The 57,671-nt window shown below is 68.3% G+C and carries 49 protein-coding genes and 1 pseudogene (1 of these 50 only partly in view); 35 read left to right on the top strand and 15 right to left on the bottom strand.

The features are described 5' to 3' along the window. A protein-coding gene (locus ABIC21_RS01650) for an ABC transporter substrate-binding protein (RefSeq protein ID WP_354348680.1) crosses the window boundary here: on the bottom strand, positions 1-297 show its 5' portion. 507 nt of this gene lie to the left of the window's left edge; the window shows 297 of its 804 coding nt (coding positions 1-297); it begins with the start codon at positions 295-297; its stop codon lies beyond the left edge, outside the window. Positions 298-460: 163 nt separating this feature from the next. Continuing rightward, positions 461-1,864 (bottom strand): isochorismate synthase, encoded by a 1,404-nt coding sequence (locus tag ABIC21_RS01645; RefSeq protein WP_354348679.1) that lies wholly within the window; start codon positions 1,862-1,864, stop codon positions 461-463. A gap of 86 nt (positions 1,865-1,950) precedes the next feature. Here ABIC21_RS01645 and ABIC21_RS01640 point away from each other — a divergent pair, with 86 nt between their 5' ends. From ABIC21_RS01640 to ABIC21_RS01625, 4 genes and pseudogenes are all read left to right on the top strand, one after another. Next, entirely contained in the window at positions 1,951-2,739 is a 789-nt protein-coding gene (locus tag ABIC21_RS01640) for a demethylmenaquinone methyltransferase (RefSeq protein ID WP_354348678.1), read from the top strand. Positions 2,740-2,751: 12 nt separating this feature from the next. Further along, positions 2,752-4,029: pseudogene (locus ABIC21_RS01635) on the top strand (geranylgeranyl reductase family protein); the annotation flags it as partial. Positions 4,030-4,238: 209 nt separating this feature from the next. Further along, positions 4,239-5,339, top strand: a complete 1,101-nt coding sequence (locus tag ABIC21_RS01630) for a polyprenyl synthetase family protein (RefSeq protein ID WP_354348677.1) — start codon at positions 4,239-4,241, stop codon at positions 5,337-5,339. 708 nt (positions 5,340-6,047) lie between these two features. Next, the gene (locus ABIC21_RS01625) at positions 6,048-6,884 is read left to right on the top strand and encodes a type IV toxin-antitoxin system AbiEi family antitoxin domain-containing protein (protein ID WP_354348676.1); all 837 of its coding nucleotides are present in this window, start codon (positions 6,048-6,050) and stop codon (positions 6,882-6,884) included. Between the two features lie 235 nt (positions 6,885-7,119). On the opposite strand, the gene ABIC21_RS01620 is transcribed toward ABIC21_RS01625, so the two are convergent. Both ABIC21_RS01620 and ABIC21_RS01615 read right to left on the bottom strand, forming a co-directional pair. Further along, entirely contained in the window at positions 7,120-7,548 is a 429-nt protein-coding gene (locus ABIC21_RS01620; protein ID WP_024366280.1) for a hypothetical protein, read from the bottom strand. A gap of 14 nt (positions 7,549-7,562) precedes the next feature. After that, positions 7,563-8,234, bottom strand: a complete 672-nt coding sequence (locus ABIC21_RS01615) for a trimeric intracellular cation channel family protein (RefSeq protein WP_354348675.1) — start codon at positions 8,232-8,234, stop codon at positions 7,563-7,565. Between the two features lie 62 nt (positions 8,235-8,296). Here ABIC21_RS01615 and ABIC21_RS01610 point away from each other — a divergent pair, with 62 nt between their 5' ends. The 14 genes from ABIC21_RS01610 to ABIC21_RS01545 all read left to right on the top strand — a co-directional run bounded on the left by ABIC21_RS01610 (position 8,297) and on the right by ABIC21_RS01545 (position 24,173). Beyond that, complete coding sequence (locus tag ABIC21_RS01610; protein WP_354348674.1) at positions 8,297-9,031, top strand: sirohydrochlorin chelatase; 735 nt, start codon at positions 8,297-8,299, stop codon at positions 9,029-9,031. A 131-nt stretch (positions 9,032-9,162) separates the two neighbouring features. Next, positions 9,163-10,911 (top strand): nitrite/sulfite reductase, encoded by a 1,749-nt coding sequence (locus ABIC21_RS01605; RefSeq protein ID WP_354348673.1) that lies wholly within the window; start codon positions 9,163-9,165, stop codon positions 10,909-10,911. Next, positions 10,908-11,618 (top strand): phosphoadenylyl-sulfate reductase, encoded by a 711-nt coding sequence (locus tag ABIC21_RS01600; RefSeq protein WP_354348672.1) that lies wholly within the window; start codon positions 10,908-10,910, stop codon positions 11,616-11,618. Before ABIC21_RS01605 ends, ABIC21_RS01600 begins: the two co-directional genes overlap by 4 nt. After that, positions 11,615-12,637, top strand: coding sequence for a sulfate adenylyltransferase subunit CysD (cysD, locus tag ABIC21_RS01595; RefSeq protein ID WP_354348671.1), 1,023 nt, complete (start codon positions 11,615-11,617; stop codon positions 12,635-12,637). The genes ABIC21_RS01600 and cysD overlap by 4 nt, the downstream gene beginning before the upstream one ends. Beyond that, entirely contained in the window at positions 12,637-14,070 is a 1,434-nt protein-coding gene (locus ABIC21_RS01590; protein WP_354348670.1) for a sulfate adenylyltransferase subunit 1, read from the top strand. Before cysD ends, ABIC21_RS01590 begins: the two co-directional genes overlap by 1 nt. 374 nt (positions 14,071-14,444) lie before the next feature. Further along, positions 14,445-15,611: an RtcB family protein gene (locus ABIC21_RS01585; RefSeq protein WP_354348669.1), complete on the top strand. Its 1,167-nt coding sequence runs from the start codon at positions 14,445-14,447 to the stop codon at positions 15,609-15,611. Between the two features lie 237 nt (positions 15,612-15,848). Next, a complete protein-coding gene (locus tag ABIC21_RS01580; RefSeq protein WP_354348668.1) occupies positions 15,849-17,018 on the top strand; it encodes an ABC transporter substrate-binding protein in 1,170 nt (389 codons plus the stop codon). 43 nt (positions 17,019-17,061) lie between these two features. Then, positions 17,062-17,787 (top strand): ABC transporter ATP-binding protein, encoded by a 726-nt coding sequence (locus tag ABIC21_RS01575; RefSeq protein WP_354348667.1) that lies wholly within the window; start codon positions 17,062-17,064, stop codon positions 17,785-17,787. Further along, positions 17,777-18,712, top strand: coding sequence for an ABC transporter permease (locus ABIC21_RS01570; RefSeq protein WP_354348666.1), 936 nt, complete (start codon positions 17,777-17,779; stop codon positions 18,710-18,712). Before ABIC21_RS01575 ends, ABIC21_RS01570 begins: the two co-directional genes overlap by 11 nt. A gap of 173 nt (positions 18,713-18,885) precedes the next feature. Then, positions 18,886-19,182, top strand: coding sequence for a putative quinol monooxygenase (locus ABIC21_RS01565; protein ID WP_354348665.1), 297 nt, complete (start codon positions 18,886-18,888; stop codon positions 19,180-19,182). 4 nt (positions 19,183-19,186) lie between these two features. Beyond that, positions 19,187-20,122 (top strand): DNA alkylation repair protein, encoded by a 936-nt coding sequence (locus tag ABIC21_RS01560; protein ID WP_354348664.1) that lies wholly within the window; start codon positions 19,187-19,189, stop codon positions 20,120-20,122. A gap of 116 nt (positions 20,123-20,238) precedes the next feature. Continuing rightward, a complete protein-coding gene (cobA, locus tag ABIC21_RS01555) occupies positions 20,239-21,567 on the top strand; it encodes a uroporphyrinogen-III C-methyltransferase (RefSeq protein WP_354348663.1) in 1,329 nt (442 codons plus the stop codon). Positions 21,568-21,656: 89 nt separating this feature from the next. Continuing rightward, entirely contained in the window at positions 21,657-23,111 is a 1,455-nt protein-coding gene (locus ABIC21_RS01550) for an FAD-dependent oxidoreductase (protein ID WP_354348662.1), read from the top strand. A 60-nt stretch (positions 23,112-23,171) separates the two neighbouring features. Then, entirely contained in the window at positions 23,172-24,173 is a 1,002-nt protein-coding gene (locus tag ABIC21_RS01545) for a DNA topoisomerase IB (protein ID WP_354348661.1), read from the top strand. A 102-nt stretch (positions 24,174-24,275) separates the two neighbouring features. Here the strand turns inward: ABIC21_RS01545 and ABIC21_RS01540 are convergent, their stop codons facing one another. Next, positions 24,276-25,175 (bottom strand): DUF1206 domain-containing protein, encoded by a 900-nt coding sequence (locus ABIC21_RS01540; RefSeq protein ID WP_354348660.1) that lies wholly within the window; start codon positions 25,173-25,175, stop codon positions 24,276-24,278. A 137-nt stretch (positions 25,176-25,312) separates the two neighbouring features. Between ABIC21_RS01540 and ABIC21_RS01535 the strand changes: the two genes are divergently transcribed. Beyond that, complete coding sequence (locus ABIC21_RS01535; protein ID WP_354348659.1) at positions 25,313-25,849, top strand: hypothetical protein; 537 nt, start codon at positions 25,313-25,315, stop codon at positions 25,847-25,849. A gap of 87 nt (positions 25,850-25,936) precedes the next feature. Here ABIC21_RS01535 and ABIC21_RS01530 read toward each other — a convergent pair whose 3' ends face one another. The 5 genes from ABIC21_RS01530 to ABIC21_RS01510 all read right to left on the bottom strand — a co-directional run bounded on the left by ABIC21_RS01530 (position 25,937) and on the right by ABIC21_RS01510 (position 33,282). Further along, the gene (locus ABIC21_RS01530) at positions 25,937-26,617 is read right to left on the bottom strand and encodes a FadR/GntR family transcriptional regulator (protein ID WP_354348658.1); all 681 of its coding nucleotides are present in this window, start codon (positions 26,615-26,617) and stop codon (positions 25,937-25,939) included. Beyond that, a complete protein-coding gene (locus tag ABIC21_RS01525; RefSeq protein WP_354348657.1) occupies positions 26,614-27,933 on the bottom strand; it encodes an MFS transporter in 1,320 nt (439 codons plus the stop codon). The genes ABIC21_RS01530 and ABIC21_RS01525 overlap by 4 nt, the downstream gene beginning before the upstream one ends. A gap of 104 nt (positions 27,934-28,037) precedes the next feature. Further along, positions 28,038-30,770: a cation-translocating P-type ATPase gene (locus ABIC21_RS01520; RefSeq protein WP_354348656.1), complete on the bottom strand. Its 2,733-nt coding sequence runs from the start codon at positions 30,768-30,770 to the stop codon at positions 28,038-28,040. A gap of 25 nt (positions 30,771-30,795) precedes the next feature. Then, positions 30,796-31,617 carry a polyphosphate kinase 2 gene (gene ppk2 / locus ABIC21_RS01515; RefSeq protein WP_354348655.1) on the bottom strand — a complete coding sequence of 274 codons (822 nt, stop codon included), beginning with the start codon at positions 31,615-31,617 and terminating at the stop codon, positions 30,796-30,798. A gap of 222 nt (positions 31,618-31,839) precedes the next feature. Then, positions 31,840-33,282: a PucR family transcriptional regulator gene (locus tag ABIC21_RS01510; protein ID WP_354348654.1), complete on the bottom strand. Its 1,443-nt coding sequence runs from the start codon at positions 33,280-33,282 to the stop codon at positions 31,840-31,842. A 145-nt stretch (positions 33,283-33,427) separates the two neighbouring features. Here ABIC21_RS01510 and ABIC21_RS01505 point away from each other — a divergent pair, with 145 nt between their 5' ends. After that, complete coding sequence (locus ABIC21_RS01505) at positions 33,428-34,858, top strand: gamma-aminobutyraldehyde dehydrogenase (protein ID WP_354348653.1); 1,431 nt, start codon at positions 33,428-33,430, stop codon at positions 34,856-34,858. Positions 34,859-34,935: 77 nt separating this feature from the next. Further along, positions 34,936-36,291 (top strand): 4-aminobutyrate--2-oxoglutarate transaminase, encoded by a 1,356-nt coding sequence (gene gabT, locus ABIC21_RS01500; RefSeq protein ID WP_354348652.1) that lies wholly within the window; start codon positions 34,936-34,938, stop codon positions 36,289-36,291. 98 nt (positions 36,292-36,389) lie between these two features. Here gabT and ABIC21_RS01495 read toward each other — a convergent pair whose 3' ends face one another. Then, positions 36,390-37,193 carry an AMIN-like domain-containing (lipo)protein gene (locus ABIC21_RS01495; RefSeq protein WP_354348651.1) on the bottom strand — a complete coding sequence of 268 codons (804 nt, stop codon included), beginning with the start codon at positions 37,191-37,193 and terminating at the stop codon, positions 36,390-36,392. A gap of 202 nt (positions 37,194-37,395) precedes the next feature. Here ABIC21_RS01495 and ABIC21_RS01490 point away from each other — a divergent pair, with 202 nt between their 5' ends. Further along, on the top strand, positions 37,396-38,268 hold the full coding sequence (locus ABIC21_RS01490) for a universal stress protein (protein WP_354348650.1): 873 nt from the start codon (positions 37,396-37,398) through the stop codon (positions 38,266-38,268). Between the two features lie 79 nt (positions 38,269-38,347). On the opposite strand, the gene rarD is transcribed toward ABIC21_RS01490, so the two are convergent. Next, complete coding sequence (gene rarD, locus ABIC21_RS01485) at positions 38,348-39,373, bottom strand: EamA family transporter RarD (RefSeq protein ID WP_354348649.1); 1,026 nt, start codon at positions 39,371-39,373, stop codon at positions 38,348-38,350. A gap of 183 nt (positions 39,374-39,556) precedes the next feature. Here rarD and ABIC21_RS01480 point away from each other — a divergent pair, with 183 nt between their 5' ends. The 7 genes from ABIC21_RS01480 to ABIC21_RS01450 all read left to right on the top strand — a co-directional run bounded on the left by ABIC21_RS01480 (position 39,557) and on the right by ABIC21_RS01450 (position 48,673). Next, positions 39,557-41,017, top strand: a complete 1,461-nt coding sequence (locus ABIC21_RS01480) for an FAD-dependent oxidoreductase (protein WP_354348648.1) — start codon at positions 39,557-39,559, stop codon at positions 41,015-41,017. A gap of 518 nt (positions 41,018-41,535) precedes the next feature. Beyond that, on the top strand, positions 41,536-42,936 hold the full coding sequence (locus ABIC21_RS01475) for a GAF domain-containing protein (protein ID WP_354348647.1): 1,401 nt from the start codon (positions 41,536-41,538) through the stop codon (positions 42,934-42,936). A 143-nt stretch (positions 42,937-43,079) separates the two neighbouring features. Then, on the top strand, positions 43,080-44,603 hold the full coding sequence (exaC, locus tag ABIC21_RS01470) for an acetaldehyde dehydrogenase ExaC (protein WP_354348646.1): 1,524 nt from the start codon (positions 43,080-43,082) through the stop codon (positions 44,601-44,603). A 165-nt stretch (positions 44,604-44,768) separates the two neighbouring features. After that, positions 44,769-45,779: an alcohol dehydrogenase AdhP gene (gene adhP / locus ABIC21_RS01465; protein ID WP_354348749.1), complete on the top strand. Its 1,011-nt coding sequence runs from the start codon at positions 44,769-44,771 to the stop codon at positions 45,777-45,779. A gap of 16 nt (positions 45,780-45,795) precedes the next feature. Next, positions 45,796-46,203 (top strand): DUF779 domain-containing protein, encoded by a 408-nt coding sequence (locus ABIC21_RS01460; RefSeq protein ID WP_354348645.1) that lies wholly within the window; start codon positions 45,796-45,798, stop codon positions 46,201-46,203. A 166-nt stretch (positions 46,204-46,369) separates the two neighbouring features. Continuing rightward, positions 46,370-47,941, top strand: coding sequence for an amino acid permease (locus ABIC21_RS01455; protein WP_354348644.1), 1,572 nt, complete (start codon positions 46,370-46,372; stop codon positions 47,939-47,941). A 126-nt stretch (positions 47,942-48,067) separates the two neighbouring features. After that, positions 48,068-48,673 (top strand): TetR/AcrR family transcriptional regulator, encoded by a 606-nt coding sequence (locus ABIC21_RS01450; RefSeq protein WP_354348643.1) that lies wholly within the window; start codon positions 48,068-48,070, stop codon positions 48,671-48,673. 51 nt (positions 48,674-48,724) lie between these two features. On the opposite strand, the gene ABIC21_RS01445 is transcribed toward ABIC21_RS01450, so the two are convergent. After that, entirely contained in the window at positions 48,725-49,360 is a 636-nt protein-coding gene (locus tag ABIC21_RS01445; RefSeq protein WP_354348642.1) for a DUF2461 domain-containing protein, read from the bottom strand. 276 nt (positions 49,361-49,636) lie between these two features. Between ABIC21_RS01445 and ABIC21_RS01440 the strand changes: the two genes are divergently transcribed. Genes ABIC21_RS01440 through ABIC21_RS01425 form a run of 4 tightly spaced genes read left to right on the top strand, consistent with a single transcriptional unit; the run spans position 49,637 to position 53,094 of the window. Beyond that, positions 49,637-50,620 (top strand): ABC transporter substrate-binding protein, encoded by a 984-nt coding sequence (locus ABIC21_RS01440; protein WP_354348641.1) that lies wholly within the window; start codon positions 49,637-49,639, stop codon positions 50,618-50,620. After that, positions 50,617-51,459: an ABC transporter permease gene (locus ABIC21_RS01435; protein WP_354348640.1), complete on the top strand. Its 843-nt coding sequence runs from the start codon at positions 50,617-50,619 to the stop codon at positions 51,457-51,459. Before ABIC21_RS01440 ends, ABIC21_RS01435 begins: the two co-directional genes overlap by 4 nt. After that, positions 51,456-52,229 carry an ABC transporter permease gene (locus ABIC21_RS01430; protein WP_354348639.1) on the top strand — a complete coding sequence of 258 codons (774 nt, stop codon included), beginning with the start codon at positions 51,456-51,458 and terminating at the stop codon, positions 52,227-52,229. Before ABIC21_RS01435 ends, ABIC21_RS01430 begins: the two co-directional genes overlap by 4 nt. Next, the gene (locus ABIC21_RS01425) at positions 52,219-53,094 is read left to right on the top strand and encodes an ABC transporter ATP-binding protein (RefSeq protein ID WP_354348638.1); all 876 of its coding nucleotides are present in this window, start codon (positions 52,219-52,221) and stop codon (positions 53,092-53,094) included. Before ABIC21_RS01430 ends, ABIC21_RS01425 begins: the two co-directional genes overlap by 11 nt. 101 nt (positions 53,095-53,195) lie before the next feature. Here ABIC21_RS01425 and ABIC21_RS01420 read toward each other — a convergent pair whose 3' ends face one another. Both ABIC21_RS01420 and ABIC21_RS01415 read right to left on the bottom strand, forming a co-directional pair. Further along, a complete protein-coding gene (locus ABIC21_RS01420) occupies positions 53,196-54,695 on the bottom strand; it encodes a catalase (protein ID WP_354348637.1) in 1,500 nt (499 codons plus the stop codon). Between the two features lie 24 nt (positions 54,696-54,719). Further along, the gene (locus tag ABIC21_RS01415; protein WP_354348636.1) at positions 54,720-55,187 is read right to left on the bottom strand and encodes a Fur family transcriptional regulator; all 468 of its coding nucleotides are present in this window, start codon (positions 55,185-55,187) and stop codon (positions 54,720-54,722) included. An 81-nt stretch (positions 55,188-55,268) separates the two neighbouring features. Between ABIC21_RS01415 and ABIC21_RS01410 the strand changes: the two genes are divergently transcribed. Further along, on the top strand, positions 55,269-56,540 hold the full coding sequence (locus ABIC21_RS01410; RefSeq protein WP_354348635.1) for an MFS transporter: 1,272 nt from the start codon (positions 55,269-55,271) through the stop codon (positions 56,538-56,540). Between the two features lie 51 nt (positions 56,541-56,591). Next, on the top strand, positions 56,592-57,464 hold the full coding sequence (htpX, locus tag ABIC21_RS01405) for a zinc metalloprotease HtpX (RefSeq protein ID WP_354348634.1): 873 nt from the start codon (positions 56,592-56,594) through the stop codon (positions 57,462-57,464). Positions 57,465-57,671: the final 207 nt, after the last annotated feature.

The raw sequence follows: 57,671 nt of genomic DNA, 5'->3' as shown, positions 1-57,671 counted from the left end.
GATAGCCTCGAAGGAGCTGTCCACAACGCTGAGTTCGGCCTTCATGTCCTTGGCCACCTCGGCGGCGATGTCCATGTCGAAGCCGACGATCTTGCCGTCCTTCTGGAATTCGAACGGCTCGTAGGGCACGTCCGAGCAGACGGTCAGCTTGCCAGCGTTGATGAGCTGGATGCCGCCTTCGGAGGTGGCTGCGGGGGTGGAGCTGCCGCCGCAGGCCGTGAGCGTGAGGGCGCCGACGGCGAGGATTGCGGCTGCCTTGGCGGCCACCTTGGCCGTGGCGAGGGACTTGAGCTGCATGGTTTTTTACCTCTTGTTGCAGGAGCAGACGTGACTTAGTCGGCTTATAGTGTAACGCCGAAAACGAGATGTGCATCACAGGAAACTTAGTTTCACTATTGGATAACTATTGTCGACACTAGTGCAAGCCCCCGCGGGCCCGAAGTGTCTCCTATCCCGGACTCTAGCTACTGATGCCCAGGGACTCCAGCATCGGCCGGAACTTCGCCCAGGTTTCGGCGAGCTCGGCTTCCGGCACGGAGCCCTCGACGACGCCGCAGCCGGCGTACAGCCGCACGGTTTCCGGGGACTCAATGACGGCGCCGCGCAGCGCGATGCCCCATTCCCCGTTGCCGGCCGCGTCGAGCCAGCCGACCGGACCGGCGTACGGCCCGCGGTCCAAGTGCTCCAGCTTGCGGATCAGCGCGCCCGCCACCGTGGTCGGTGTGCCGCAGACCGCCGCCGTGGGGTGCAGGGCATTGATCAGCGCGAGGCAGGTGGGCACATGGCCTTCGATTTCGGCCAGCTCCGCCTTCACATCCGAGGCGAGGTGCCAGACGTTGGGCAGCTCCAGGATGAACGGTTCGCTGTGCGCGTTCATCGCCTCCGAGAAAGGCGCCAGCTGCGTGGTCAGTGACTGGATGGCGATGTCGTGTTCGTGCCGCTGCTTTTCGGATCCGGCCAGCACGCGCTCGGCGAACTCCAGCGGCGAGCCGTCCATGCCGTCGGCGTCGCGGCGGTCCAGGGTGCCGGCCAGGACGCGGGCCTGCGCGGTGCGGCCCTCCACCTGAATCAGCATCTCCGGGGTGGCGCCCACCAGCCCGTCCACGCCGTAGGTCCAGCATTCGCGGTACCGGACCGCGAGCTGGCGGAGGATCTCGGCGGCGTTCACTCCGGCCGGAACGGTGGCCACGATGTCGCGGGCCAGCACCAGCTTCTCCAGCGCCCCGGTGCGGATCTCCGCCACGCCCGCGGCCACGGCGGCCATCCAGTCTTCTTCGCTCAGCGACCCGGTGTGCAGCGTCGCCCCGGCAGCCAGCGGCAGGGGACGCACGACGGCGCCGCCCGCCGGCGCGGGGACGGAACCGGCGGTGCCGTCCCCGGCGGGGCGGGTTGCCGACGTCGGGCTGGCAACCAGGGAGCGGTCCGTACCGCTCCCGCCGCCCAGCCAGCGGTCCAGCGCCGCGCGGGCGCCCGCTGCGGTGAGGTCGCCGTCGTCGAACGTCATCTGGGTGAGCCAGGCCTTGCCGTCACGCAGCCCGACGACGATTTCGGGCACGATCAGCCGCGACTCGTGCGCTGAGGCCTTGGAGAAGGCGAAGGAGCCGAAGGCGACGGGACCGGTGCCGGGCCAGTCGACGGGGTCGTCGATGTCGGCCTCGATGACCAGGTGGCGCCACCAGATGTCCGCCTCGAGGAAACGCTCGGGGCCCGTGGCCGTGAACCGGGCCACCTCGCCGAAGCCGACCAGGCCGGCTTCGCGGCGGGTCCAGCAGAGGAGGTCGTCCCGGACCAGAAACGACGGCAGCCCCCCGGGGAATGATTCTGCATCGAGGGGGACTGTCAAGGTTCGGAACGCGCTCGTCATAGTGACACCACACTACTCCCGCGCCGCCGGGGGCCCCGCTCAGGGCGTGGTTAGGGTGTGTGCTGATCATTTGAGACAATGTCAGGGTGAACCGAGCATCCTTGGATAAGCGTCCGGACGAAGTAGCCACGATGTTTGACGACGTCGCCCCCAAATACGACGTCGTCAACGATGTCCTGTCCATGGGGCAGACGCGCCGTTGGCGCAAGGTCGTGGTGGAAGCCATGGATGTGAAGCCCGGCCAGCGGGTGCTCGATCTCGCCGCCGGCACGGGTACCTCCAGCGAACCGTATGCCGATGCCGGCATAGATGTGATCGCCTGCGACTTCTCGCTGGGCATGCTCAAGGTCGGCAAGCGCCGCCGCCCCGACATCGACTTCATCGCCGGCGACGCCACGCGCCTGCCCTTCGCGGACAACACCTTCGATGCCAGCACCATCTCCTTCGGGCTGCGCAACGTCAACGAGCCGAAGAAGGCCCTGGCCGAGATGCTCCGGGTCACCAAGCCCGGCGGCAAGCTGGTCATCGCCGAGTTCTCCCAGCCCGTGGTGCCGCTGTGGCGCACCATGTACACCGAATACCTCATGCGCGCCCTGCCCGCGATCGCCGTCAAGGTCTCCTCCAACCCGGACGCCTACGTCTACCTCGCCGAGTCCATCCGCGCCTGGCCGGACCAGGACCACCTCGCGGCCTGGTTGCAGGAAGCCGGCTGGGACAACGTCTCCTACCGCAACCTCAGCGGCGGCATCGTCGCCGTGCACCGCGCCGTCAAGCCCGGCGCCGAGTCCGGCCCGTCCGCGGCCGCCGCGGCGCTGGCCGCCCACACCGGACCGGTGGCGAAGCTGCGCCGCAACATCGCCCGGCCCGCGCGTTAGTCCATCGCAGCCGTGAAAGTACTGATCGTCGGAGCAGGTCCGGCCGGATCCACTGCCGCCTACTACCTGGCGCAGGCGGGCATCGACGTCACGGTGCTGGAGAAAACCAGTTTCCCCCGCGAAAAGGTCTGCGGCGACGGCCTCACGCCCCGCGCCGTCCGCGAGATCCAGAAGCTTGGCCTGCCGCACCCCGAAAGTGACGGCTGGCGCCGCAACAAGGGCCTGCGCCTGCTGGCCGGCGGCCGCAGCATCGAACTTCCCTGGCCCGAGGTCTCCGACTTCCCGCAGTACGGCCTGATCCGTACCCGCCTGGGCTTCGACGAGGAGCTGGCCCTTCACGCCCGGTCCGCGGGTGCCGTCGTGCTGGAACGCCACAGCGTCACCGAGGCACTGCGCTCCGACGACGGCCGGGTCACCGGGGTCCGCGCCGCCCTGCTTGACGAATCCGGCCGCAAGACGGGGGAGAGCCGGGACTTCAGCGCCGACGTCGTCCTCGCCGCGGACGGGAACTCCACCCGCACCGCCGTGTCGCTTGGCATCCGGAAGCGCGACGACCGCCCGCTCGGCGTCGCCGTCCGCACCTACTTCACCTCACCGCGGCACGACGACGACTGGATGGAAGGCTGGCTGGAGCTCCCCGGCCGCGACGGAAAGCTGCTGCCCGGCTACGGCTGGGTGTTCGGCGTCGGCGACGGCACCTCCAACGTGGGCCTCGGCATCCTGAACTCGTCCAAGGAATTCGGCAAGCTGGACTACAAGCAGGTCCTGCGCGAATGGACCGCCGGCATGCCCGCCGACTGGGGCTTCACGCCGGAGAACCAGGTGGGCGAGATCCGCGGTGCCGCGCTGCCCATGGGCTTCAACCGCACCCCGCACTACTCGCCCGGGCTGATGCTGCTCGGCGACGCCGGCGGCATGGTCTCCCCGTTCAACGGCGAGGGCATCTCCTACGCGATGGAGTCCGCCCGTTTCGCGGCCGAGTTCATCATCGACGGCGCCGCGCGCTCGGCGTCCGCCGGGTGGACCGAGGACGACGCCGACGCGCACCTTTCGCGGTACGCGGACTACGTGCGGGACCAGTGGGGTTCGCACTTCACCCTGGGCCGGGCCTTCGCCGCGCTGATCGGCAAGCCGGCCGTGATGAAACTGGCCCTCCGGACGGGCATGCCCATCCCTGTCCTCATGCGGTTCGTGGTGCGGCTCCTGGCCAACCTGACCGACCCCGCGGCCAAGGGCTTCGAGGACCGCGTCATCCGGGTGCTGGAATCGCTGGTTCCCGCGACGTCCAACCAGGCCCAGCCCCGGACCCCGTCCAAGCAGGCTCCGCCCACTGAGGCACCGTCCAAGCAGGCACCGTCCAAGCAGGCTCCGTCCAAGCAGGCTCCGCCCACTCAGGCCCCGCCCCGCCAGGCCCCGCCCAAGCAGGACCCGCGCAACGACGCGTCGTCTCAGTCCGGGACCAACTCCGAGGTTTCCGCATCAAAAGTTAGGGTTAACCCGTGACCAACTCTGCAGACCAAAGCTGGACGCACGCCGGACACGGCCTGCCGAGCTCTGAGCCCAGCCTCAACACCACCGCCATCGCCACCGGATTGCAGCTGCCGGCAGGCTTTGCCGCGATCGCCGGTGACCCCGAACTCGGGCCCGCGATCACCACCAATCTGGCCCGCGTGGAGAAAAAGCTCCGCGAAGCCATTGCTAACTCCGATCCGCTAGCTGACGCGACGTCGCGCCACCTGGTGGAAGCCGGCGGCAAGCGCATCCGGCCGTTGTTGACCCTGCTCTGCGCCCACCTGGGCGACGCCTCCCGGCCCGCCGTGGTGCAGGCCGCCGTCGTCGTCGAACTGACCCACCTGGCGACGCTGTACCACGACGACGTGATGGACTCCGCGCCGTTCCGCCGCGGCGCCCCCACGGCGCACGAGGTCTGGGGCAACTCCGTTGCGGTCCTGACCGGCGACCTGATCTTTGCCCGCGCCTCGATCCTGGTTTCCGAGCTCGGTTCCCGCGCGCTCGGCATCCAGGCCCGCACCTTTGAGCGGCTCTGCCTCGGCCAGCTGCATGAAACCGTGGGCCCGCGCCCGGACGAGGACCCGGTGGAGCACTACCTCTCGGTCATCGCGGACAAGACGGGCTCGCTGGTGGCTGCCTCCGGCCAGCTCGGCGCGATCTTCTCCGGCGCCGACGAAGCATATGAGCCGATGCTGGTCGAGTACGGCGAAAAGGTGGGCGTGGCCTTCCAGCTCGCCGACGACGTCATTGACGTCACCGGCGTGAAGGTCAAGTCCGGCAAGTCCCCGGGCACCGACCTGCGCGAGGGTGTGCCGACGCTGCCCGTGCTGCTGCTGCGCAAGAAGGCCGAGAACGGCGACCAGTCCGCCGTCGAACTCCTGAAGCTCATCGACGGCGACCTGAGCTCCGACGAGGCCCTCGCCGCCGCCGTCGCCGGCCTGCGGGAACACCCCGTGACGGCGGAGTCCTGGGTGGTGGCCCGGGCCTGGGCCAACGAGGCCATTGCCGCCCTCGCGCCGCTGCCCGAAGGTGTGGTGAAGGACTCGCTGTCCAACTTCGCGCTGGCCGTGGTGGACCGCGCCAGCTGAGTTTGGCCCTGGGTTCGCCGGCTTAAACGGAATGGCCCCGGTTCCTGCAACGTTTCGAGTCACACGTTGCGTCGAACCGGGGCCATTTCTCCGTTCGCATCAGGTCCACCGGAGGCATTTGATGAACCCATGAATGAGCATATGACAGAAATGTCACGCTGTCTAGGGTGTCTGTAAATTCACTGTCACAGGCATTCCTGGCCTGCCCTGACGCCCCAGCGCGGGACCCCGCAGATGCGGCCAGGCGTTGCGGGGGCACTTTGAGCCGCCGCAGGCCCTTCCTCGGCCTAATTCCTCAGCATCGTCGCGTGAAAGTGCCCCTCGACCGTGCCCGGCTGCGCGTCCGGAGGCCACTGCCAGGCCATTCGCCCGCCGTTGCCCGGCACATCCCGCGGCTTCCGGCGTCGAAATGCCTTGTCGCCGGCTCATCCTGCGGCTTCCGGTGTCGAAATGCCCTGTGGCCGTGGTTTCTCTGACCTGGGCCGGGGGTTGTTTGGACGCACTGCAATCGAGGTTGGGCTGGGCTGGGCTGCACGAGGAGGCAGCGGCGCGGGGGCACTTTGCGGCGGTTTGGGCAGTTCCCAAGCTGAATCCCTGGCGTATCCGTGCGAAAGTGCCCCACGGCCGCCCGGGGTTGTCGGTCCGGGGTTATCCACATAGCGCAGCCGGGGCGGACTCGAAGTGCCGACGACAGGGCACATTGGCGGAATGGACGCAGCGACATATCTTGCTTCACGGAGCGGAACGGCCACCGCGGCTGATTTTTCCCGGGCCGGATTCAGCCGATACCGGATATCCGCAGCCGTGGCGGACGGCACCATAGTGCGGATCCGCCGCGGACAATACGGACTGCCGCAGGATTCCAGCGCATACCGGACCGCCCGCGAATTGAAGGGGCTGCTGACGTGCCTGTCGGCCGCTCCGGATTACGGGTTGTGGACGTTGGTGCCGGCCGAGTCCATGCACTTGAGTCTCGGGCATCGGGCAGCGCTGCCCGGCTCCGTGGCGCATGGCCGCTGCCGGCATCCCAAGCATCCGTGGCTACCCGTGGCCGGACTCGCAGATGTTTTGATTCACGCACTTCACTGTCTGCCGGAATTGGACGCCCTTGTGATGGTCCAGTGTGCGGTGGGCCGTGGGGACATCAGTCTGGCCTTCCTCCGGGGCAAGTTGAGGGGCAACCGCAACGGCCGCGCCAGGTCGGTGCTGGACATGGTCATTCCCCGGGCCGATTCGCTGCTGGAAGTTCTGGCCAACACCACGTTCCACCGGGCCGGTCTGCGAGTCCGACGGCACGTGGAGATCCCCGGGGTGGGCGAGGTGGACTTCCTCCTTGAGGGCATTCTCGTGGTGGAAACGGACGGCGAATCGCATTTGCAGCCACGGCAGGTCAAGAAGGACCGCGTGCGGAACAACGCGACCATGGTCGCAGGTTACCTGTTCCTCAGGTTCGGCTACGACTTCGTGGTGCATCACCCCGAGCGGATGATGGCGCAGGTTCTCGCGGTGCTGGAGCAGTGGCGTCAGGGCGCGTTTCAGCCTTGAAGGCGGGTTTCTGGGAGGCGGACCGCGGGGCGGCGGTAATCGGACGCGGCCGCCGTCGGGGGCTACTTTGAGGCAGTAAATGGGGATTTCCGGCCGGGGCGGCGGCGTGTCCGTGTCGAAGTGCCCCCGGACCGGCGGCGCCAACAAGGAAACGGACCGCGGGGCCAGGATCAGTGTCCCCGGACCGCCGTCGCCGGGATGTGGGTGGCGGGCGGGCCGGAAGCAGCGAGGGAGCTTAGTCCTCGTCCTCGTCGTTGAACGCCCACTCGAACATGTCGAAGACGAACTCGGAGAACGTGCCCTCTTCGCTCTTCCACTGGCCGCGGGCGTTGTTGCGGCGGTACACGATCGGGTCCGGGACGCTGAGGTCGCCGACCCGGAATCCCCAGGTGAACTGTTCTTCCTCGTCCTCGAGGAACATGAGGAAGCCTTCGTCATCAACTTCGAGCTCTTCGGGATCCCAGAAGTAGTGGTACGCCTCCATGATGTCCTCGCAGCCGCCGACCGCGAGATAGAACTCCCGCAGCACCAGCGGCACCTGGAACTGGTGCTCGGCGAGGGCTGCATCCAGCTCGTCGGCCGGGAGGCCATCCTCTTCCTGCCATTCGTCTTCGAGATACTTCGGAACAAGCGCGCGGAACTTCTCGAGGAACATGTCAGTCATGGGTCTTATCCTAGCTAATCCTTGGGCCCGCCATCCCCAGTGCCCAGGCCCAGCCGGTGCCAGCCGCGGACGGCCAGCGGAACGTACCATTTCCGCCGCCAGGCCGTGACGCGGAAGGCGAAAACGATGGCCGCGACGGCGCCTGCTGTGACCGCGTTAAAGGCGCCGGTGACGGACAGGACCGTGGTCAGGGCCGCCCCCGCAAACGCCGGCAGTGCGTAAATATCCCGCGGGTCGAACAGCTGCGGCACCTCATTGGCGGTGATGTCGCGCAGCAGGCCCCCGCCCACCGCCGTCGTGACCCCCAGCAGCACCGCCGCAATCGGGTTCATCCCGGCGTCCAGGGCCTTGAGGGTTCCGGTGATGCAGAAGAGCGCCAGGCCGCCGGCGTCGAACAGGATGAGCAGGGACGTGTAGCGCTGGACACTGGAGAACAGGAAGTACACCAGCACCGTGGCGAGCAGCGGCGGCGCCAGGTAGGCCGGGTTGGTGAAGGCAGCGGGCGGCCCGGCGTTGATGATGATGTCGCGGATCACGCCGCCGCCCAGGCTCACCACCGAGGCCAGCAGCAAGGAGCCGACGATGTCGAACTGCTTCCGTGCGGCGAGGAGGGACCCGGAGACCGCGAAGAAGAAGACACCAACCAGGTCCAGCCAGAGCAGAACGACGCTGAAGGAAAAAGTCATGGAGGGTCCCGGTCGGATAGCAAGGGGGCGGATGGGGCGGGTCCAAGGTTACGCTAACGGCTATGAATAGCCCCATCCTGATCGCCTGCGCCCACGGCACCTCGAGCACCGAGGGTGCCGCCGAAGTCAACGCCCTCCGGGCCGGGATCGCAGCGCTTCGGCCGGGACTCGACGTCCGCGAGGCCTACGTCGACGTCCAGGACCCCGAGCTGCCGGACGTCGTTGCGGGCCTGCCGGCGGGGGAGACCGCCGTCGTCGTCCCGCTCCTGCTCAGCGTCGGGTACCACGTGAAGGTGGACATCGCCCGGGCCGTCAAGAGCCGCCCGGACACCCGCGCCGCCGCCCCGCTGGGGCCTGACCCGCGGCTCGCGGCGCTGCTGGACCAGCGGCTCCGGGAGGCGGGCGTGACCGACAACGACGCCGTGATCCTCGCCGCGGCCGGGTCCTCCGACCCCACCGCCGCGCAGAATGTCGAGGCACTCACGGAGCAGCTGCGCGCGCTGCGGTCCAACCGGATCGTGGCCGCGTACGGTGCGTCCGCGAAGCCGTCAGTGCCCGAGGCTGTGGCCATGCTCCGCGAGGAGGCCGCGGGCGGCGCCGGCGCGGGGGAGTCGGCCGGGGCCGTGGACCTGGGCGGCCGCGTGGTCATCGCCGCCTACCTGCTGGCCCCGGGCTTCTTCCACGACCAGCTCGGCAAGGCCGGCGCGGACCTCGTCACGGCGGCCCTGCTGCCCTCGCCGGTGCTCGCCGAAATCGCGCTGGAACGGTACGACGCCGCCCTGGCGGCGGGAGCCTAAGCGCCCCGCACCAAGCACACCACCCGCGCCACTTCAAGGCTCGCCGACGCTTCGTGACGATTTGTTGCCCTAGGTGACCTCGCGTTTCCGGACCTTTGTGACGGCATTACGGCCCGCCCTACAGTCGATGCATGACTGATACAGCTCTAGCCGGAGCGTCCTCGGACCAGGCTGCCGCAGGCCGCGCCAAACGCCCCACCTCCCGCCCCGCCGCAAAGCCGCACGGGCAGTGGAAAGTGGACGGCACCGCGCCGCTGAACGCCAACGAAACCTGGAAGCAGGAAGACAACGGCCTCAACGTCCGCGAGCGTATCGAGTCCGTCTACTCCAAGCACGGCTTCGACTCGATCGACGGCACGGACCTCCACGGCCGCTTCCGCTGGTGGGGCCTCTACACCCAGCGCAAACCCGGGATCGACGGCGGCAAGACCGCCACGCTCGAGCCGCACGAGCTGGAAGACAAGTACTTCATGCTGCGCGTCAGGATCGACGGCGGCGCCCTCACCACCGAGCAGTTGCGCGTCATCGGCCAGATCTCCGTCGACTTCGCCCGCGACTCGGCCGACCTCACCGACCGCCAGAACATCCAGCTGCACTGGATCCGGGTCGAGGACGTGCCGGAAATCTGGCGCCGCCTCGAATCGGTGGACTTGTCCACCACCGAAGCCTGCGGCGACGTGCCCCGCGTCATCCTCGGCTCGCCGGTCGCCGGCATCGCCAAGGACGAGATCATCGACCCGACGCCGCTGATCCACGAGCTCGCCGAGCGGTTCATCGGCGACCCGGAGCTGGCCAACCTGCCGCGCAAGTTCAAGACCGCCATCACCGGCCACCCCAGCCAGGACGTGGTCCACGAGATCAACGACGTCGCGCTGGTGGGCCTGGTCCACCCCGAGCTCGGCATCGGCTACGACCTCTGGGTGGGCGGGGCGCTCTCCACGAACCCGATGCTGGGCAAGCGCCTCGGCGCCTTCGTCCGCCCGGACCAGGCCGCCGACGTCTGGCTCGGCGTCACCAGCATCTTCCGCGACTACGGCTACCGGCGCATGCGCACCAAGGCCCGGCTGAAGTTCCTGCTGGCCGACTGGGGACCGGTGAAGTTCCGCCAGGTCCTCGAGGACGAATACCTCGGCTACAAGCTCGACGACGGCCCGGCCGCCCCGAAGCCCTCCACCCCGGGCGACCACATCGGCGTGCACGAGCAGAAGGACGGCAGGTTCTTCATCGGCGCCACCCCGCTGGCCGGACGGCTCTCCGGCGGCCAGCTCGTAAAGCTCGCCGACACCCTGGAGGCCCGCGGCTCGCAGCGGCTGCGCACCACCCCGCACCAGAAACTCGTCGTCCTCGACGTGCCCAAGGACCAGGTGGAACCGCTCGTCGCCGAACTCGACGCCCTGGGCCTCTCCGCCCGCCCGTCCGTGTTCCGCCGCGGCACCATCGCCTGCACCGGGATCGAATACTGCAAGCTCGCCATCGTCGAAACCAAGGTCACGGCCGCCACCGCCGTCGCCGAGCTCGAACGCCGCCTCGCCGACCTCGTCGAGACCCGGCAGCTCCCGCAGGCCCTGTCGCTGCACATCAACGGCTGCCCCAACTCCTGCGCCCGGATCCAGACGGCGGACATCGGCCTCAAGGGCATGATGCTTCCCACGCCCGACGGCGACCCCACCCCGGGTTTCCAGGTCCACCTCGGCGGCGGGCTGGCTTCGGACAGCCGCGAGGAAGCCGGCCTCGGACGCACGGTCCGCGGCCTCAAGGTCACGGCCGGGGAACTGCCCGATTACGTGGAGCGCGTGGTAAGGAAGTTCGTCGCCGACCACACCGAGGGCCAGACCTTCGCCGAGTGGGCCTTCGCGGCCGATGAGGGTGATCTGCAGTGAGCACCGTCCTCCGCACCCACGACGAGCTGAAGGTCATCGCCGAATCCGGCGCCGCCGAGCTCGGCTGGGACGCCCCGGCCCGCGAGGTGATCGCCTGGGTGGCGCGCAACTTCGAGCTGCCCGCGGTCGCCGTCGCCTGCTCCATGGCCGACGCCGTCCTCCCGGCGCTCGTCGCGGACCAGCTTCCCGGCGTCGACGTGCTCTTCCTGGAGACCGGCTACCACTTCCCGGAAACCTACGCGACGCGCAACGAGGTCGCGGCGAGCCTGCGCGTCAACGTCGTGGACGTGCTGCCGGAGAACACCGTGGAGCAGCAGGACCGGCTGCTCGGCAAGGACCTCTTCGCCCGCGACGCCGCGCAGTGCTGCGCGCTGCGCAAAGTGGCCCCGCTGCGCCGAACGCTGGCCGGCTACGAACTCTGGTTCACCGGCGTCCGCCGTGACGAGGCCCCCACCCGGACCAACACCCCGCTGATCACGTGGGACGAAACCAACGGCCTGGTCAAGGTCAACCCGGTCGCGGCGTGGAGCTTCGACCAGCTGGTGCAGTACTCCGACGACAACCTCCTCCCCGTCAACCCGCTGCTTTCACAGGGCTACCCGTCCATTGGCTGCCAGCCCTGCACCCGCAAGGTGGCGCCCGGCGACGACCCCCGCGCCGGACGCTGGGCAGGAACCGACAAGACAGAATGCGGACTACACGTATGAGCATCAAAACCACCAACGAGGACCTGGAGCTTTCCGTGCTGGATCTTGACGCTGATTCTCCGAAAGCGGCGCATCGCGCGAGCGAGGAACGAGCGAGTGTGTCTAAGCCGCGTGGAGAAGCAGTGGCAAGGCTCTCCAGCCTGGACACGCTCGAGTCCGAGGCGATCCATATCATCCGCGAGGTCGTGGCGGAGTTTGAGAAGCCTGCGCTGCTGTTCTCCGGCGGCAAGGATTCCGTGGTGATGCTGCATCTGGCCACCAAGGCGTTCTGGCCGGGCAAGGTGCCGTTCCCCGTGCTGCACGTGGACACCGGACACAACTTCCCCGAGGTCATCGAGTTCCGCGACCGGACCGTGGAGAGGCTGGGGCTCAAGCTCGTCGTCGGCAGTGTCCAGGAGTTCATCGACTCCGGCGAGCTGGCCGAGCGCGCCGACGGCACCCGCAACCCGCTGCAGACCGTCCCGTTGCTGGACGCGATCCAGCGCAACAAGTTCGACGCCGTCTTCGGCGGCGGCCGCCGCGACGAGGACAAGGCCCGGGCCAAGGAACGCATCCTGAGCCTGCGCGACGAGTTCGGCCAGTGGGACCCGCGCAACCAGCGGCCCGAGCTGTGGAACCTGTACAACGGCCGGCACACCGTGGGCCAGCACGTCCGCGCGTTCCCGATCAGCAACTGGACCGAGCTCGACGTCTGGCGCTACATCGAGCGCGAAAACATCGACCTGCCGGGCCTTTACTACGCCCACGACCGCGAGGTCTTTGCCCGCGACGGCATGTGGCGCGCGGTGGGCGAGGTCTCCCAGCCCCGCGACACCGAGCAGGTCATCACCAAGACCGTCCGCTACCGGACCGTCGGGGACATGTCCTGCACCGGCGCCGTGGAATCGGCCGCCGCCACCGTGCGCGACGTCGTGATCGAAGTTGCCGCCTCCACCATCACCGAACGTGGTGCCACCCGGGCGGATGACCGCATCTCCGAGGCCGCCATGGAAGACCGCAAGAAGGATGGCTATTTCTAATGAGCACCGAAATCGACACCGCCCGCGCGGCCGCCCTGCTTGACGAGGCGCCGCTCGCGCACGCTTCGCTGTTCCGCTTCGCCACCGCCGGATCGGTCGACGACGGGAAGTCCACCCTCGTGGGCCGGCTCCTGCACGACTCCAAGGCGATCCTCGCCGACCAGCTCGACGCCGTCGCCCGCACGTCCGCGGACCGCGGCTTCGGTGGGACCGGCGCGGCGGGTGTCCAGGCGATTGACCTGGCCCTCCTGACCGACGGCCTGCGCGCCGAGCGGGAACAGGGCATCACCATCGACGTCGCCTACCGCTACTTCGCCACGGACCGCCGCAGCTTCATCCTCGCGGACTGCCCAGGCCACGTGCAGTACACCAAGAACACGGTGACCGGCGCGTCCACCGCGGATGCCGTCGTCGTGCTCATCGACGCCCGCAAGGGTGTCCTCGAGCAGACCCGCCGGCACCTGTCCGTGCTGCAGCTGCTGCGCGTGGCGCACGTGATCGTCGCCGTGAACAAGATCGACCTGGTGGACTTCAGCGAGGCCGTGTTCCGCGAGATCGAGGCCGACGTGCAGAAGGTGGGCCGCGAGCTGGGACTTGGCGCCGATGGCATCACCGACTTGCAGGTCATTCCGGTGTCCGCGCTCGACGGCGACAACGTCGTGGACCGCTCGGACCGCACACCCTGGTACGACGGCCCGGCCCTGCTCGAGGTCCTGGAGACGCTGCCGGCCGCCGACGAACTCGAAAGCCACCTGGAGAGCTTCCGCTTCCCGGTGCAGCTCGTGATCCGGCCGCAGGGCGCGCTGGCTCCCGACGCCGTCGCCGGCGGGCTCGACGTCGAAGGCTACCGCGACTACCGCGCCTACGCCGGCCAGATCACCGAGGGCTCCGTGAAACTGGGGGACAAGGTCAGCGTCCTTACCCCGGGCCAGGCGCCGCGCACCACCACGGTGACCGGAATCGACTTCGCGGGACGGCGGCTCACCGAGGCCGTGGCCCCGCAGTCCGTGGCCCTGCGCCTGGCGGATGAGTTCGACGTCGCCCGCGGTGACACGATCGCCGCGGCCGGCACTATCCGGGAAGCCTCGGCCGACCTGTACGCCGCTCTGTGCTGGCTCTCCCCGAAACCGCTCCGCGAGGGCGCGAAGGTCTTGGTCAAGCACGGCACGCGCACGGTCCAGGCGCTGGTCCGGAATGTGACCGGGAAGCTGGACCTCGCCAACTTCCAGCTCGAGGCCACCACCACGCTGGAGCTCAACGACATTGGGCATGCCCAGTTGCGGCTCGCCGCGCCGCTGCCGCTGGAGAACTACCTGCACCACCGCCGCACTGGGGCGTTCCTGGTGATCGATCCGCTGGACGGCAACACCCTCGCCGCCGGCCTCGTCAAGGACCACCCCGGCGACCACGAGGACGAGCGCTACTCGATCTGAGGCTGCTGCGGAGGGCCCCCGGCCCGAACCGACCTGCCCCGCATTACCGGTGTTGTTCCACGCCAGTAGTGCGGGGCAGAGCCGTTTCCGGGCGGATCCCGGGAGCTGGGACTCCTACCCGGCGCACTGACCTCGGTCGCCGGTCGGCGGTCGCCGCGGACAGGCCGGCTCCACGCTGCGCAAATGATCCCGCGCTGCGCCGACTATCCTGGGCCGCGCCATGGGTTCTGCGACCCGCAAAGGCGCTGTCGAGGCCGGAATACGGGAGCGCCCGCGTCATTGCGCGTCGCGAGGAAATCTGCGCCGCGGACGCCGCGGTCCTGGGGCCTTGCCACCCGGCCTCCCGGACCGGGATCATCGTTCTGGGAGGCGCCGTGGAAGTCATCAACAGCCGGCTTTTCAGCTGGGCGTCGATCCTCGACGACGCGACCCGCCAGCAGGCCCTGGCCACCGCGCAGCTGTCCATCATCTGGCCGCATCTGGCGCTGATGCCGGACGCCCACCTGGGCCTGGGCGCCACCGTGGGATCCGTCATTCCCACGCTGGGCGCCGTCATCCCGGCGGCCGTGGGCGTGGACATCGGCTGCGGCATGATCGCCGTCCGCACGCAGTTTGCCGTGAAGGACCTGCCCAAGGACCGAAAACCGCTGCGGGAGGGCATCGAGCACGCCGTTCCGCTGTCCGCCGGCCACTTCAACCACAGGATCAGCGCCACCGCCGCACCCCGCATTGACCAATTGCGGCGCATGGCGGCCAAGGCGCGGTTCGACCCCGGCCAGTACGCCGCGAACTGGACACTGCAGCTGGGGTCGCTGGGCTCGGGCAATCACTTCATCGAGGTGTGCGCGGATGAGACGGACGCCGTCTGGCTGTTCCTGCACTCCGGCTCCCGCGGCGTCGGCAACAAACTCGCGCAGCGGCACATCGGCGAGGCCCGCAGCGCGGTCCGGAGCGGGCAGATCGTGGTGCCGCACCCGGATCTGGCCTACCTCAGGGAAGGCACGCCCGAATTCGACCGGTATATCCGGGAGCTCCGCTGGGCCCAGCACTTCGCCCTGCTGAACCGCGAGGAGATGATGGACCGGGTGGTCCGGCAGTTCGAATCCTGGGCCGGCGGCTCCGTCCGCGAGGCCGAGCGGATCAACTGCCACCACAACTTCACCGCCAAGGAATGGCATTACGGCAAGTCCGTCTGGGTCTCGCGCAAGGGCGCGATCCGGGCCGAGGCGGGCGACCCCGGGCTGATTCCCGGCTCCATGGGCACCGCGTCCTACGTCGTCGTCGGGCTGGGGAACAAAGAGTCCCTGAACTCCTCCCCGCACGGCGCCGGGCGGGAATACTCCAGGCACGCGGCGCAGAAGACCTTCACCCTGACCCAGCTGAAGGCCGCCATGCAGGGCATCGAATTCCGTCCCAGCAAGGCCTTCATCGACGAGATCCCGGCGGCGTACAAACCCATCGACACGGTGATGCGCGACTCCGCGGACCTTGTCAAGATCCGGCACAAGCTCCGGCAGCTCGTCAACGTAAAAGGCGATTAAAGCGCAATAAATCCGCTGTAAAGCCCGGATGGCGGTCCCGCATATGACGCCGCATGAACCCGCGTGACCCCGGGTTTCCGGACCGTTGAACCGTGTTCCCCGCAGTCCCTATGGTGAAGCAATGACAACCACGGAACTGCTTCCCCCTGGCCCCGCCGGCCGGGTACCCCGGGGGCGATGTCGCCGGCGCTGACCACCCGCCCGGCCTCCCCGCACCCCAGGAACAGGACTTCCCGCATGTCATACCCATCGGAACACCCCACCCCCGGCCAGCACCCCGGAACCACCCGGATCGTCGCCGGCGAATCGGCCAAGCCCAAGCGCAGGCGCTCACTGGAGATCAGCCTGGCTGTCGGCCTGGTGCTGCTGATCGGAGCCGGCGCCGCCGTCGCGTCGCTGAACCGCACCAATGACGCCGCCGCCGCTGCGCCCGCGGCGACCCCGGCTGCCGAACTCAGGCTCGGCTACTTCGGCAACATCACCCACGCCCCGGCTCTGATCGGCACCAGCCGGGGGCTGATCGCGAAGAGCCTCGGCGAAACCAGGCTCAGCACGCAGGTGTTCAACGCCGGCCCGGCCGCGATCGAGGCGCTCAACGCCGGGGCCATCGACGCCACCTACATCGGCCCGAACCCGGCCATCAACTCCTATGTCAAGAGCAAGGGCGAATCGATCAGCATCATCGCCGGCGCCGCGTCCGGCGGGGCGCAGCTGGTGGTCAAACCCGAGATTAACTCGGCCGCGGATCTGGCGGGCAAGAAGCTCGCGACGCCGCAGCTTGGCGGCACGCAGGACGTGGCCCTCCGCGCCTGGCTTGGCCAGCAGGGCTACCAGACCAGCACCGACGGCAGCGGTGACGTCGCCATCAACCCCACCGAGAACGCCCAGACCCTGAAACTGTTCCAGGACGGAAAGCTCGACGGCGCGTGGCTCCCGGAGCCCTGGGCCTCCCGCCTGGTGCTCCAGGCCGGGGCGAAGGTCCTGGTCGACGAGAAGGACCTGTGGGAGAAGGGTGACTTCATCACCACCGTGCTGATCGTCAACAAGAACTTCGCCGCCGAGCACCCGGAGACGGTCAAGGCGCTGCTGAAGGGCCACGTCGAATCCGTGGACTGGCTCAACGCGGCCCCCGCGGCCGAGAAGTCCTCGGTCCTCAACGCCGCGCTCAAGGACTCCGCCGGCGCAGCCCTGCCCGCCGACGTGGTTGACCGGTCGCTCCAGAACATCGCCTTCACCGTCGACCCGCTCGCCGGAACGTACCAGCAGCTGCTCCAGGACGGGGTCGACGCCGGCACCACCAAACAGGCCGACATCACCGGCATCTTCGATCTCACGGCCCTGAACAGCGTCCTCGGCGAGGGCACCACGGGCACGAAGATCTCAGCGCAGGGACTGGGCAAGGACTAGCCGGTCCCTCCCCCAGCCCGCCAACAGAAGTAAGGACGTGACCATGCCAGTCGTACTGGAAAACCTGGGCAAGCGCTTCGGCGACGGCGCCCCGGTGCTGGACGACGTCAACGCCACCATCGGGCAGGGCGAGTTCGTCGCCCTGCTCGGTGCGTCAGGCTGCGGCAAGTCCACCCTGCTGAACATCATGGCGGGACTGGAGGCGCCGACGTCGGGCGCCCTGGAAGTGCCGAGCGACGGCGCCGCGTTCATGTTCCAGGACGCGGCGCTGTTCCCCTGGCTGACCGCGCGGGAGAACATCGAGCTGGCCCTGAAGCTGCGCGGCGTCGGCAAGTCCGAGCGCCGGGTCAAGGCGGGGGAGCTGCTGGACCTCGTGCACCTGGGCGGCGCGGGGGACAAGCGCCCGCACGAGCTTTCCGGCGGGATGCGCCAGCGCGTGGCCCTGGCCCGTTCGCTGGCCCAGGATCGGCAGCTGCTCCTGATGGACGAACCGTTTGCGGCTTTGGACGCGATCACGCGCGACCTGCTGCACGACGAGCTGGAGCGGATCTGGAAGGAAACCGGCCGCACCATCGTTTTTGTCACCCACAACGTCCGCGAGGCCGTCCGGCTGGGCCAGCGCGTGCTGCTGCTCTCCTCCCGGCCCGGCCGCGTGGTGCGGGAATGGCACGTCAGCGAAGAGCACCGCACCGATGCCGGACTGGCCGGCCAGCTCACCGGCGAAATCACCGCCCGGCTACGCGAGGAGATCCGCCGCCATGCCAAGTAAACCAACGTCACTGGTGGAGCCCGCCGAAACCCGCCACGTCACCGCGGCCCTGACCCGGTCCTCCACCGGCCCGGCCGACCTGCGCGAACTCGAGGCAGGGCTGGATTCGCTGCAGTCCGACGCCGTCCGCAAGGCCCGCGTCGACTGGAGCCGGGTCCTGCTGCCGGTTGCCGCGCTCGCCGTGCTGGTCCTCATCTGGCAGCTGTACGTGTCCCTGGGCTTCAAGCGGCAGGACCTGGTGCCCGGGCCGCTGGATGTGCTGGGGCAGCTGGGAACGCTGTGGGCCGACGGGAAGCTGCAGGAAGCGGTGTGGACCTCGCTGCAGCGCGGGCTCGTCGGGTTCCTGATCAGCGTGGCCATCGCGACCCCGGTCGGGCTCGTGCTTGCTCAGGTGGCGCCGCTGCGCCGCGCCTTCGGCCCGCTCATCTCCGGCCTGCAGGTGCTGCCCTCCGTGGCATGGGTGCCCGCGGCCATCATCTGGTTCGGCCTCACCGACGCCACCGTGTACTTCGTGGTGTTCATGGGCGCCATCCCCTCGATCATCAACGGGCTCATCTCCGGCGTGGACCAGATCCCGCCGCAGTACCGCAGCGTCGGGAAAGTCCTGGGCGCGTCCCGGCTCCAGCTGGCCCTGCAGATCATCCTCCCGGCCGCGCTGCCCGGGTACCTGGGCGGACTCAAGCAGGGCTGGGCCTTCTCCTGGCGCTCGCTGATGGCCGCGGAAATCATCGCCGTCGGCGGCACCATCGGCTTCGGCCTGGGCTCGCTGCTGGACCAGGGCCGCGTGCTGTCCGACATGACGGTGGTGATGGCGGCGATCCTGCTGATCCTCGCCGTCGGCATCCTGATCGAACTGCTGGTGTTCGCCCCGATCGAAAAGCGACTGCTCCGCCGTCGTGGCCTCCTCGCCGGCAGCACCCGCTAGGCACCCCAGCACCACCGTCTCCCAGCAACGCGGGGTCAGATACGGCCGATAAACCACTGGTTTATGGGCTGTAACTGACCCTGCGTTGCAGTTGTGTGGCGTGATATACGGGCCTACACTCGCGGCTATAGGCCGCTTTCCGGCCGATCCAGCCCAAATCTGAGGAGACAGCCGTGGCGCCAAAATACGGAGTGCTGGCACTGGTCGAAGCCAAACCGGGGAAGGAACAGGACGTCTGGGACTTCCTCAATGGGGGCCGGGAGATCGTTCTGACGGAGCCCGGCACCCGGACCTGGTACGCCTTCCGGGTCAGCGAGAACACCTTTGGCATCTTTGACACCTTTGACACCGAGGAGGACCGGCAGGCCCATCTCGACGGCGCCATCCCCGCAGCCCTCGGCCAGCACGGGCCCGAGCTGCTGGCCAAGGACCCCGACATCAAATTGATCGAGCTCATCGCGGTGAAATAGGCGCATGGCCGCCACGCCGCCTGGCAACTCGCCTGCCGCGCGGGGGCACATTGGCACGGACACCCCGTCATTGGAGCCCGAACTGGCTGCTCCGGCCGTCAAAGTGCCCCCGGACGGCGGAGGGGTTGCCGCGCCAACCCGTCCCCCGTCCGCGGCCCGGTTCCTGGAACGGCTCGAAGCCCTGCGCTCGGACGAGGAGCAGGCCAAATACCGCCGCTACTTCAAGACCGGCCCGGGGGAGTACGCCGAGGGTGACTTCTTCACGGGCGTCCGCATGGGCGTGGTCTTCGAGCTGGCCAAGGAATTCGCCGGCATGGAACTGCCGGACGTGGAGGCCCTGTTGGAGCAGGACATCCATGAGGCACGGGCCGGGGCGGTCAAGATCATGGCGCTGCAGGCCTCGTCGAAGAAGACCCCCGAGTGCCGTCGTCGGGAACTCTTTGAGCTCTACCTGCGTCGGCACGACCGCATCAACAACTGGGACCTCGTCGACCTGGGCGCCCCGCGGGTGGTCGGCGGCTGGCTCCGGGACAAGCCGCGGGACGTCCTGTATGACCTCGCGCGCTCGCCGGACCTGTGGGAGCGCCGCACCGCCATCGTGGCCACGTCCTGGTTCCTGCGCGACGGCGAGCAGGACGACACCTACGCGATCGCCGAACTCCTCCTCGGCGACTCCGAAGACCTCATCCACAAGGCCGTGGGCGGCTGGCTCCGCGACGCCGGGCGCAGTGACCGGCAGCGGCTCCTGCAGTTTCTGGACACCCATGCCCCCACGATGCCGCGGGTGGCCCTGCGCTACGCGATCGAGCATCTGGACCAGGCCCAGCGGCAGGATTATCTCGCCCGGAGGTCTGCCGAGCGGGGGCACATTGGCACGGACACGCCGGCATTTGAGCCCGAAGCCTCCGCTGCGGCCGGCAAAGGGCCCCCGGACCGCTGACGGGCTGCCCCGGGGGCCTCCGGAACCCAGACAACTATGTGACGTGGCGTTACCCCGCGTGAACGGGTGTTTCCGAACCGTTGTTCCGCCCCGTGACGCCGCCCTATCGTCGATGCATGGCAATTCAGGACATTTACCCCACGGCGCTGCGCCTCCTCGGCCGCCCCGTGCTGGTCGTCGGCGGCGGCCCGGTCGCCGCACGCCGCGCCAAGGGACTGCTCGACGCCGGGGCCCGCGTCACCGTCGTCGCGCCCCTTGCCTGCCCGGCGCTGACCGGCCTCGCCGACGCCGGCCTCCTTGCCTGGGAGCCGCGCACCTACCGCACGGCCGACGTCGACGGCGTCTGGTTCGTCCAGACCGCGACCGGCGACTCCGCCGTGGACGCGGAGGTGGCGGCCGACGCCGAGGCGCAGCGCATCTGGTGCGTCAACGCCTCCGACCACGAGGCCTCCGCCGCCTGGACGCCCGCCGTCGCCGTCGTCGATGACGTCAAGATCGCCGTGAACGCCGGGGGAGACCCGCGCCGCGCCATGGCCCTGCGGGACGCCGTCGCCACCGCCCTGGAAACCGGGGACCTGCCGCTGCGCCGGCAACGCGCAACTTCAACCCCCGGCACCGTGGCCCTCGTCGGCGGCGGACCCGGGGACACCGGGCTCATCACCGTCCGCGGCCGGCGGCTCCTGGGCCAGGCCGACGTCGTCGTCGCGGACCGCCTGGGCCCGCGCGAGCTCCTCAGCGAACTGGCGCCCGACGTCCGCGTGATCGAGGTCGGCAAGACCCCCGGCCACCACCCCGTCCCGCAGTCCGAGATCAACCGGATCCTCGTCGACGAGGCCCTGCAGGGGCACCGCGTGGTCCGGCTCAAGGGCGGCGACCCGTACGTGCTGGGCCGCGGCGGCGAGGAAGCCGAGTTCTGCCGGCAGCACGGCGTCGAGGTCGAAGTGGTTTCCGGCGTCACCTCCGCCATCTCGGTCCCGGCCGCGGCCGGCATCCCGGTCACGCACCGCGGCCTGGCCAAGGGCTTCAGCGTCGTCACCGGCCACGAGGAGCTTGCCGAAGTCCCCGCCAGGGCCGACCACACCGTGATCCTGCTCATGGGCGTGGGCCAGCTGCGCGATTCCGCGGCCTCGCTGGGACGCGCCGGTTTGCCAGCGGAGACGCCTGTTGGCATCGTAGAGAATGGTTATCTGCCGAACCAGCGGGTGACCATCGGAACGCTCGGGACCATCGCGGACCAGGCGGAGGCCGCAGGCGTCGCGAACCCCGCCGTGATCGTGATCGGTGACGTGGTCCGCGTCAGCCCGTTCGCGCCGTCGCACTTCAGGACCGCGGACTACAGCACCACCACCCCGAACGCCCCCCGCACGCCCCGGACAAGCACCACCAGCACCACCAAGACCGCCAGCACCACCGAAATCCCCAAAACCCGCGTACTGACCCCCTAAGCCCCGTCGATTGCTCCATAACTGCCGTTATCAGGCCCCAAAAGGGCAGTTGTGGAGCAACGGATGCAGAAGAACAAAGGAACACAGCCGTGTCAACGAACACCCCTGTAGGAACTGCTGCCCGCCCGCTGCGCATCGCCGTCGTCGGCTCCGGACCCGCCGGTGTGTACGCCGCGGACATCCTGACCAAGAGCGAGGCCGTCAAGAGCGGCGAGCTCACGGTCAGCATCGACCTCTTCGACCGCTACCCGGCGCCCTACGGGCTGATCCGCTATGGCGTGGCCCCGGACCACCCTCGCATCAAGGGCATCGTCAACGCCCTGCACAAGGTTCTGGACCGGGGGGACATCCGGTTCTTCGGCAACGTCGACTACGGCACGGACCTGACCCTTGAGGACCTCCGCACCCACTACGACGCCGTCATCTTCGCCACCGGCGCCATCAAGGACGCTGACCTGAACATCCCCGGGATCGAACTCGAGGGCTCCTACGGCGGCGCGGACTTCGTCTCCTGGTACGACGGCCACCCGGACGTCTCCCGCGAATGGCCCCTGGACGCCAAGGAAATCGCCGTGATCGGCAACGGCAACGTGGCCCTGGACGTCGCCCGGATGCTCTCCAAGCACGCCGACGACCTCCTGGTCTCCGAAATCCCGGACAACGTCTACGCCGGCCTCAAGTCCTCGCCCGTCACCGACGTGCACGTCTTCGGCCGCCGCGGCCCCGCCCAGGTGAAGTTCACCCCGCTGGAGCTGCGCGAGCTGTCCCACTCCAAGGACGTGGACATCATCCTGTACGCCGAGGACTTCGAGTTCGACGCCGAATCGGACCGGCAGATCCAGAGCAACAACCAGACCAAGACCATGGTGGGCACGCTCACCAACTGGATCGCCGAGCAGCCCGAGGACCTCTCCGAGCTCACGGCCTCCCGCCGCCTGCACCTGCACTTCCTGCACAGCCCGGTGGAGGTGTACGACGACGCCGAGGCCCCCGGCCGCGTCGCCGGCATCAAGTTCGAGCGCACCGAACTGGACGGCACGGGCAACGCCCGCGGCACCGGCGAGGTCGTCGACTACCCGGTCCAGGCCGTGTACCGCGCCATCGGCTACTTCGGCTCGTCGCTGCCCGAGGTCGAGTTCGACCACAGCAAGGGTGTTGTGCCGAACGACGGCGGCCGCGTCCTGGACGCGTCCGGCGCCCACGTGCCGGGCATCTACGCCACCGGCTGGATCAAGCGCGGCCCGGTCGGCCTGATCGGGCACACCAAGGGCGACGCCCTGGAAACCGTGACCTACCTGCTCGAGGACCGCGCCAACCTGCCGCTCGCCGCGGCACCCGCCCCGGGCGCCGTCGTCGAACTGCTGGAGAACCGCGGCGTGCAGTACACCAGCTGGGAAGGCTGGCTGGCCCTGGACGCGCACGAGCGGTCCCTCGGCGAGAAGGCCAGCGCCGGCGCCGACAGCATCGTCCGGGAACGCATCAAGGTGGTCCCGCGCGAGGACATGGTGGAAATCTCCCGCGGCGGGGTGGCCGCGGAGGTATAAATGCGCGGTAGTCAGTAGGCTTACCGTCATGGATGAACATCGCACGCCAGGGACCGGCCGGTGAGGCTCCGGCGGAGCAACGCGTCCGGCCGCGGCTACCGTCGGGTCGCGGCCGGGACCGGCTTCAGCTACAAGGACCTGGACGGCTCCACCCTGCCGCCGGGGCCGGTGCGTGACCGGCTGGAGAGCATCGGCATCCCGCCGGCGTGGACGGACGTCTGGATTGCACCCTACGACAACGGGCACATCCAGGCCACCGGGCTCGACGCCGTCGGCCGGCGCCAGTACATCTACCACCCGGGCTGGCGCGAGAAGAAGGACCGGCTCAAGTTCGACCGTTCACTCCAGCTCGCCGAAACGCTGCCCGCCGCGCGCCGGCTCGTCACCATGGACCTGCGCTCCGAGGGCCTCACCCGGGAGCGGGTGCTGGCCGCCGCCTTCAGGATGCTGGACAGCGGCTCGCTCCGGGTCGGCTCCGAGCGGTACACGAATGAAAACGGCAGCCACGGCCTCGCCACGCTGCTCTGCGCCCATGTCAGCGTGCGCAAGGACGAGCTCCGGCTCAGCTTCCCCGCCAAGAGCGGCAAGAACTGGGAATCGCGGATCCACGACGCCGACCTGGCCGCCGTCGTGCGCCAGCTCAAGCGCCGCGGCGGCAACGCCCGCCTGCTGGCCTACAAAGACGGCCGGAGCTGGCACCCGGTGACCAGCTCGGACATCAACGACTACGTCAAGGAGCGCACCGGGCAGGACTTCACCGCCAAGGACTTCCGCACCCTCCGCGGGACGGTGGCCGCCGCGGCCAGCCTGGCGAAGAGCGGTCCGCAGCCCAAGGTCTCCGCCCGGAAGAGGGCGGTGAGCCGCGCCATGTTGGACGCGTCCGACGTCCTGGGCAACACGCCGTCGATCGCGCGGAAGAGCTATGTGGATCCGCGGGTCCTGGACCACTTCGCCGCGGGGGAGACCATCGACCCGAAGCGGCTGGACTCCGCCGAATCCGAGATCCGCGCCCTGCTGTACCAAGAGGGCGACGTCGTTCCGCTGCGGAAGGCCGCGGGGTAGCTGCCGGCGGGGCTGCGTCCGCAGGGCTCCCGCTCGGCTATGTCCGCGGGGTAGCAGGCCCCGGGTGGACGCCGACAGTCCCTCCGCGGGGCTCCCGCCCGGCTACATCCGTCCGAACCGTGCCCGGACCAGCGCGAACAGGCCGTAGGCGATGAAGCCCGCGCCGATTGCCAGGAGCAGAGCGGGGCCGAACGGGTGGTCCTGCAGGGCCTTGAGGCTGCCGTCGAGCCCCGTGGACGAGCCGGGGTCGTTGGTGGCCGCGGCGATGACAAACAGCAGGCCCGTCAGGATCAGCGCCACCCCCTTGGCGATGTGGCCGGTGACGCCCAGGCCGCTGATCAGCCGGCCCCGGCGCATCCCCTCAAAATGGCGCAGCTCCTCCTTGAACTTCTTTCCCGCGCCCTTGACGATGAAGTACACGCCGATCCCGATAATGGTCAGGCCCAGGCCGATCAGCGCCGGCACGCCGAAGGGGCTGCGGACGACGGCGGTGCTGAAGTCCCGGGTCGAGTCGCCCGAATCGCCCCGGTTGCCCAGCGCGAAGCCCGCGAAGCTGAGCCCCACGCTGCCGTAGGCGATGCTGAGGAAACCGGAGGACACAAGCTTGCCGAGCCGCTGCCGGCGCGGGAGATGCCGGGCCCGCAGGGTTGCCTCGCTCAGCTGCCACAGGGAGAGCCCGGCGCAGGCGATGAACCCCGCCCACATGACCGCCGGACCCCACGGGTTGGCCGCGAGCTGTTCGATCGCCCCGGTTGGCTCGGCCTGCCCCGGGGCGCCCAGGACCAGGGCGACGGCAATCGCGCCGATCACGATGTGCAGCAGCGCCATCACCGCAAAGCCGGACCGGGCGACGATGTCGAGCGCCGCGCTGTCCGACGCGGCCTCCGCGGCGTCGGCAGCGCCGACGGCGGCCGCCCCCAGGGTGCCGCCCAGCGTCCCGCCTGACGTGTCGCCGAGGGTGCCGCCGGATACTGGCTTGCCGTTTAGCCCCGGTGATTCCATGCCGTCGAGTCTACGCAGGGGAGGGCGCGACCCCGGAACTATCAAGTTTTTCATAAGTGTGCTTACCATAGCCGGGACGTGGCCTTTTGTGGGCGACGACAGTTCCGGATTCGAACTCAGACGATAGGAAGCTCAACATGGCAGGAAATCTTGTTGCCCGATCCATCCACGACCTGACGGCGGGCGCCTGGTTCGGCGGGTCGCTGATGGGCGCCATTGGGCTCAACGGGGCGACGGCGGAAGCCAAGGATCCGGCCGAACGCACCCGGCTCTCGAGCCTGGGCTGGAAGAAATGGGCCCCGGTCCAGACGGCGGCCTTCGGCGCGCACTTCCTCTCCGGCCTCGCGATCATGTGGGAAAACAAAGGCCGGATGGCCAAGCAGGACGGCGTCGCCCGCCTCAGTGTCATCAAGTCCGTCGTGACCCTTGCCGGTGCCGGAGTGAGCCTGTACGCAGGGCTTCAGGGCGCCAAGGTGGACAAGCTGGCCAGCGAAGGTGCCAAGGGTGCCACCGAGCCCAAGCCCGGTGCCTCCGAGGAACTCCGCTCCGCGCAGCAGCAGCTGAAGATCCTGCAGTGGGCCATCCCCGTCTTTGCCGGCACCGTGATTGTCCTCGGCGCCAAGCACGGCGAAATGCAGCGTCCCAAGAACGTCTTCGCGGGCCTCGCCCGCTAACCGCGGGCCAGCGCGACGACCAAGGCCCCCGCACCGGAATAATCCCGGTGCGGGGGCCTTAATTTTTCGCGGGGCGGTGCGGGGCGGCTACTGCTGGATCCACTCCGCGCAGGAGTTCAGGTTCCGGTGGACGCTCTCGACGGCGGCCGTTTCGTCGTGCGCGGCGATGGCGTCGACGAGTTCGTCGTGACCTTCGTGCGGGAGGCCGTTGAAGCCGGCACGGCCCTGCTGCCGCAGCAGGTCGGCGTGGAAGACGACGCCAAAGCTGACGTACAGCTCGTGCAGCAGCGGATTGCCCGAGGCCTGCGCCACGAGGACGTGGAAGTCCCAGTCCGCCCGGGCCCAGCCGGCGTAGTCCCCGGCCAGCCAGGCGACCCGGCGGGCCTCCAGCAGAACGCGCATCGCCTCGACGTCGTCCGCGGTGGCGTGGCGGGCGGCGAGCCGGGCTGCCTGGGTGTCGAGGCCGACCCGGACCTCAAGGATGTGGACCTGCGAGTGGTCCCGGTACATGCGCTGGGCCGCGCCGGAGATCTCGCTCGTGGCGCGGACGTAGGTGCCGTCCCCGCGCCGGACCTCCAGCATGCCGCTGTGGGCGAGGGCCTTGATCGCCTCGCGCAGGGTGCCCCGCGAGATGCCGAGGGCGGCCATGAGCTCGGGTTCGGCCGGGATCCGCTGCTGCAGCGGCCATTCGCCCGAGTGGATCAGCTCACGCAGCTTGGCGGTGATCTCCTCCACCAGCGGCGGCCGGTGCGATGTGGTGAGTGTCATGACTGTCCCTCCCGGGCGGAGACCAGGGCGGACGCCCCGGCAGGCTGCCGTTCGGCGGGCGCCGGTTCCGCGGGCTGCGGCTCCGGGCGGCGGGGAACCTTCGGCAATGCTGTCAGCAGATGCCCGACGGCGATCTGGCCCAGCGCCACGGCCAGCAGCAGGATCAGCGGCAGCGTCCAGGAGTCGGTGGCGCTGTGCAGCAGCCCCATTCCGAAGGGCCCGAGCGTCGCCAGCAGGTAGCCCGCGGACTGCGCCACCGTGGACAGGGCGGTGGTTTCGGCGGTGGTGCGGCCGCTGCGGCTGATCATCACCATCACGAGCGGGAAGATGCCGAGCCCGAAGCCGAGCAGCACCGCCGTCAGCGGCGCCCAGGAGACCGGCAAGACGAGCATGGACAGGACGCCCACGGCCATCGTGACCGTGGCCAGGTAGAACGCGGTGCGCTGCATCCGGGGGCGCGAGCCGATCGCGACCAGCACCATGCCGGCGGGGACGGAGACCAGCTGCATCAGGCCGAACATCAGCCCGCCCTCGGAGGCCGTCAGGCCCAGGGTGACCAGCATGTAGGGGAACCAGCTCAGCACGGCGTAGGCCAGCAGGGCCTGGACGGTGAAACCGAGCGTAATCAGCACGCCGGCGCGGGTCCGCAGCAGCGGCCAGGGGGACACGCGGCCGGCCTTGACGGCGGGCGCGTTCCGGTGGGCGTGCAGCGCAATCGGCAGGAAGCCGAGGCAGGCGCCCAGCGCCAGGAACCCGATGGCTCCGACGCCGGCGGAGGGCGAGCCGAGCTGCTGCGCCACCGGGACGATCAGCACGGCGACGACGGTGGCGCCCGTCGTCATGGTCACTGTATACAGTGCCGTCATGAGCGACGTCCGGTGCGCAAAATGGACCCGGATGAAGGACGGCATCGCCACGTTGCAGATCGCCAGCCCTGACATCCCGACGACGGTGCCCGCCATCAGCATGCCGGTGGACGGGATTCCGCGGACCAGCAGCCCGGCCGCGAGCAGCACGAGGGAGAGGAGGATCGCCTTCTCGAGCCCCAGGATCCGGGTGAGCCACGAGGTGGCGGCGCCGGCCACGGCGAAGCACAGCGTGGGGATCGAGGGGATGATGGCGGCAATCAGCGGCCCGTAGCCCAGGACTGCCTGCAGGTCGTGCAGGAGCGCGGCGGCGCCGGTGATGCCGGCGCGCAGGTTGAGGCCGATCAGCACGATCGCGACGACTCCGGCGATGACCACGCCGCGCGGTGCGCGCACGACGGCGGGAGGTGCTGTCTGGGGGAGGGCGGACGCCGCCGTGCTGCTAGCCATACCTAAAGGTTAGACGTTTGATGTTTGATGTCTAGCGTTTAGTGGCGAATATCTCGGCAAGTGACCCGCCGTCGCCCGCCGTCCCTACAACTAGCAACGCGGGTTTAGTGCGCGTGCCGGGCCCGCAGGACCAGCTTGAACAGCTCGCCGAGGACCAGCAGCGCGACGGCCGGGATGAGGCAGGCCAGCCACTGCTCGCCGTTAAGCGCCACGGTGCCGAACAGGTCCTGCATCACCCGCATCTGGGTGATCAGCATGGAGCCGATGAACGCCCACGCGAACGCCCAGAGCAGTTTCGGGTTGGAGAGGGTGGAGGGCCCGAAGGCGCTCTCGGTGGGGTAGCGCAGGTTGAGGGCGACGGCGATGTTCATCAGACCCAGCCCCACGATGGCCATGCTCTGGCCGATCTCGAGGGAACCGTAGGAGGTCTTGCCGACCTGCACGAGGACCAGCGTCGCGGCCGCCATGAACAGCCCGACGAGGAACAGCCGCACCATCATCGACCGGACGATGATCGGCTCGTTGAAGGGCCGGGGCTTGCGGTCCATGATGCCCGGCGTCGCGAGGTCCAGGCCCATCACGGCACCGATCGGCGCGACGATTGCCATGTGGATCCACAGCACCTGGGCCGGGCTGAGCAGCGCCGTGCCGGCGATCGCGAAGGCCGAGGACCCGATGAAAGCGAGGATGAACATAAACAGGTTGGCGACCTGGATCCGGATGAACTTCTGCAGGTTGTCGTACACCAGCCGGCCCTGCTCGACGGCGGTCACGATGGTGGCGAAGTTGTCGTCCGCCAGGATCATCTTGGCCGCGCCCTTGGCGACGTCCGTGCCCGTGATGCCCATCGCGATCCCGATGTCGGCCGCGGCGATGGCGGGGGCGTCGTTCACGCCGTCGCCGGTCATCGCAACGATGTGGCCCTTGCGCTTGAGCACCTCGACGAGCCGGACCTTGTGCTCGGGGGCCACCCGGGCGATCACGCCGATCCCGTCGACCTGGCTGTCCGCCTCCGCATCACTCATCGCCGCGAACTCGGCCCCGGTGACCGCGCGGCCGCGGATGCCCAGCTCGTCGGCGATCGCGGCCGCCGTGATGGCGTGGTCGCCGGTGATCATCCGGACCCGGATGCCGGCGTGCTTGGCCTTGGCGATGGCGGCCACGGCCTCGGCCCGCGGCGGATCCACCTCGCCGATCAGCGCGCAGATCTCCAGGTCCTGCATGAGCTCCATCAGGTCGCCCGAGGGTTGGAACGTCGCCGGGTCGAACTCGCGCTGCGCCAGAGCGAGCACCCGCCGGCCCTGGCTGGCGATGCGCTCGTTCGCGGCGAGCACTTTCGCCCGCATCTCCTCGGTGAGCAGCTCGGCCCGGCCGCCCGGGAACCGCCCGGACGACGACCTGTTGAGCACTACGTCGGGTGCGCCCTTCACGTAGGCGCGGATCACGGGCCTGCCGTCGGCACCCGGCATCCGGTGGAAGGTGGCCATGAACTTGTAGTCGGAGTCGAAGGGCACCGACGCGACCCGCGGGTTGTTCCGGCGGAACTCCCTGACGTCCACGCCGCCCTTCTGCGCGAGCACGTACAGCGCCGCCTCGGTGGGGTCCCCGATGACCTCGCCGTCCTGGATGTCGGAGTCGTTGCACAGCGCGCACGGGAACATCACGTAGTCGAGGTCCTGCTCGGCGTCGCCGGTGGTCCGCTGGACCTGCCCGTCGAAGCTGTAGCCCTCGCCGCTTACCGTGTAGTGGTGCTGCACGGTCACGAACTCGCGCACCGTCATCTGGTTCAGGGTGAGGGTGCCGGTCTTGTCCGAGTTGATGGCCGACGTGGAGCCGAGCGTCTCGACGGCGGGGAGGACCTTCATGATGGCGTTCTTCTTGGCCATGTTGACGGAGCCCACGGACAGGATCGTGGTGACGACGGCGGGCAGCGCATCCGGGATGGAGCCGACGGCCAGCGCCACACCGATCCCGAAGAGCACCGCGAAGGACTCGCCCTGGGCCAGGCCCATCACCACGATGGCGACAAAGGCGAAGAGGGCGGCGATGATGATGAAAATCGTGAGCCGGTCCACCTGCTTGGTGAGCGGGGTCTTCTCCACTTTCTGCCCGGACAGCATGTGGGCGATGTGGCCGACCTCCGAGCCCATGCCGGTGGTGGTGACGAGGATTTCGCCGTGGCCCCGTGTCACGTTGGTGTTCATAAAGGCCATGTTGAGGCGGTCTCCGATGCCGACGTCGTGGCGGCCGATCACGGCCGTGTCCTTCTCGACCGCGACGCTCTCGCCGGTCAGGGCGCCCTCCTCGATCTGGAGCGTCGCCGCGAGGATGACCCTGCCGTCGGCGGGGACGCGGTCACCGGCGTCGACTACCACAATGTCGCCGGGCACGATCTGCTCGGCGGGGATCTCCGCCATGTCGCCGTCGCGCCGCACTTTGGCCATCGACTTCATCATCTGCCCCAGGGAGGCGGCGGCCGCTTCGGCCTTGCCTTCCTGGTGATAGCCCAGCCACGCGTTGAACAGCGTCAGGATGGCGAGTCCGATCGCGGTCCCGTATTCCTCGATCAACAGGCTGACCAGCGCGGCGACCACGAGCACGATCTGCATGTAGTCCTTGTAGTGCTTGAAGAACCGTTTCCAGACCGGCTCCTGCTTCGCGGCGGCCAGGGCGTTCGGTCCATACTCCTGCAGCCGCTGTTGCGCTTCGGAGGTCGTCAGCCCGCGGGCCGGATCAACGCCAAGCCGGCCCGCGACCTCCCCGGGCGGGAGTGTGTACCACTTCGCGTCCGCGTCGGCTTCGGCCACCTCGGCTGCTGCACCGGACTTGTCGGTCATGACTTCCTCCTCATCACGGCGCTGCTCAGAACGCGGTCGGTACGCGCCGCACGGCGAGGCTCGGCTCTTGGTAGTCGCCGGCCTTCTGGCGCTTCGGCAGTTCGACGTCGAGCCCAGGGTAGGGCTCGTACGGCACCTGGCTCAGCAGGTGGCTGATGATGTTGAGCCGGCCGCGCTTCTTGACGTCGTTGTTCGCGACGAACCACGGCGCCCAGGCGGTGTCGGTCGCAGCGAACATGGCGTCCCTGGCCCGGGAGTAGTCGTACCACTTGCTGTAGGACTTAAGGTCCATCGGCGACAGCTTCCACGTTTTGCGCGGGTCGTCCATGCGGCTCTTGAGCCGCCGGGTCTGCTCGTCCGCGCTGACCTCGAGCCAGTACTTGAGCAGGATGATGCCGGAGTCGACCATGGCCTTTTCAACCAGCGGAGCCATGTTGAGGAACCTCTGGGTCTGTTCCGGGGTGCAGAAGCCCATCACGGGCTCGACGCCGGCACGGTTGTACCAGCTGCGGTCGAAGATGACCACCTCGCCGGCCGCCGGGAAATGCGCCATGTAGCGCTGGAGGTACATCTGGGATTTTTCCCGGTCCGTGGGGGTGGGGAGCGCCACCACCCGGAACACCCGGGGGCTCACCCGCTCGACGATGCGCTTGATGGTGCCGCCCTTGCCGGCGGTGTCACGGCCCTCGAACACGATGCAGATCTTGGCTCCGGTGGCCTTCACCCATTCCTGCAGCGCGACCAGTTCGCCCTGCAGCTTGGCCATCTCGGCCTCGTACTCCTTGCGGCGCATCTTCGCCCGGGTGTCGTCCTCGGCGCCCTGCTTGTTCTTTTTCTTTTTGCCCACGATTGGCCTCCTAGTCGGGTACTTCCTAGGGCGAATCAGGCAACCGCACCGCGATGCAGCTGGGACCGGCACTCACGTCCGCGGAACGGGCGCAAGGGCGCAGACACTTCACGGGCACTCTCGTGCAGCGTGCTGCCAATCCCAGTGTTGACCGGGCCCGGGCACCGGGTCTACGGCCCTAAGACCCTATTGGGGCGCCGGCCCCGGGGCGAAAGGCGCGGGTCAGCGCGGGTGGCGGGCGCTCAGCCGCTGCACGGCCAGCGCGAGCCACAGCTGCACCCGGTCCGCGGTCTGGGCCGGGTCGTAGCCGGTGAGCTCGGTGATCTGGGCCAGCCGGTAGCGGACCGTATTCCGGTGCAGCGTGAGCTCCCCGGCCACGGCCGCCACCGAGCCGTTGTTGTTCAGGTAGCTCTCCAGCGTCGCCAGCAGCTCGGCGCCGTGGGTGGCGTCGAAGCTCCGGAGCGGATTGAGGGACTCGTTCGCCATGTCCGCCAGCGGCACATCCTCGCTGGCCAGCAGCAGCGACGTCAGGCTCAGCCGCTCGGGCTCGTTCACGGGCAGGCCGTGGCTTGCCGCGTCGCGGGCCTCGAAATAGCTCCAGCGCAGCCCGTTGGGTTTGGTGTAGGCGCCGCCGATCCCGATCGTGGCATGGATCCCGGCCTCGGCCAGGTGGTCGCTGAGGCTCCGGGCCAGCGCACTGGCGCCGTGGCCGTCGTCGGGGACCACCACCACCAGGTCCTTGCCGACGACGGCGCTCACCGACTTGTCCAGCGGCTGCGGCAGGGAGGACGTGCCTAGCTGCTTGAGGTGCGCGGCGGACTCCGCCAGCAGGACCACGTTCCGGCGGGTGCTGTTGACGCCGATGCCGGCGAGCCGCCGGGTGGCCTCGCTCGGCTCCAGGGTCCCGTGGATCACGTCCTCGAGGACCTGCCCCGCCAGGGCGCGCTGGGACTGGCGCTGCTTGACCATGTTGTTGAGCTCGACGCTGATCAGGTTCTGCGCGTAGCCCACGATTCCCGAGTCCTCGTAGGGCTGCCGGACCCACAGGGTGCACGCGTCGCGGCGGCCGGTGGGAATCGGGAAGGATGACCAGCCCTCGGCGCTCGGGGCCGGATGGCCGGGCACGCTGTTGTAGAGCTGGGCGGTGAACTGGGTCAGCACGATGTCGGTGCGCAGCATGGACCCGAGGTGCTGGAGGAGTTCGGCGAGGCCGCCGCCGGTGAGGAGGGCGCGGGCGAGGATCTGGTGCCCGGCGATGAGCCGCTCCAGCTTGGTGAAATGGTCCGCGGACTGCGCGTCGGCGACGAGCTTGCCGATCGCGATGAACGGCGTCTCATACGGCACTTCCACCACCGGCAGCCCCCAGCGGTTGGCCTCGGCGATCAGGGCCGGCGGCACGGCGTCGTGCGTCAGGCCAATCCCGAAGCCGATGCCCACCGCCCCGGCGCGCTGGACCTGGCGGACGAAGCGGCGCTGCTCCGGGGCGCTCTTGAGCCGCATGCCGGTGGTGAGGACCAGTTCGCCGCCGTTGAGGAACCGCTGGGGGTCCTCCTGTTCGGTGACGGCCACCCAGACAATGTCCTGGTGCCAGGTGGTTTCCGCGAGGCCAGCCTTGGCGAGTTTCAGGGACGGCACCCCCAGCAGGGCAGCAAGTGAAATGGCCATGGATTCAGGATAACCGCGGGCTGGGCAGGCGCACTAAAATATGGCGGCAACGGTGTGCAGGTGACTATTCCCCGGGCTTGACCGGCTGGCATAGGCTCGGAGCAGTCTCATTGGGTCCTTTTCAGCGCGAAAGAGGTTGCACACCGTGGTTCAAACCTTGCAAAACTTCATCAACGGCGAGTTTGTCACTCCGGCCGGAACCGGGGTCCTGGACATCGTCAACCCCACCAACGGCGAGGTCGTGGCGAAGTCGCCGGTCTCGGGCCAGGCCGACGTCGACGCCGCCATGACCGCCGCGAAGGACGCCTTCAAGAGCTGGAAGCACACGACGCCGGGGCAGCGCCAGCTGATGCTGCTGAAGCTCGCCGACGCCGTCGAGGCCAACAGCGACGAACTCGTCGAGGCCCAGCACCGGAACACCGGCCAGGTCCGGTCCCTGATCGCCTCCGAGGAAGTTGCCGCCGGCGCGGACCAGCTGCGCTTCTTCGCCGGCGCCGCCCGCATCATGGAGGGCAAGTCCGCGGGGGAGTACTTCGAGGGCCACACCTCGTACGTCCGGCGCGAACCGATCGGCGTCGTCGCGCAGGTCGCGCCCTGGAACTACCCGTTCCTGATGGCCATCTGGAAAATCGGCCCCGCCCTGGCCGCGGGCAACACCGTCGTGCTCAAGCCCTCGGACACCACCCCGGAATCCACCCTCGTCCTGGCCCGCCTCGCCGGCGAAATCTTCCCGGCCGGCGTGCTCAACGTCGTCCTCGGCACCGGCGAGACCGGTGCGCTGATGGTGGAGCACAAGGTCCCCGGCCTCGTCTCCATCACCGGCTCCGTCCGGGCCGGCATCGCCGTCGCCTCCGGTGCCGCGAAGGGCCTCAAGCGCGCCCACCTGGAGCTGGGCGGCAAGGCGCCGGCCATTGTGTTCGCCGACGCCGACATCAAGAAGAGCGCCGCGGCCATCGCCGAGTTCGCCTTCTTCAACGCCGGCCAGGACTGCACCGCGATCACACGGGTGCTGGTCCAGGATTCGGTGCACGACGACGTTGTCGCCGCCATGGTCGAGCACACGAAGACGCTGCACACGGGCTCGCAGAACGACGAGGACAACTACTTCGGCCCGCTGAACAACGTCAACCACTTCAAGGCGGTCACGTCCGTCGTCGAGCACCTGCCGGCGAACTGCAAGATCGAGACAGGCGGGCACCGGGCGGGGGAGAAAGGCTACTTCTTCGAGCCGACCATTGTCACCGGCGCCAAGCAGAGCGATGACATCGTCCAGAAGGAAACGTTCGGTCCGGTCATCACGGTGCAGAAGTTCAGCACCGAGGCGGAAGCTGTGGAGATGGCGAACGACGTCGACTACGCCCTCGCCTCCAGCGTCTGGACCACCAACCACGGCACGGCCATGCGCCTGAGCCGCGACCTGGACTTCGGCGCCGTCTGGATCAACACCCACATCCTCCTCACCGCCGAAATGCCGCACGGAGGATTCAAGCAGTCCGGCTACGGCAAGGACCTCTCCATGTACGGCGTGGAGGACTACACCCGCATCAAGCACGTCATGAGTGCGCTGGACGCATAACGCCGTTGCATAACCCGCTGGCACCGTCCAGCTGCACAGCTCCACCGCATACCCAGCACGCTAGAAAGGCTTTTTCCATGACCACCACCGCCAATGACATCACCTACCGTCTTGAGCAGAAGCGCCGCGTCCAGGCCGATTTCCCCGGCCCGAAGTCCGTCGCCCTGACCGAGCGCCGCAAGGCCGTCGTCGCGGCCGGCGTCGCGTCCACCGTTCCGGTCTTCGTCGCGGACGCCGACGGCGGCATCATCCACGACGTCGACGGCAACTCCTTCATCGACCTCGGCTCCGGTATCGCCGTGACCAGCGTCGGCGCCTCCGACCCCGCCGTCGTCGGCGCGGTCAAGGAAGCCGTGGAGCACTTCACCCACACCTGCTTTATGGTCACGCCCTACGAGGGCTACGTCGCCGTCGCCGAGCAGCTGAACCGGCTCACCCCGGGCGACCACGAGAAGCGCACCGTGCTGTTCAACTCCGGCGCCGAAGCGGTCGAAAACGCCGTCAAGGTGGCCCGCCTGGCCACCGGCCGGGACGCCGTCGTCGCCTTCGACCACGCCTACCACGGCCGCACCAACCTGACCATGGCGCTGACCGCGAAGGCCATGCCGTACAAGACCAACTTCGGCCCGTTCGCGCCCGAGGTCTACCGCATGCCGATGAGCTACCCGTACCGCGAGGAAAACCCGGAGATCACCGGTGCCGAGGCCGCCAAGCGCGCCATCACCATGATCGAGAAGCAGATCGGCGGCGACCAGGTTGCCGCGATCATCATCGAGCCGATCCAGGGCGAGGGCGGCTTCATCGTTCCGGCCGAGGGCTTCCTGCCGGCGCTGGCGGCCTGGGCCAAGGACAAGGGCATCGTCTTCATCGCCGACGAGGTCCAGTCCGGCTTCTGCCGCACCGGCGAATGGTTCGCCGTGAACCACGAGGGCGTCGTCCCGGACATCATCACGATGGCCAAGGGCATCGCCGGCGGCATGCCGCTCTCCGCCATCACCGGCCGCGCGGACCTGCTCGACGCCGTCCACCCGGGCGGCCTCGGCGGCACCTACGGCGGCAACCCCGTGGCCTGCGCCGCGGCCCTCGCGTCGATCGGCTCGATGGAGCAGTACGGCCTCAACGCCCGCGCCAAGCACATCGAGGAGCTCGCCCTCGGCAAGCTGCGCGAACTGGCGTCCGAACAGTCCGTGGTCGGCGACGTCCGCGGGCGCGGCGCGATGCTCGCGATCGAACTGGTCCAGGCCGGCTCGAAGGAGCCCAACCCGGAGCTGACCAAGGCCGTCGCCGCGGCCTGCCTCAAGGAGGGTGTCATCATCCTCACCTGCGGCACCTACGGCAACGTCATCCGGCTGCTGCCGCCGCTGGTCATCAGCGACGAGCTGCTGCTGGACGGCCTGCAGGTCCTGGCCGCGGCCATCAAGGCCAACGCCTGACCCAGACCGGGCGCACCGCGGAAAGCACAAACAAAGCAGAGCCGCGGACCCAGGTCCGCGGCTCTGCTGCGTTAACCCGGCGCTCCTTTTCGGGCAGCTTACTGCCAGAACGTGGTGTCGAGCTGGACCGCGACGACGTACAGGTGCTGGCCCTGCTCGATCTTCTCCACCTCGTAAACCCGCACCCTGGTCTCCGGAACCGGCTCCACCGGCCGGCCGACGCCGATCCCGTAGGTGACGAAGCCCTCGTAGTCGCCGGCGGGAAGGTAGCTCGTCAAGGCTTTATAGCCGATCGTTTCCGGCGGCTGGGACTTGATCGTGCTCGCCGAGCCGTCCGGGGTGTGGGCGTCTGTTCCCTGGAACACCACCCGCAGAATCGCTCCGGTGCCGGGCATCGGGAGCCTGAAGCCGCTCGCGTCCTGGAACAGCTCTGGCACAAATTCAATCGTGTAGCTGGGGAAATTCCCTTCAAACCGGAAGCTGAGCTGGTCATAGGCCGGAGCTTCCGAAGCGTGCTGTCCGGCGCCAATGGCAATCAGGCTCTTTGAACCGGGGGTCAGCGGATCGTTGTGGGTGATGGTGAAAGGCTGCCCCGGGCCGGGCCAGGCCCAGTCATGGACAATCGTCGAGGAGATCACTTTGTCGCCGGATTGCGGCGGGGCCGTTTCGTCGGTGTCAGCCGGCACGGTGGCGGACACCGAAGGGGCCGCCGTCGGCGTGGCAGGGGCGCTGGACGCAGCGCTGGCCGGGGCTGCGGGCGAGACCGCGGGCTGGCTGGTTCCGCCGGATTGCGGTGTGGACGGCGTACAGGCGGTGAGGGCCAGCAGCAGTGCCAGCAGCCCCGCCCCGGCACTCCGGGCAGTGGCGTGAACCCGCTTCGTCCCATTGGTGATCGCACCCATTCTGAGTTCCCCTCGACCCTGCCAGCCTAGGAACCGATGATTGCGCTGCTCAGGGCCGAAAGTCACCAACTGTCACCGCCAATTCCGGGCCCCGCTGGGCTAGAGTCGTTCCTACCACTGCAGGAACGCAGACCGGCCGACGTCGCCCGGAACCCCCCGGAGCAAAGCTGGCTTCTGCCACAGACCCATAAGGGGTTCATACATGCGATACGTAGTTGGCTATACCCCCAGCGACCGCGGCGCCGACGCCGTTGCCTTGGCCTCTGCCCTGGCCCGGGCCCAGGGCGCGCAACTTGACCTGGTCTACGTTGTGGACCGGAAAACCCCCTACGTCGCCCTGCACCCGGAGGGAAGCGGTGTCAGCGCCGCGGAGCAGGAGATGCTCACCGCGGAACGGGAGGGCCTGTCCCTTATCCCCAAGGACGTCGAGGCCAAGTTCCATGTCCGCCACGCCGACTCACACGCCGCCGGCCTCATTGATGCGGCCCTGGACTACGAGGCCGGACTGATCGTCGTCGGTGCCGCCAGTGCCGGCCTGTTCAAGCGGTACACAATCGGCAGCGCGGCCAACGCCCTGCTCCACGCCTCGCCCGTTCCGGTGGCGCTCGCACCGCGGGGTTACCACCGCACGGAACCGATCACCCGGCTGACCCTCGCGGTGGGCCAGCGTCCGGGCGCGGAGGCGGCGATCGACGTCGCCATCGAAGCCGCGGAACGCCGCGGGGTCCCGCTGCGGCTGGTCTCCCTGGTGGAGCTCGACGCCGAAGGGGACAGCGGCGAAAACATCAACGCGGCGCACATCCACGCCAATACCGTGCTCACCGCGGCCGCGCACCGGCTTCCGGACGGGCATGACGTCACCGTCGAAGTGGCCCACGGGCGCACGATTGAGGAAGCGATCGACGACATCGACTGGGACGAGGGCGAGATCATGATCGTCGGTTCGTCCCGCCTTGCCGAAAAGAACAAACTGTTCATCGGCAGCACCGCCCACAAGGTGCTCCTGGCCCTGCCGGTCCCCATGGTGGTGGTCCCGCGCGACTACTCACGGATGCACGTCAGCCCCGGGGTCTGACAAGCCTGGAGCCGCACCGGCCGTCCGGGGTAGTCCCGGGCGGCCGGCCTCAGGCCTGCCCGAGGCGGCCACGTCAGCCTCAGACGGCGGCGCGGGCCAGTTTCCGGTTGACGGAGTTCTTCCGGGCGGTGAGCAGCATGTCCACGGTGAGCACCAGCAGCGCGAGCCAGACCACACCGAAGCCGATCCAGCGGTCCGTCGTCATGGGCTCGTGGAACACGGCCAGCGCCACGATGAACTGCAGCACGGGGGCGAAGTACTGCAGAAGGCCGATGGTGGTCATCGGCAGCCGCCGGGCCGAGGCGCCGAAGAACAGCAGCGGCACGGCAGTGATGATGCCCGACGCCGCGAGGAGCCAGAAGTGCCCGGGGCCGTAGGCGGCCAACGTGGCCGCTCCGGTGAGTGCCAGAAAGGCCATCGCGGCGGCCGCGACCGGCGCCAGCACGATCGTCTCGACAGTGAGGCTGGTGATCGCATCAGCGCGCGGGCCGACGCGCTTCTTGACGAAGCCGTAGAGGCCGAAGCTCAGCGCCAGGGTCAGGGCGATCCACGGCAGTTTGCCGTAGGAGACCGTTAGGACACCCACGGCAATGAAGCCGATTCCGACGGCGGCCCACTGCAGCGGCCGCAGTCTCTCCTTCAGCACCACCACGCCCAGCAGGACCGAGACCAGCGGGTTGATGAAGTAGCCCAGTGACGCTTCGACGGCCTGGCCCGTGGTCACGCCGTAGACATAGGTCAGCCAGTTCACGGCGATCAGGACCGCGGCGATGATCAGCGGGAGGATCAGCGTGCGGTTCCGGAAGGCGGCGCCCAGGACCCGCCAGGAACGGGTGATGGTGATCAGCAGGGCGCAGAACAGCAGCGACCAGAGCACGCGGTTGGCCACGATTTCCACCGCACCGGCCGGTTGCAGCAGGAAGAAGTAGAGGGGCATCAGCCCCCACAGGCCGTAAGCGCCGATCCCGAAGATGATTCCCGCCGTCGTGTCCGTGTCCACGGCCTTGAGGACGGCCGGCGGACGCTTCGACGGGCTTCCGCCGGGGGCGGGGGTGCCCGCGGCGCTCAGCGTGGCGGGGGAGGGGGGACGGTCGGGGGTAGGCACAAGATCAATAACACCACCTGCGGGACCGCTATTCCTGCCTTTCGGCCCGGAGGCTCCCGGCGCCGGGCGCGGATCCCTGCGATGTCGGTCACCGGGGCGTACATACTGTCCCGCGGACATTTAGAATGGGGGATTGTGCGCTGCATGTGCAGGCGCCGTCGCTAAGACTCAGAAGGGCTTCCGGTGTCCAACTCGGCCGAAACCACGCCTAAAAGATCGCCTAAAAGAACGTCCAAACGTCCGCTCCGCGTTGCGATTGTCGGCGCCGGACCGGCCGGCGTCTACGCCGCGGACATTCTGACCAAGTCCAACGAGGTAAAGGACGGCGACTTCGAGGTCAGCATCGATCTCTTCGAGGCGTACCCGGCCCCGTACGGACTGATCCGCTACGGCGTCGCCCCGGACCACCCCCGGATCAAGGGGATCGTGAACGCGCTGCACAAGGTCCTGGACCGCGGCGATATCCGCTTCCTCGGCAACGTCACCTACGGCCGTGACCTGACCCTGCACGATTTCCGCGCCTTCTACGACGCCGTGATCTTCTCCACCGGCGCCATCAAGGACGCGGACCTGGACATTCCCGGCGTCGGACTCGAGGGGTCCTTCGGCGGGGCCGACTTCGTCTCCTGGTACGACGGTCACCCCGACGTCCCGCGCGACTGGCCGCTGGAGGCCAAGGAGATTGCCGTGATAGGCAACGGCAACGTGGCCCTCGACGTGGCCCGGATGCTGGTCAAGCACCCCGACGAGCTGCTCGTGACGGAAATCCCGGACAACGTCTACCAGGCGCTCAAGAATTCCCCGGTTACGGACGTCCACGTGTTCGGCCGCCGCGGGCCGACCCAGGTCAAGTTCACGCCGCTGGAACTGCGCGAACTCTCCCACGCCCGGGACGTCGACATTGTCCTGTACCCGGAGGACTTCGAGTTCGACGAGGCGTCGGACGAGGCGATCCGCGGGAACAACCAGATCCGCACCATGGTCAACACCCTGACCAACTGGCTTGTCGAGGAGCACGCGGAGGCCGAGAAGCCATCCTCCCGCCGCCTGCACCTGCACTTCCTGCACAGCCCGGTGGAGATCCATGACGACGCCGCCCACCCCGGCAAAGTCACCGGGATCAAGTTCGAGCGCATGCAGCTGGACGGCACCGGCAACGTCAAGGGCACGGGGCAGTACCTCGACTACCCGGTCCAGGCTGTCTACCGCGCGATCGGCTACCACGGCTCCCCGCTGGACGAACTGGAATACGACGCCCGCCGCGGCGTCATCCCCAACGAGGGCGGCCGGGTGCTCGACGCCGGGGGCAACCCCGTCCCGGGCATCTACGCGACGGGCTGGATCAAGCGCGGCCCCGTCGGACTGATCGGCCACACCAAGGGCGACGCGCTGGAGACCATCGGCTTCCTGCTGGAGGACCGGCTGAGCCTTCCGCCGGCGCAGAACCCGGATCCGCAGGCGATCATCGACCTCCTAGAGGAGCGCGGGATCGAATACACCACCTGGGACGGCTGGAACAGGCTCGACGCCGCCGAGCTGGCCCTCGGCGCGGAGTGGTCCGCGTCCGCGGAGGCCAACGGGATCGTGCGGGAGCGCATCAAGGTGGTTCCCCGCGAGGACATGGTGCGGATCTCCCGCGGCTGACCCCCGGCCCACTGCCCAGGCCACCCCACGCTGCCAGGATCCGCCCTCTCCATCCGCTCCGGTAGCAGCAAGCCCCGGCCGCCGAATGCGCTGCGGAAACGGACAGCCGCCACGCGGATCCACGTAGCGGCTGTCTGAATTCGGCGCGGAATGCGCGCGAGGGAAGCAACTCCGCGGTGTGGCAGAAGGGCCGGTAGCCCGCGCGGCGCAAGGTTTCTCATGACGCGCGAAAACGCTGGCGCTGCCGTATTCCGGCGTCGACAGCGCGTTTGCGCGTCGCGGAACTGGTGGCGCAGCGCGGGACCCATAGCGCGTCGTGGAGCAGGCGGCGCGTCGGACCCATAGTGCAGCGCGGAGCCGGGGTCGCATCGTGGGAGCCGATGCGCGTCGTGGAGCAGGCGGCGCGTCGCGGACGACGGCGGCGGGCGCTCGCTCTGGCGGGTGGCCGGAACGCCCCGTACACTGGACCGGACATGGCTGCCTCCGGTACGCCGTCGTGCCTGCCCGGTGGGAGTTCAATGAGGAATCCGATCCATCCGGCAGCGCTGTTCCCGCCAGCCGGCGGGGTCCCCGCAGCGCTGCGCCAGCAGTATGCCAGCGCCGGCCACGAGCAGCTGGATTCCCGGGGGCTTGTGTTCCCGGCCGATCTGCAGCTGCCCGGCCTCAGCAGCCTGATCCAGGAGTCGTGGCGGCGCTCGGCCCAGCTGCAGGCCAACCCGGACAACCCCGAGGCCCCGCTGGCCATGGACATCGAAGAACTCGAAGAGTACCGGCGCCAGCACCCGCTGGCCGCCATCATGCCGGTCATCCACAAACTCCTGGTCCTGCCCAGCCACGACAGCGGCATGCTGGTGGCCGTGGGCGACGAAGTGGGCCGGCTGCTCTGGGTCGAAGGGGATGCCGAGATGCGGCGCCGGGCCGAGGGAATGATGTTCGTTCCCGGGGCCGACTGGTCCGAGGCGACCGTGGGCACCAGCGCCCCGGGCACCGCCCTGGCCCTTGGCCGCGGTATCCAGATCTCCGGCGCCGAACACTACAAGCGCTCCGTCCACCCGTGGAGCTGCACGGCTGTTCCGTTCCATGATCCGGACTCGGGCGCCGTGCTGGGCGTTGTGGACATCACCGGCACCGAGTCCGCCGTCGCACCGCACACCCTGTCCCTGGTCGAGGCCACCGTGGCCGCAGCCCAGGCGCACCTGCGCGTGGAGCGGCTCCAGCTCGCAGCCGCCAAACAGTCCTCGCCGGCCCGACGGCGGGGCGCAGCCACCTCCGGGCCGGGCCGGGCCGCCACCTCCGGGACGGGCGGGGCGGCCGGCAGCCTGTACCGCAACAGCCTCCAGCTCCTCGGCCGGGACCAGGCGCTGCTCAGCATCGACGGCCGCACCGTGGCGCTGTCCGCCCGGCACAGCGAAATCCTGGCCCTGCTCAGCACCCACCCCGAGGGCCTCAACGCCGAGGAGCTGTGCGGCCTGCTGTACCCGGGGGGCGCTTCCACCATGACGCTGCGGGCCGAGATGGTCCGCCTGCGCAAGGTCCTCCAGCAGCTCAACCCGGCCGCCGTTCCGGAGTCGCGGCCGTACCGGCTGCCGCTGGACCTGGTGCCGGACTCCGGCCAGGTCCTGAACTGCCTGCAGCGCGGCGCCCACCGGATCGCGCTGGAGATCTACCGCGGCGCGGTCCTTCCCCGCTCCGAGGCCCCCGGCATCGCCGAGCTGCGGTCCCGGGTTTCCTCCCTGCTCCGCGACGCGGTGCTGACGGACGGCAGCGCCGAGTCGCTCCTGAGGTACGCCGAGCTGCCCGAGGCGAGGGACGACGTCGAGGTCCGGATCGCGGCGCTGAAACTGCTGCCGCCGCGCTCGCCCAAGCGCTCCGCGATTGTCGCTGACCTGGAACGGCTCGAGACGGAACTCAGCGCCTGACCCCAGTCACCCGCAGCAGCGACCGCAGAAGTGACCCGGGTCACGTGGTTGCAACCTGACTGCAACCTCCCTGCTCCTAGGCTGAACGCAACGGTGGCGCCGAGAACTGGCCGCCACTATCTTGCACAGCAAAGGAGCTAGCAATGACTGTTTACGCACAGCCCGGCACCGAGGGCTCGAAGGTCACCTTCAAGGACCGCTACGAGAACTGGATCGGCGGCGAGTGGGTCGCCCCGGTCAAGGGCCAGTACTTCGAGAACATCACCCCCGTGACGGGCAAGGTCTTCTGTGAGGTTGCCCGCGGCACCGCCGAGGACATTGAGCTGGCGCTGGATGCCGCCCACAAGGTTGCGCCGTCCTGGGGCAAGACCTCCGTGGCCGAGCGCGCCGCCATCCTGAACAAGATCGCCGACCGGATCGACGAGAACCTCGAGATGCTCGCCGTCGCCGAATCCTGGGACAACGGCAAGCCGATCCGCGAAACCCTCAACGCGGACATCCCGCTCGCCGCGGACCACTTCCGCTACTTCGCCTCCGCCGTCCGCGCCCAGGAAGGCCGGCTGTCCCAGCTCGACGAGGACACCACCGCGTACCACTACCACGAGCCGCTCGGCGTCGTCGGCCAGATCATCCCCTGGAACTTCCCGATCCTGATGGCCGTCTGGAAGCTCGCCCCGGCCCTCGCCGCCGGCAACGCCGTCGTACTCAAGCCGGCCGAGCAGACCCCGTCCTCGATCCTGGTCCTGATGGAACTCATCGGCGACCTGCTGCCGGCCGGCGTCCTCAACGTCGTCAACGGCTTCGGCGTCGAGGCCGGCAAGCCGCTGGCCTCCAGCCCCCGGATCCGGAAGATCGCGTTCACCGGCGAGACCTCCACCGGCCGCCTGATCAGCCAGTACGCCAGCCAGAACCTGATCCCGGTCACCCTGGAACTGGGCGGCAAGAGCCCCAACATCTTCTTCAACGACGTGGCCGACACCAACGACGCGTTCTACGACAAGGCACAGGAAGGCTTCACCCTCTTTGCCTTCAACCAGGGCGAAGTCTGCACCTGCCCCTCCCGCGCCCTGGTCCAGGAGGACATCTACGATTCGTTCATGGCCGACGCCGTGGCCCGGGTCGAGAAGATCATCCAGGGCAACCCGCTGGACACCGAAACCCAGCTCGGCGCCCAGGCCTCCAACGACCAGCTCGAAAAGATCCTCTCCTACATCGACATCGGCAAGCAGGAGGGCGCCAAGATTCTCACCGGCGGCGCCCGGGCCGAACTGCCCGGCGACCTGGCCGGCGGCTACTACGTCCAGCCGACCATCTTCGAGGGCCACAACAAGATGCGGATCTTCCAGGAGGAGATCTTCGGCCCGGTGGTGTCCGTGACGCGGTTCAGCGACTACAACGACGCCATGGGCATCGCCAATGACACCCTGTACGGCCTCGGGGCCGGCGTCTGGTCCCGCAACGGCAACGTCGCCTACCGCGCCGGCCGCGAGATCCAGGCCGGCCGCGTATGGGTGAACAACTACCACGCCTACCCGGCGGGCGCTGCGTTCGGCGGCTACAAGTCCTCCGGCATCGGCCGCGAGAACCACTCGATGATGCTGGACCACTACCAGCAGACCAAGAACCTCCTGGTCAGCTACAACGAGAACAAGCTCGGCTTCTTCTAAGCCGCACCAGGCCCGGGCGGGGCGGATCAGGATGGATCCGCCCCGCCCGCACCACTTGTGCACCTACGGGGAAGGACGCCGCCTCACTGCACACGCCCTCTTAGCTCCACCCACGCTCGATGACGCAAGGATTTCGCTATGACGACGACAACGACGACGACGACCATGCAAGCCGCAGTAGTAACCGAATTCGGCAAGGACCTGCAGATCCAGACCCTCCCCGTGCCCGTGCCGGGCCGGGGCCAGGCCCTCGTCAAGGTGCTGACCACCGGCGTCTGCCACACCGACCTCCACGCCGCGGAAGGCGACTGGCCGGTCAAGCCGACCCCGCCGTTCATCCCTGGCCACGAAGGCGTCGGCGAAGTGGTGGCCCTCGGTGAAGGCGTCACCGACCTGGCCGTCGGAGACCTGGTCGGCAACGCCTGGCTCTGGTCCGCCTGCGGCGACTGCCAGTACTGCCGCACCGGCTGGGAAACCCTATGCGAGGCGCAGCAGAACGCCGGATACAGCGTTGACGGCTCCTTCGGCGAGTACATGCTCGTGGACACACGCTTCGCGGCGCGGATCCCGGCCGGCTCGGACCCCGTGGAGGTGGCCCCGGTGCTCTGCGCCGGCGTGACCGTCTACAAGGGACTCAAAATGACCGAGGCCCGCCCCGGCCAGTGGGTCACGATTTCGGGCATCGGCGGGCTCGGCCACATCGCCGTCCAGTACGCGGTGGCCATGGGGCTGCGTGTTGCCGCGGTGGACATCGCCGATGACAAGCTCGCCCTGGCCAAGAAGCACGGTGCGGAACTGACCGTCAATGCCCTGCACGAAGATCCCGCCGAAGTCATTCAGCGCGAAACCGGAGGTTGCCATGGAGTCCTGGTCACGGCAGTGCACCCGTCAGCCTTCGGCCAGGCGATCGGCATGGCCCGCCGCGGCGGAACGATTGTGTTCAACGGCCTGCCGCCGGGCGACTTCCCGGCACCCATCTTCGAGATTGTGCTCAAGGGCCTGACCGTCCGCGGTTCCATTGTGGGCACCCGGCAGGACCTGCAGGAGGCGCTGGAGTTCTACGCCCAGGGCAAGATCCACCCCACGGTCTCCACCCGGGAACTCTCCGAGGTGAATGCCGTCCTCGACGAGATGAAGCACGCCAAGATCGACGGCCGCGTGGTCATCAAGTACTGATGAAGAAGGGACTCTGATGCCAACGACCAAGCTCGACGCCGCCGTCACCCTTCCCGGGGAGGACTTCTCCCGGGTGGCGCTCACCCCCGTGGCGGTGGAGCTGCTGCGCAAGATGTGGCTCCAGCACGGTCCGCTGATGTTCCACCAGTCCGGCGGCTGCTGCGACGGGTCCTCGCCGATGTGTTATCCCGCAGGGGAGTTCATCACCGGGGACTCGGATGTGCAGCTGGGACTGTTCGACATTTCCGACAGCCTGCAGCCGCAGACGATCGAGTTCTGGATGTCGAAAGAACAGTTCAACTACTGGAGCCACACGCACTTGACCGTGGATGTGGTGCCGGGCCGGGGGAGCGGTTTCTCGGTGGAAGCACCGGAGGGAAAACGGTTCCTGATCCGGTCAACGCTGATGGACTGGCCGGTCTAGATCTGGTCTAAATCGGGACGCACGAAGCTAGAGCGGGCCGTGCAGGGAAACCTGCGCGGCCCGCTTTTTGCGTCTCACAATGTGGGATAAAAATGGCCGTCCAGTGGATGGACACTACGATAGATAGGTCTGTTTCCAACAAGCTACCGAGATTGTGGACTTTTCTATGAACCTCTTCCGGACCAAATCGATCGAGCAGTCCATGTCGGACGCCGATGAACCCGGACGCCAGCTCAAGCGCTCGCTGAGCTCCTGGGACCTGATGATCATGGGCGTCGCCGTTGCCGTCGGCGCCGGCATCTTCTCGGTGGGCGCCAAGGCTGCAGCGAACTTCGCCGGCCCGGCCGTGACCCTGTCCTTCGCCATTGCCGCCGTCACCTGCGCGCTGGCGATCATGTGCTACGCCGAGTTCGCCACCGCGATCCCCGTGGCAGGCTCCGCCTACGTCTTCACCTACGCCACCATGGGTGAGCTGCTGGCCTGGATCATCGGCTGGAACCTCATTCTCGAGCTGTTCACCGCCGGCGCCGTGATCGCCAAGTACTGGGGCATCTACCTCAGCAAGGTGTTCGCGCTCATGGGCGTCGACATCCCGCCGTCGATCTCCCTGGGAGGCGTGGACCTCTACTGGGGTGCCTTCCTGATCGTCGCCGTGTTCACCGTCCTGCTGGTGCTGGGGACGAAGCTGTCCGCCCGCGTCGGCAACATCTTCACACTGATCAAGATCGGCGTCGTGCTCTTTGTGATTGTGGTGGGCTTCAGCTACGTGAAGTTCGAGAACTACGCCCCGTTCGTCCCGGCCTCCGAGCCGACCGGCGGGACCGGCGCCGCCGACGTCATGAAGCAGTCCTTCTTCGGCTTCCTGACCGGCGCCGCCCCGGCACAGTACGGCACGCTGGGCATCTTCGCCGGCGCCGCCCTGGTCTTCTTCGCCTTCATCGGGTTCGACGTCGTCGCCACCTCGGCCGAGGAAGTCAAGAACCCGCAGAAGACACTGCCCCGCGGCATCTTCGGCGGCCTCGCCGTCGTCACGGTGCTCTACATCCTGGTGTCCCTGGCGCTGACCGGCATGGTGTCCTATACCGAGCTGGCCGAGGCCGAGAACCCCACCCTCACCACGGCGTTCGAGGCCGTGGGCAACACCGATGCCGCCAAGATCATCGCCTTCGGGTCCCTCGTGGGCCTGACCACCGTGATCATGGTGCTGCTCATGGGCCTCTCCCGCGTGGTCCTCGCGATGAGCCGCGACGGCCTGCTGCCGCGCTCGCTGTCCAAGACCAGCACCATCCGTGCGACGCCGGTCCGGCTGCAGATCATCTGTGGCGCCGCGGTGGCGGTTGTCGCCGGGCTCACCAACGTGGACCTGCTCGAGGAAATGATCAACATCGGCACGCTGTCCGCGTTCGTGACCGTCAGCATCGGCGTCCTGGTGCTGCGCAAGAAGCGCCCGGACCTGAAGCCCGCGTTCCGCGTGCCGTTCGGCAAGGTGCTCCCGATCCTCTCCGCCGTCCTGTGCCTGTACCTCATGACCAACCTGGCCGTGGAGACCTGGATCTTCTTCGCCGTCTGGCTCGTGATCGGCATCGTCATCTACTTCTCCTACGGCCAGCGTCACTCCCGCCTGAACGAGAAGTTCGCCGAGGCCAAGGCGTCCGTCAACGGTCCCGCCGGCAAGGGCGCCGCCGTCGCCGACGCCAAAGCCACTGCTAAGGCCAACGCGGGAATCAACGCTAACTAAGGCGTCGGCGCCGCAGCCAACGCAGAGCAACGCGGGGTCACCTACGGCCCATTCCGACCCGTCGGATGGGCCGTAGGTGACCCCGCGTTGTAATTCGGGTATCGGCCCGATCCCTATGATGGAACCATGGCCCGCCCAGCACGACCGGAACGTAAAACAGAGCTGTTGGCCGCCATTCTGGACTACCTCATGGACAAGACCCTCGCGGAGCTCACGTTCCGGAGCCTGGCCGAGGGCCTGGGGGTCAGCAGTTATGTGCTCGTCTACCATTTTGGCCACCGCGAAGACCTGGTGAACGAGATCATCCGCACCATCGAATCCCGGCTGGACAGCATCCGGGCCACCGACGTGCAGGACATTGACCGGGACGCCTGGCGGGCGTTCCTGCTGGAGTCTTGGCGCTGGACCATGGCGCAGCGCAACCGGCACCTGGCCCGGCTTGAATTCGAGGCGACGGCGCAGGACATCGTGGCGGATTCACCCCGAGGAACGGCGCAGGAGCATTTCAGGATGCTGCACGAGAAGACCCGGGACTGGCTGGTGCTCCAGGGCATCCGGGAAGAGTTCGCCGACACCGACGCCCGGCTGTTCACCGCCGCCTTCTACGGGCTGCAGTTCGACTTCGTCGTGAACAACCAGCCCGAGGAAGCCAGCCAGGCCTTTGACCTGATGCTGCTGGTCTTCTTCAACAATCTGGACCGGCGCCTGGCCACCGACGGCGAGCACATCTGACCCGGACATCTGACCCGGCACAGCTAACGGGCGACGTGTCGCCGTTCTCCGTCAGGGTGCGGCGTAGCGGCCGATCCACTCCACCAGGGGCCGCAGCTGCTCCCAGCGCCGGGCCACCTCCCCGGCTGCGTCCGGTGTGGAGAGCCAGCCCGGCCGTCCCGCGTGCAGTCCGGCGGCGAGGGACTTGTGCTTCAGCAGCTCGGCGCGGGGGTGGTCCTTGGCGAAACCCCGGGGGACGGTTTTCAGGGTCTCGCCCTCCACCGTGAAGCCCAGGGCCTCGACCTCACTGACGATCTTCTGCAGGACTGCGCCGCTGGACGGTGCGTCCACCGCGCTGCGGAAGCGCGCCAGCTGGGCCGGTGTGTGGGTGTGGTAGCCGCCGCCGATGAGCAGGCCGTCGGCGTCGAGCTGGATATAGAAGCCAGTGCCTTCGGCAACGGAGGCGACGGCGCCTTGGGCAGTCTTGTAGGGGGACTTGTCCAGGGAGAACCGGATGTCCCGGTTGGGGCGGAAGAGCTTGGCCGCGCCGAACTCCGGCTCCAGGGCGGCCAGCAGCCCGGTCAGGGGTTCCTTGACCGCGGCGTCGTAGGTGGATTTGTGCTCCAGCCACCAGTCGCGGTTGTTGTTGTGTTCCAGCTCCGCATAGAAATCGAAGGCGGCATCAGGGATGCCTGCAAATGGGGTCATGTGTGCATCCTAAGGACTCGTCGGGCCTGACGGCGAGGAGTGCCAGCCTTATGTGGAAAACGCGGGCACCCCGCCACGGGCAACGTGACGGACGGAGGATCCCGTCCCCTCAAGACCCCCGTGGACGCCCCCGTCTCAGAGCTGTAACAATGAGCCGGACGTGGTTGACCTCACATGAGGAATAGATCAGACTTAATTTGAACGTCTGTTCGAACAGCGAACATTTGGGGCCTGGGGGCTTGTCACTCCCATGCCAATGGGCACATAGGAGTGAACATGAAACGTCGTTTTATTGCCGTCTTGGCGGCCGCCTCCGTTCTGGGACTGTCGGCCTGCGGAAGCGGCTCGCCCAGTTCCACTGGAGGGACCGCCACGGGCGGCGCGGGCGGAGATTCCGGCCTGACCAAGGTCAGCGTCGGTGTGATTCCGATCGTCGACTGCGCACCCATCTACCTCGGCGACAAGCAGGGCTTCTTCAAGGACGAGGGACTCCAGCTGGACATCCAGACCGCCACGGGCGGCGCGGCGATCGTCCCCGGCGTCGTCAGCGGCAGCTTTGACTTCGCCTTCTCCAACCTGATCTCCGTCATGATCGCCAAGGACAAGGGCCTTGACCTGAAGTTCGTCGCCAACGGCGCCTCCACCACCGGTGAGATCGGCAAGGACATCGGCGGCGTCGTCGTACCGGCCGGGTCGGACATCCAGTCCGCCAAGGACCTCGCCGGCAAGACCGTCTCGGTGAACAACCTCTCCAACATCGGCGACACCACGATCAAGTCCGTCATCGAAAAGGACGGCGGTGACCCCAACAGCGTGAAGTTCGTTGAGGTGGCCTTCCCGGACGCCCCGGCGGCCCTGGCCAACAAGCAGGTGGACGCGGCCTGGATCCTGGAGCCCTTCCTGTCCAAGGCCGTGGCTGAGGGCGGCAAGGTGGTCTCCTGGAACTTCGTCGAGATGCACCCGGAACTGGACATTGCCGGCTACTTCACCAAGGCAGACACCATCACGGGCAAGGCCGAGCTCACGCAGAAATTCACCCGCGCCATGAACAAGTCGCTCGAATACGCGCAGCAGCACCCGGAGGAAGTCCGCGACATCGTGGGCACCTACACCAAGATCGACGAGGCTGCCCGGGCTGCGATCGTTCTGCCGCGGTACCGGGTCGAGTTCAACCCGGACGCGTTCAAGACCCTCGGCGACGCCGCCGCCAAGTACGGCACGCTGACCAAAGCTCCGAACGCAGACGAACTCCTCCCGTGAGTTCCAAGACACTGACCTCCGGTGCTGCCGTCCCGAAAGTGGAGCGGCAGCACCGGCGGGCCCGCAAGATACCAGCGAAGCAACTGCTCGGCCTCGCTGGGATCCTCGGATTCCTGCTCACCTGGGAACTCATTCCCCGGCTCGGCATCATCGACCCCGCCTATTTGCCGCCCGCAAGTGAGGTCATTGCCGCGCTGGTGGTCGATTTCGGGCTCACGGCCTTCTGGGTTGCCGTCTACGAGACCATGAAGGCCTGGTTCCTGGGCCTCCTGATGGCCGTGGCGGCAGCCGTGGTGCTCGGCTTCATCATCGGCTCCAGCAACTTCCTGCGGAAGGCCACCAACTCCACGATTGAATTCCTGCGCCCCATCCCGTCGGTTGCCCTGATTCCACTGGCCGTGCTGATGTTCGGCGTGAAGATCGAGTCGTCGCTGCTGCTGATCGTGTACGCCTGCTTCTGGCAGGTCCTGATCCAGGTGCTCTACGGCGTCGCCGACGTCGACATGGTCGCCAACAACACGGCCAAGACGTACGGCCTGGGCAGGATGGCCCGGATCCGCCACGTCGTCTTTCCCACCGCACTGCCCTACCTGATGACCGGTGTGCGGCTCGCAGGGTCGGTGGCGCTGGTTCTGGCCATCACGGCGGAACTCGTGATCGGGTCCCCGGGGCTCGGCCGGGAAATCGCGCTGGCCCAGTCGGGCGGCGCAATCTCCGGCATGTACGCCCTGGTGCTCGCCACCGGCCTGATCGGTGTGCTGATCAACATGCTGATGCGCTTTATCGAAAAGAAGACCCTGGCCTGGCATTCGTCGGTCCGTTCCGAGGTGATCGTATGAAAACCCTGAAGAATCTCGGCTACCTGCTGGGGCTGCCGCTGCTGCTGATCCTGATCTGGTGGGCGGCCACCCTGGAGTCGGTCAACTTCTTCGTTCCCACCCCGGCCAGCTTGGTCGAAACCTTCGCCGAGGTCTGGTTCGGCGAGCGTATCTTCACGGATGTGCTCCCCAGCATCGGGCGGCTCGCGGTGGGCGTCCTCGCGGCGATCGTGATCGGCGTCGTCGGCGGGGTCCTGATCGGATCGGTCAGGTGGCTCCGGTCGCTGCTGGAGCCGACGCTGGAGTTTTTCCGCGCCATCCCGCCCCCGGTCCTGGTGCCGGTCCTGATGCTGCTCATGGGCATCACCGACACCATGAAGGTCGTCGTCATCATCTCCGGCTGTGTCTGGCCGGTGCTGCTGAACACGATCGAGGGAGTACGCGCCGTCGACCCGGTGCTCTCCGACTCCACCCACACCTACGGCATCAACGGCTGGGCCCGCGTCCGGTACCTGGTGCTGCCGTCCGCCAGCCCGCAGATCATGGCCGGCGTGCGCCAGTCGATGTCCCTCGGGCTGATCCTGATGGTCATTTCCGAAATGTTCGCCTCGTCCTCGGGACTGGGCTTCGCCATCGTCCAGTTCCAGCGTTCCTTCTCCATCCCGGAGATGTGGTCCGGCATTGTGGTGCTCGGGCTGCTGGGTGTGGGCATGTCATTCATCTTCCAGTGGGCCGAGCGGAACATCCTGCGCTGGTACCACGGCCAGAAAGAGGTAGAAAATGCAGCCTGACCCAACTCACGCGGCCCCGGAGGCGATGCTCTCCGTCCGCGGGCTGAAGAAGGTGTACCAGAGCGACGGCGGCGACGTGGAGGCCGTGCGGAACCTCACCTTCGACCTGCGCGCGGGGGAGCTGGCGTGCCTGGTGGGGCCCTCCGGGTCGGGCAAGACAACGCTGCTCAAGTGCATCTCCGGGCTGATGGCCCCCACCGAGGGCGAGGTGCTCCTGGACGGCAAGCGGGTGTCCGGACCGCCGAAGAAGATGGCCGTGGTGTTCCAGGAATACGGACGCTCGCTCTTCCCGTGGATGCGCGTGCGGGACAACGTGGAGCTGCCGCTGAAAAACCAGGGTGTCCCGAAGGCCGAACGTGACCGGCTTGTGGATGAGGCCCTTGAGGCCGTGGGTTTGTCCCATGTCCCGCGGTCCTACCCGTGGCAGCTCTCGGGCGGCATGCAGCAGCGCGTGGCGATCGCCCGCGCCATCGCCTACCAGCCCGAGGTCCTGCTGATGGACGAGCCGTTCGCCGCCGTGGACGCCCAGACCCGGGCGGACCTGGAGGACCTGATCCGCACCGTGTGGAAGAAGCTGGGCATCACCGTCCTGTTTGTCACGCACGACATCGACGAATCCGTCTACCTCGGCGAGCGGGTCATCATCCTCTCGAGCTCCCCGACGGTGGTCCAGGAAGACATCACCATTGACCTGCCCGAGGAACGCGACCAGCTGGAGACCCGGTCCCTGCCGCGCTTCACCGAACTGCGCCACCATGTGTACGAGCAGATCCAGCTCGCCAAGAAGGGGCACCGCCCGGCCGCGGCGGGAGGCGCCGGCGCAGGCTCGACGCCGGCAGCCGCCTCGGGCGCGGACGTCGCCTAGACCGTAAAGCCAGTAACGCCGCTAACAGCAGCAAAAAGAACACCCCGCCGCGGATGAAAATCCGTGGCGGGGTGTTCTTTTTAGCGCTTGGAGCGGGCCGATCAGACCTTGTTGGCGGCCTCGGCGTCGGACTCGACCTGGCCGGCACCCAGGTTGGCGCGCAGCTTGGCGCCGAACTCGGCGTCGACGTTGGTCCAGTACTGGATGGCGCGTTCCTTGATCTCGGCGTTCTTGACGCCGCTGACGGCACCGGTGACGGTGTCCAGCAGGCGGGCCTTGGCGCCGTCGTCGAACACTTCGCGGTACAGCGTGCCGGCCTGGCCGAAGTCGCCGTCCTCGGCGTGCAGGGAGTGCGCGGAGAGCGTGAGCTCGCCGTCGTTCTCCCAGCCTCCGGCCGGGTTCAGCGGCTCCACGGCAGCCGGGCCGCCGACGGAGTTCGGCGCGTAGACCGGAACGGACGGGGCGTTGAAGTGGTACCGGCCCTGGCCGTCCTGGCTGTAGTTGTTGACCTGGTTCTTGGGCAGGTTGACCGGCAGCTGGGCGTGGTTGGTGCCCACGCGGTAGCGGTGCGCGTCGGCGTAGGAGAAGATGCGGGCCTGCAGCATCTTGTCCGGCGACGCGGCGATGCCCGGCACGAAGTTCGACGGCGCGAAGGCGGCCTGCTCGATCTGCGCGAAGTAGTTCTCCGGGTTCCGGTTCAGCTCCATGGTGCCGACCTTGATCAGCGGGTAGTCCGCGTGCGGCCACACCTTGGTGAGGTCGAACGGGTTGAAGCGGTAGGTCTTGGCATCCTCGTACGGCATGACCTGGACGTGCAGGTCCCAGGAGGGGAAGTTGCCGGCGGCAATGTTCTCCTGCAGGTCGCGGATGTAGAAGTCGCCGTCGGCGCCGGCCAGTGCCTCGGCCTCGTCGCCGGTCATGGAGTTGACGCCCTGGTTGGACTTGAAGTGGTACTTGACCCAGAAGCGCTCGCCCTCGGCGTTGATCCACTGGTAGGTGTGCGAGCCGTAGCCCTGCATTTCACGCCAGGAGGCCGGGAGGCCGCGGTCGCCCATCAGCCAGGTGACCTGGTGCGCGGACTCGGGGGACAGGGTCCAGAAGTCCCACTGCATGTCGGCGTCGCGCAGGTGGGTGCCCGGGAGGCGCTTCTGCGAGTGGATGAAGTCCGGGAACTTGATGCCGTCGCGGATGAAGAACACCGGGGTGTTGTTGCCGACGAGGTCGTAGTTGCCCTCGGTGGTGTAGAACTTCACGGCGAAACCGCGGGGGTCGCGCCAGGTGTCGGGGGAGCCTGCCTCGCCGGCGACGGAGGAGAAGCGGATGAGCATCTCGGTCTCGGTGCCCGGCTGGAACAGCGCGGCCTTGGTGTACTTCGAGACGTCGTCGGTGGTCGTGAAGGTACCGAACGCGCCGCCGCCCTTGGCGTGCACCACACGCTCCGGCACGCGCTCGCGGTTGAACTGCGCGAGCTTTTCGATCAGGTAGTGATCGGTGAGGATGATCGCGCCGTCAGCACCGACGGACTTCGAGTGGGCATCGGACGTGACCGGGGCACCGGACTGTGTTGTGGACACGGCGGGCGCAGAGATGTTCTGAGTCATCGTTCTCCTATTTCTTGGTTGTACTTATTTACGTTCGGAGGGAAGTTGTTGGGTGCGCTGGCATTCCTGGCAGATGCCCTGGTACAGCACGTCGGCGATCTGGATGGTCATCGGCCTGGCGTTCTCGTCCCAGCTCGGCGTCAGGCAGGGCGCATGGCCGACCGCGCATTCGACGTCCTCCACCCGGCCGCAGCTGATGCAGACGGCGTGGTGGTGGTTGTCGCCCACCCGCGTCTCGTACAGGGCGGGGGAGTGCGGGGGCTCGAAGCGGCGCAGCATCTGCAGGTCGGTCAGGTCGCCCAGGACCACATAGACGGACTGCGCGGTCAGCTCGGGCAGATCCTGGCGGGCGGCGGCGAGGATGTGCTCGGCGGGGGAATGCGGGTGGTGTTCGACGGCGGTGAGCACGGCCAGCCGCTGTTTGGTCACCCGGCGGCCGTGGGCACGCAGGGCGGCAGCCCATGCTTCGTGGGTGCCCGTCGAATCCGTCATGCCCCCATTCAAGCACCTATTATGAGTCGATCATAATAAGGCGCGCCTATGACGCCGCTCCGGCGCCACTAGAGTATCCGGGTGGGGAAATATCTGGCGGACATCACGCCCTTGCGCGAGAGTCCGGCGTTCCGCCGCCTGTGGCTGGGATCAGCCGTCGCAGCCCTGGGCAGCCAGCTGACCCTGGTGGCCGTGAGCCTGGAGGTCTACCGGCTCACCCAGGACAGCCTCTACGTGGGCCTGCTGAGCATCTTTGCCCTCGTCCCGCTGGTCTTCGGCGGACTCTTGGGCGGCTCGATCGCGGACGCCCACGACCGCCGCAAGGTGGCGCTGCTGGCCTCCTCGGTGCTGTGGCTGACCACCGCCTGCCTGGCCCTGCAGGCCTGGCTGCAGCTGGGGAATGTCTGGGTGCTGTACGTCCTGGTGGCGGTGCAGAGCGGCGCGCAGGCTATCAACCAGCCGGCCCGCAGCGCCATCATCCCGCTACTGGTTCGCAAGGAGCTCCTGCCGGCCGCCAACGCGCTGAGCATGATCAGGTTCGGCCTGACACTGACCGCCGGGCCCCTGCTGGCCGGCCTGTTGGTGGCCACGGTCGGCTTCGCCTGGACCTACACGATCGACGTCGCCACGTTCGCCTTTGCCTTGTGGGCGCTGCTGAAGCTGCCCGCCATGCCGCCGGGGGAGCATGCGCGGCCCGCGGGGCTGCGGTCCGTCGTCGAGGGCTTCCGCTTCCTCGGCACACGCCCCAACCTGCGGATGACCTTCATCATCGACCTCGTCGCGATGATCTTCGCCCAGCCCCGGGCGCTGCTGCCCGCGATCGGCGCCGTGATGATCGGCGGCGGCGAAGCCACAGTGGGCATCCTCCTGGCCTCCACCGCCGTCGGCGCCTTCCTGGCCGGCCTCTTCTCCGGCCCGCTGGGGGCGGTGCGGCGGCAGGGCGCCGCCGTCGTCTGGTCCGTGATGGGCTGGGGCGCCTCGATTGCCGCCCTCGGCCTCGTCGTCGTCCTCGCCGGGGACTCCGGCGCCGCCGGCGTGACGTGGTGGCTGCTGCCCGCGGCCCTGTGCTGCGGGCTGGCCGGCATCGCCGACTCCGTCAGCGCCGTCTTCCGCACCACGATCCTGCAGGCGTCCACGCCGGACCACCTGCGCGGCCGGCTGCAGGGCGTCTTCATTGTGGTGGTGGCCGGAGGACCACGGGTGGGGGACATGCTCGCGGGCGGTGGGACTAAGATTCTGAGTGAGGGCTGGGTCCTGCTTTTGGGCGGCCTGTTGTGCATCGCGGTGGCCTGGGCCGTGGCGCACTGGCAGTCGGGCTTCCTGAAGTACGACGCGCGGAACCCGGTGCCCTAGCGGGACGTATTTCTTGTGCGGGTCGATATTGGGACGACTTCGGGAGGAACAGTGCATCAGCATCACAACGGACTGAAGACCGCGGCCCTTTTCGGTGTGCTGTGGGCCGTGCTGCTGGGCCTCGGCGCGCTGATGGCCTCCAGCATGCGCAGTGCCGCGCCGATCTGGATCATGGCGCTGGTCGGTGTCGCCACGACGGCCTACGGCTACTGGAACAGTGACAAGCTCGCGATCCGGGCCATGCAGGCCTTTCCCGTGACGGAGGCCGAGGCGCCCCAGCTCTACCAGATCGTCCGGGAGCTCTCCGCCACGGCCCAGCAGCCGATGCCGCGGATCTACCTCTCGCCCACGATGGCCCCGAACGCGTTCGCCACCGGACGGAACCCGCAGAACGCCGCGGTGTGCTGCACCGAAGGCATCCTCCGGCTGCTCGACGCCCGGGAGCTCCGCGGCGTGCTGGGCCACGAGCTGATGCACGTGTACAACCGGGACATCCTGACCTCCTCGGTGGCGGCCGCCGTCGCGGGTGTCATCACCTCGGTGGCGCAGATGTTCCTGATTTTCGGCGGCGGCGGGGACCGGCGCAACGCCAACCCGATTGCCGCGATCGCGATGGCGCTGCTGGCACCGTTTGCCGCCTCGCTGATCCAGATGGCCATCTCCCGCACCCGTGAGTTTGACGCCGACGAGGACGGTTCGAAGCTCACCGGAGACCCGCTGGCGCTCGCCTCAGCCCTGCGCAAGATCGAGCAGGGCGTCCAGCTCGCGCCGCTGCCGCAGGACCAGCGGCTGGTCAACGCCTCGCACCTGATGATCGCCAACCCGTTCCGCGGCGGTGGGGTCGCGAAAATGTTCTCCACGCACCCGCCGATGAGCGAGCGGATCGGCCGGCTGGAGCGGATGGCGGGCCGGCCCCTGGGTTAGTCCGCGGGTTCGACCGCTTGTGCGGATGGCGGGCCGGCCGCTGGGTTAGTCCGCGGGTTCAACCGTTTATGCATCCGTCCGGGGGCGCTTTGGGCCCGGATTTCGACGGCGGCGCCTCAGCTGACGGCGTGTCCGCGCCAATGTGCCCCCGGAGCGCGGACGGCCCCGCGAACCGAGGGGCTGTTGTGCCGCGGCTGGCGCTTGGGG

The organism is Pseudarthrobacter sp. PvP090, assembly GCF_040547365.1.
In the GTDB taxonomy this organism is placed as follows: domain Bacteria; phylum Actinomycetota; class Actinomycetes; order Actinomycetales; family Micrococcaceae; genus Arthrobacter.
This window is presented reverse-complemented; position numbering and strand designations above follow the sequence as displayed.

What these genes read in the sequence shown, in the direction of transcription:
- ABIC21_RS01645 (WP_354348679.1), bottom strand. Translation starts at nt 1,864, where the DNA reads ATGACGAGCGCGTTCCGAACCTTGACAGTCCCCCTCGATGCAGAATCA.
- ABIC21_RS01625 (WP_354348676.1), top strand. Translation starts at nt 6,048, where the DNA reads ATGGACGCAGCGACATATCTTGCTTCACGGAGCGGAACGGCCACCGCG.
- ABIC21_RS01620 (WP_024366280.1), bottom strand. Translation starts at nt 7,548, where the DNA reads ATGACTGACATGTTCCTCGAGAAGTTCCGCGCGCTTGTTCCGAAGTAT.
- ABIC21_RS01615 (WP_354348675.1), bottom strand. Translation starts at nt 8,234, where the DNA reads ATGACTTTTTCCTTCAGCGTCGTTCTGCTCTGGCTGGACCTGGTTGGT.
- ABIC21_RS01610 (WP_354348674.1), top strand. Translation starts at nt 8,297, where the DNA reads ATGAATAGCCCCATCCTGATCGCCTGCGCCCACGGCACCTCGAGCACC.
- ABIC21_RS01605 (WP_354348673.1), top strand. Translation starts at nt 9,163, where the DNA reads ATGACTGATACAGCTCTAGCCGGAGCGTCCTCGGACCAGGCTGCCGCA.
- cysD (WP_354348671.1), top strand. Translation starts at nt 11,615, where the DNA reads ATGAGCATCAAAACCACCAACGAGGACCTGGAGCTTTCCGTGCTGGAT.
- ABIC21_RS01590 (WP_354348670.1), top strand. Translation starts at nt 12,637, where the DNA reads ATGAGCACCGAAATCGACACCGCCCGCGCGGCCGCCCTGCTTGACGAG.
- ABIC21_RS01580 (WP_354348668.1), top strand. Translation starts at nt 15,849, where the DNA reads ATGTCATACCCATCGGAACACCCCACCCCCGGCCAGCACCCCGGAACC.
- ABIC21_RS01575 (WP_354348667.1), top strand. Translation starts at nt 17,062, where the DNA reads ATGCCAGTCGTACTGGAAAACCTGGGCAAGCGCTTCGGCGACGGCGCC.
- ABIC21_RS01570 (WP_354348666.1), top strand. Translation starts at nt 17,777, where the DNA reads ATGCCAAGTAAACCAACGTCACTGGTGGAGCCCGCCGAAACCCGCCAC.
- ABIC21_RS01560 (WP_354348664.1), top strand. Translation starts at nt 19,187, where the DNA reads ATGGCCGCCACGCCGCCTGGCAACTCGCCTGCCGCGCGGGGGCACATT.
- cobA (WP_354348663.1), top strand. Translation starts at nt 20,239, where the DNA reads ATGGCAATTCAGGACATTTACCCCACGGCGCTGCGCCTCCTCGGCCGC.
- ABIC21_RS01540 (WP_354348660.1), bottom strand. Translation starts at nt 25,175, where the DNA reads ATGGAATCACCGGGGCTAAACGGCAAGCCAGTATCCGGCGGCACCCTC.
- ABIC21_RS01535 (WP_354348659.1), top strand. Translation starts at nt 25,313, where the DNA reads ATGGCAGGAAATCTTGTTGCCCGATCCATCCACGACCTGACGGCGGGC.
- ABIC21_RS01530 (WP_354348658.1), bottom strand. Translation starts at nt 26,617, where the DNA reads ATGACACTCACCACATCGCACCGGCCGCCGCTGGTGGAGGAGATCACC.
- ABIC21_RS01525 (WP_354348657.1), bottom strand. Translation starts at nt 27,933, where the DNA reads ATGGCTAGCAGCACGGCGGCGTCCGCCCTCCCCCAGACAGCACCTCCC.
- ABIC21_RS01520 (WP_354348656.1), bottom strand. Translation starts at nt 30,770, where the DNA reads ATGACCGACAAGTCCGGTGCAGCAGCCGAGGTGGCCGAAGCCGACGCG.
- ABIC21_RS01510 (WP_354348654.1), bottom strand. Translation starts at nt 33,282, where the DNA reads ATGGCCATTTCACTTGCTGCCCTGCTGGGGGTGCCGTCCCTGAAACTC.
- gabT (WP_354348652.1), top strand. Translation starts at nt 34,936, where the DNA reads ATGACCACCACCGCCAATGACATCACCTACCGTCTTGAGCAGAAGCGC.
- ABIC21_RS01495 (WP_354348651.1), bottom strand. Translation starts at nt 37,193, where the DNA reads ATGGGTGCGATCACCAATGGGACGAAGCGGGTTCACGCCACTGCCCGG.
- ABIC21_RS01490 (WP_354348650.1), top strand. Translation starts at nt 37,396, where the DNA reads ATGCGATACGTAGTTGGCTATACCCCCAGCGACCGCGGCGCCGACGCC.
- ABIC21_RS01475 (WP_354348647.1), top strand. Translation starts at nt 41,536, where the DNA reads ATGAGGAATCCGATCCATCCGGCAGCGCTGTTCCCGCCAGCCGGCGGG.
- exaC (WP_354348646.1), top strand. Translation starts at nt 43,080, where the DNA reads ATGACTGTTTACGCACAGCCCGGCACCGAGGGCTCGAAGGTCACCTTC.
- adhP (WP_354348749.1), top strand. Translation starts at nt 44,769, where the DNA reads ATGCAAGCCGCAGTAGTAACCGAATTCGGCAAGGACCTGCAGATCCAG.
- ABIC21_RS01460 (WP_354348645.1), top strand. Translation starts at nt 45,796, where the DNA reads ATGCCAACGACCAAGCTCGACGCCGCCGTCACCCTTCCCGGGGAGGAC.
- ABIC21_RS01455 (WP_354348644.1), top strand. Translation starts at nt 46,370, where the DNA reads ATGAACCTCTTCCGGACCAAATCGATCGAGCAGTCCATGTCGGACGCC.
- ABIC21_RS01450 (WP_354348643.1), top strand. Translation starts at nt 48,068, where the DNA reads ATGGCCCGCCCAGCACGACCGGAACGTAAAACAGAGCTGTTGGCCGCC.
- ABIC21_RS01445 (WP_354348642.1), bottom strand. Translation starts at nt 49,360, where the DNA reads ATGACCCCATTTGCAGGCATCCCTGATGCCGCCTTCGATTTCTATGCG.
- ABIC21_RS01440 (WP_354348641.1), top strand. Translation starts at nt 49,637, where the DNA reads ATGAAACGTCGTTTTATTGCCGTCTTGGCGGCCGCCTCCGTTCTGGGA.
- ABIC21_RS01430 (WP_354348639.1), top strand. Translation starts at nt 51,456, where the DNA reads ATGAAAACCCTGAAGAATCTCGGCTACCTGCTGGGGCTGCCGCTGCTG.
- ABIC21_RS01425 (WP_354348638.1), top strand. Translation starts at nt 52,219, where the DNA reads ATGCAGCCTGACCCAACTCACGCGGCCCCGGAGGCGATGCTCTCCGTC.
- ABIC21_RS01420 (WP_354348637.1), bottom strand. Translation starts at nt 54,695, where the DNA reads ATGACTCAGAACATCTCTGCGCCCGCCGTGTCCACAACACAGTCCGGT.
- ABIC21_RS01415 (WP_354348636.1), bottom strand. Translation starts at nt 55,187, where the DNA reads ATGACGGATTCGACGGGCACCCACGAAGCATGGGCTGCCGCCCTGCGT.